Raw genomic sequence first — 56,049 nt, forward strand, 5'->3', positions numbered from 1 at the left:
GCTTTACCGGCTCCGAAGAACCGGCCGCACTCGCTATCAAGCGCCCACACTTATCGGCTGTTAGTTTTTAAAGAGCACATCGCAAGACCATCTAACCTCACCACCGTCTTGCGTCGCTGCATCAGCAGCAGAGAAACGAGATTATGAAGAACGTTTCGGCTCGTGTCAACAAGAATTCGAAACTTTCTTTTCTTGCCGACCGCGCTCAGAGCCTTTCCAACCCACTCCGAACACCCGCCGATATCGCCCACTCCCGCTTCCTTCGCGTTCATCGAAGCGCGAAGGAACGGAATTCTAGTGAGTGGACGCCGGCTTCGCAAGAGGGGCACCGAAAAATATTCGACATCTATAACTGACCGCCGCACCTGATCGCAGAACGTGTTGCAACGCCACACGATAAAAGCATCCTCCGAGCGACTACAATCAAAGGTTCACCGCACCAATTCACTCTAGTATCTATATGCGCTCGCGAATCGCAAAACGTATTCCCCCGGATGCAGACAAGCTCGTCAGCCTCTCCCTCGCGCTCTTCGCGTCCGGCAGCCGTGTCGAGGATCGCTTCTGGGAAGGCCGCCTCGACACGCTTATCGCCAAACTCGTGCGAAACGGCAATCAGACGACGCTCGACGCCGCGCTCGACCATCTCCAGCAAAATCATCCGGACGCCTACGGCGCGCTGGCCGATATGGCCGAGACGCACAGCGAGTCGTTCAGAGTCGACCTCGACGGCGCGCCGCACGAAGCATTGCTCATCGCGGCGCCGGTGCTCGCGTGGACGCGCTATGCGATCCCGTCGGGCGCGCTCAAAGGCGACGCTGTCGATGCGCTGCGCACGCAGATGCAAGCACACGTGCTCGCGGCCGACGCACGCGTGGCCGTCGCGCCATACCTCTACAGCATCGATCAATTGCCGCGGCACCACGTGGATACCTCGCGGCTCGCGCAACAGCTGCTGCAAACCGTGACCACCGGCAACGCCGCGCGGCTGAACCTGTCCGATCTGCCGGAAACCTCGCCGATCCTCGCCGACCCGCGCTTCCTGCTGGCTCTGGTCGTCGTACCCGCCGGCGAGGCGTTCTTTCGCTGGCAGGAGGACGAGAGCGGCAGCCGCGTCGAGCGTGGTCAGTGCCTCGAGCAATGGGCCGCGCAGGGCGGACCGAGCTTCGCCGCGATCCTGCCGGGCTGCGAGTTCGAATGCCTGCTTCCCGATGCCTATTACTCCGCGTGCCGCGACGCCGACGAGCAGGTTCGTCCGCACACCGTGCGCACCGCCGTGCGATATCTGTTCGACACCCTCGGCGCCGCGCCTCAGGAATTGCGCGCGGTCATCGCGGGTTTCGGTGAACGGCGTATCGACGAATATCGCATCGGCTTCACGCGGCGCGGCAGCAACGACGTGATCTACGGCGTCGTGTGGCCGCTCTACGGGCGCGAAAACGGCGAGTTGGGAATGGACGAGGAACCGGTCGATCTCGAGGGCGCCAATGGCCCAGTGGAGGAGATCGTCGAGTTGCTAAAGAAAATAGGCGTCTCGGACGTGCGCCGTCATGCAGGACGCTTCGAACCGGAGTTTTGCGACGACTGCGGCGTGCCACTCTATGCCGATCCACTGGGCGAGATCGTTCACGCTGAAATGCCTGAAGATGCTGAACCGGCGCAGCCACATTTCCATTGACGCTGCCTAATGGCAGTTAAATGACCCAAAAAGAACCCCGCCGCGCGCGGGGTTTTGTGTATTTATGCCTATGCCATTCGGATAGGGGGCCAAATCACTTCAAATTTGTAAATATACCCACTGACGCCGAACTGATTCCGGCGGCAAGCCCCGAAGCCGTCGGGCAACGGGTGTATTGATACGAGGTAAAGCATGATAATCAACATTATTGGTTCCGACGCGGAGCGCCGGGCGGGCCTTAAAACATTGCTGCGCCGTGTTGCGCGCCAGGCGCAATTCACTGAGGCGAAGGACTGGAGACAAGCCCGTTCCGCCTTGAAACGCTCCACCCCCGACATGATCGTGATCGACTGGGCGCCCGAGTTGCGCACCGGCGACCTGGAGATCCTGCTCGACGACGCGCCCGATGTGCCCGCGGCGATCATGGTCGATCGTTGCGGCGCCGCGCTGGTCTATGCGTTGATGAGCGCCGGCGCAATGGGCGTGATCCCGCGCGCTCTCGATCCAATTCTGATACTGCGCGCGCTGGAGATGGTGCTCGTCGGCGGTCACTATATTCCGCCGGACGTCGTCGATCCCGAACTGACGCTCGAACTCACTACCCGCCGCATCCGGGAACACGGCAAGTTGCCGCACAGGATCCGCCATCACCCGACACTGTCGCCGCGGCAGCAGCAGATCATGCGTTGCGTGCACATGGGCAGCACGAACAAGATGATCGCGAAGACGCTCGGCATCAGCGAAGGCACGGTGAAGATCCACCTTGCAAGCATCTTCCAGCAGCTCGGAGCGACCAATCGCGCTGCCGCAGTCGCGATCTACAACGGCGTGCAAACTGCGCATCTCGAGATTCTGCGCAGCGGCGGCCAAAAACCGGTGCGCGTCGTAACCGGTCAGGCGGGCGTCATTCCGCTGCGCCGGCCAAGGACGCGTTATCCGTCGCTTCTCGACAACGATGCGGCCGCGCTCCCGATGGCCGCGGAGCCCGAATCACCGTTCTAGCAACAAACGAGGCAAACGGGTCTGTCCTTTGCGCACACGTTTTACGCGCAACGAGTAATATGCAAGGCATGGGGTTCTTTTACACACCGCTACCGCTTTGGCTAACCGTCGGCAGCTGGATCGTCGCCGTGGGGCTGCTCGCGCTCGCGTTGCTGCAGCGTCCGTTCGCTCGTCTGCAAGACGCGACACTGCAGAACGTGTGGCTCGGTGTCATCGTCGCGATCTCGGTGCTGTGGGCATGCAACGCATGGTTCGATGACGGGCCCGTCATCCATCTGCTGGGCGCGACGCTCATGGTCACGCTGTTCGACTGGCGGCTCGCGCTCATCGGCACTGCGGCGACCACGGGGCTCGCAGCGGTCGTGCTCGATGCCTCATGGCTGTCGGTCGCGACCACCTACCTCCTCTTCGGCGCGTTACCCGTCGCGGTCTCGACGGTGCTACAGCGTCTGAGCAACGCCTGGCTGCCTCGCAATCTTTTCACCTTCATTGCAGGACACGGGTTCATCACGTCGGCCATTGCAGTGGCCGCGGCATGCGGGGCGACCATCGCACTCGAAATGACGCTTGCCAGCGGACCGTTCGTCATTCCGGCGGCGTTCACGCGAGGCTCACTGCTGCTGGGTGCCGGCGAAGCGCTCTTTACGGGCCTGCTCACCATTCTGATCACCGTGTACAAACCCGCGTGGATCACCACGTATGACGTGCGCCGCTATCGTCTCGACCGCGGTCCGCGCGTCTGAGTTTGGCGAAACGAGTCGGTGCATGGCTCGCCGGATCGCCGGTTATCGGATTCCCGGCGATGGGTCCGTGCGCAAAGTACGATAAGATTGAACTCCTTCCCCACACGGCGCATCTTACTTGGCCGTGTCTTCTTAGCGCCAGACTAGATGGAAAGTAACTTCGCACCGCGCCGGCTCCTGCGGCTCGTCGGCCGGTTGGCGGTATGCGCATCGTTGGCATGCGCGGTATCCGCTTTTGCCGATTCGCTCGATGAGCGCAATGAACTGATTCACCACTTCGTCACCGATTTCAACGCCAACCCGCTCGTCGCGGATTGCGCCGCGCACGGCAACTTCATCGCCAGCACGTCTTCGGCTTTCGATCACGTCGAATTCCCGCCTACCTCGTTCGATGCCTCGCACTCTGCAATCGAGCCATGGAACGATTCCTTCGACGAGAGAAAGCAACGCATCAAGGTGGACAACGTCGTGACCGTCGAAGGTCAGGGCATGCCGAAGGACGGCGGCGGCGATCCCACGCCGCTCAAGTTCCGCTGCGGCTATGTCGGCAGCCAGATGCTTGCATTCGGCTGGAACGATCCCGTACCGCCGTTGCGCGCGCGCGCCGAGTCGCACTCCACGAGCGGCACGAAGTCCAAGCACGGCACGAAGAACAAGGCGACAGCGGGCAAGACGAAGAGCACGTCGAAGTCGTCATCGAAATCTTCATCCAAGCCGGCGAAGAAGACGACCAAGAAGCACTAAACACTTCTTCCCTGCAACGAAGACACGATCAAAAAAGGCGTGGCCGCACAAAGCGGCCACGCCTTTTTCATATCAACGGCAAGTCGCCGGCTCTCAGGCGTCGAGCGTCTGCAGGTGCCACAGAATGGCCTGAAGCATCGATGCACCGAGCGCCGCACTGCGCGCGCCGTTCCAGCCGACGCTCTCGTCCGGCAGATTCGCGTTGTCCTTGAACGGCATTTCCAGAGTCAGCGACAGACACTTGTACTCGTTGCCGATGTACTTCGACGCGAGCTTGAGCGCATCCGTCTGATACTTGCTTGACTCGTAGCCGTGCACGTTCTGAAAATCCGGGCTCGCCTGTTTGAAAAAATCGACGAATGCTTTCTGTTCCTTCGCCTGTTGCTCGGTGAAGCCCGGCAGCATCTCCGAGCCCGCGACGAACACATAGGGAATGGCTTCGTCGCCGTGGATATCGAAAAACAGGTCGCAGCCGGTCTCGGCAATCGCCTCGCGCACGGCGAGCACTTCCGGGCTGCGCTCCGCGCTCGGCTCCATCCATTCACGATTCAAGTTCGCACCCGCCGCGTTGGTGCGCAGGTTGCCGAGCACGCTGCCGTCCGGATTCATGTTCGGCACGATATGAAAGATGGCGCGCTCGAACAACGCGCGCGCCACCGGATCGCCCGCCCAGTCGCCGAAGCCCGCGAGACGCTTCACGAGCCCTTCGACGAACCATTCCGCCATCGTCTCGCCCGGATGCTGGCGCGCGATGATCCAGACTTTCTTCTTCGGCTCGGCGTCGCCGAAGTCCGGGATGCCGAGCGAGAGCACCGACATCGGGCGTCCCTGGACCGTGCTGCCGAGTTCGGTCAGCGTCGCGAGCGGCATCTGCTGGACCGCGCCGAGAAACTCCGAGTGGCGCTCCTCGCTGTACGGCTCGAAGTACGCGTAATAGATGCGGTCGAAGTCGGGCGTGTGATCGATCTTCATCACTTTCCCGTCGTATTCGGTCGACACGCGGAACCAGTTCACGCGGTCGTAGCTCGCGACTGCTTCGTAATCGCGCCAGCCTTCGGGGAAGGCGCACTGCGCCGCGTTCTCGAACGTCATCACGAGGCGCTCGCCGCGCGCGCCGGACACGCGGAAATAGAACCACTGCGCGAAGTCCGCGTGCGAGTCGGGACGAATGCGCAGGCGAATGTCAGTGGGATCGTCGGCGTTGATCACTTCGATCGCGCCCGCGTCGAAGTTGCTTGAAATGGAGAGCGTCATCTGCGTTTCCTTGAGTGCTTACCGCGCCGTTTCATTCCGCGACGCGGCGACGAAATACGTATGTCGTATCGTTCGACGCCTTCGCGTCGAACTTGTAGCCTTCGCTGTCGAAGCCCTTGAGCGCTTCCGGCTCGTCGATGCGGTTCTCCACCGCATAACGCGCCATCATGCCGCGCGCGCGCTTCGCATGAAAGCTGATGGTTTTGTAACGCCCGCCTTTCCAGTCCTCGAACACGGGTGAGATGACCGGCGCCGTCAGCAGCTTCGGCTTGACCGACTTGAAATACTCTTCCGACGCGCAGTTCACCAGCACGCGCGCGCCGCGCTGCTTCTTCAATTGTTCGTTGAGCGCCGCCGTGATCCGCTCGCCCCAGAACGCGTAGAGATCCTTGCCGCGCGCATTCGGAAATTTCGTGCCCATTTCGAGCCTGTATGGCTGCAGCAAATCGAGCGGGCGCAACAATCCGTACAGCCCCGACAGCACGCGCACATGGTTCTGCGCGAAATCGAGATCGCCGGCGGACAGCGTCTTCGCGGCGAAACCTTCGTACACGTCACCGTTGAACGCGAGCACGGCCTGCTTGGAATTGTGCGCGTCGAAAGTCGTCGACCAGTCCGCATAACGCTGAAAATTCAGCGCCGCGAGCGGGTCCGAAATGCCCATCAGTCCGCCGATCTGCTGCGGCGAAAGTTCGCGCAGTCCGTCGATCAGTTCAGCGGCGTCATCGACGAATTGCGGCAGCGTGTGCTTCTTGATATGAGCGGGCGTCTCGTAGTCGAGCGATTTGGCAGGCGAGAGAACGATTATCATGGAGGCTCGCCGGCACCCCGCCGGCGATCATAGGCATAAACCCCCGATTGTATCGAATGGACAATTCCGCCGCGCCGCTGCGCGTAGTGCTCGATTCGAATGTGTGGATCGACATCCTCGTATTCGACGACCCCGCCACCCGCCCGATCCACGCGGCGCTCGTCGCCCGCACGCTCGAAGCGCTGATCGACGAGCGGTGTCTCAGGGAACTCACGCGCGTGCTCGACTATCCGCAATTCGTGCGCATGGAGGTCGACAAGGCGGCCGCGCTCGAAAACGTCACGCGTCTGTCGACGTTCGTGGCGGCGACCCTCGACGAAAGCGAGCGTCCGCTGCCCAAATGCAAGGACCGCGACGACCAGAAGTTTCTCGAACTCGCGCACGCCGCGGGCGCCGAATGGCTCGTCTCGAAGGACCGCGCGGTGCTGAAGCTCGCGCGGCGCGTCGCGCGCGATTTCGCGTTTCGCATCGCCGAGCCGAAACCGTTCGTCATCGAATTCGAGGCGCAGGCGGCCATCGGCTGACGGTGTCTTAAAATAGTCGCGAGCCAATTCAACGCCTATTCGACCATGAACGCCACGCACGATTTGCCGCCGACTCCGCCCGAGCTGTCCTTCCCGTCGCGTCTGCCCAATGTAGGCACGACCATCTTCACCGTGATGAGCGCGCTCGCGACGCAAAAAGGCGCGGTGAATCTCGGCCAGGGCTTCCCCGATTTCGATTGCGATGCGCGCATCGTCGATGCGGTGGCCGACGCCATGCGCGACGGCCACAATCAATATCCGCCGATGGCCGGCGTCGCGCCCTTGCGCCAGGCGATCGCGCGCAAGATCGACGCGCTCTACGGCCGCACGTATAACCCCGACACCGAAATCACCGTGACAGCCGGCGCGACGCAGGCGCTGCTCACCGCGATTCTGTGCTGCGTGCATCCGGGCGATGAAGTCATCGTGATCGAGCCGATGTACGACAGCTACGTGCCGTCGATCGAACTCGCGGGCGGCAAGCCGGTGTTCGTGTCGCTCGACGCGCCCGACTACGCCCTGCCCTTCGACAAGATCGCCGCCGCGATCACGCCGAAGACGCGTCTTCTCATGATCAACACGCCGCACAATCCGACCGGCCGCGTGTGGCGCGCGGAAGACATGAAGAAGCTAGAAGCGATCGTACGCGACACCAACGTGCTGATCGTCTCCGACGAAGTCTACGAGCACATGGTCTACGACGGCGCGCCGCACGAGAGCGTGTCGCGTTATCCGGAGCTGGCCAAACGCAGCTTCGTCGTGTCGAGCTTCGGCAAGACATTTCATGTGACGGGCTGGAAAGTCGGCTACGTCGCCGCGCCCGCCGCGTTGATGGCCGAATTCCGCAAGGTGCATCAGTTCAACGTATTCACCGTGAACACGCCGATGCAGATCGGCCTCGCGCGTTATCTCGAAGACCCGAAGCCGTATCTCGAACTGCCCGCCTTCTATCAGAAGAAGCGCGACTTCTTCCGCGAAGGGCTCGCGAAGACGCGCTTCTCGATGCTGCCGTCCGAAGGCACGTATTTCCAGTGCGTCGATTATTCGAAGATCAGCGACATGCCCGAAGCCGAGTTCGCGCAATGGCTCACGAGCGAGATCGGCGTCGCGGCCATTCCGGTGTCGGCGTTCTATCACGAGAGCCATGAATCGGGCGTCGTGCGCTTTTGCTTCGCGAAGAAGGAAGAAACGCTGGCGCTCGCGCTGGAACGTCTCGCGAAGCTTTGAACCTGCGGCGCACGCGCCACAACCAGGAGTCGAACGGAACATGAGTACGCAAGACTTCACGATTCAAACGCTCGGCATCGTCGGCAGCGGCGCGATGGGGCGCGGCATCGCGCAGATCGCGGCGCTCGGCGGGCTGAACGTGCATATCTACGACACGAACCCGAAAGCGCTCGCCGCCGCGCGCGCGTATCTGTCGGACACGCTCGCGAAGCTCACCGCGAAAGGCAAGCTCAGGGAAGCCGATGCGCACGCGGCGCTCGCGCGCATCTGCGATGCGGGCGACACGAGCGAGCTCGCCGGTTGCGACGCCATCGTCGAGGCGATCGTCGAGAATCTCGAACTCAAGCGCGAGCTGTTCCGCGAGCTCGAAGCCGTGGTCGGCGAGCACTGCGTTCTGGCGTCGAACACGTCGTCGCTGTCGATCACCGCGATTGCCGCCGGATGCGCGCGTCCAGCGCGCGTCGCGGGCTTTCACTTCTTCAATCCGGTTCCGTTGATGCGCGTCGTCGAAGTCATCGACGGACTGCGCGGCGATCCGCGCGCGGGCGATGCGCTGATGGACCTCGCGCGCCGCATGGGCCACACGCCCGTGCGCGCGAAGGACATGCCGGGCTTCATCGTCAATCACGCCGGGCGCGGCATGAACACCGAAGGCCTGCGCGTGGCGAGCGAAGGTGTCGCGAGCTTCGCGGACATCGACCGCATCATGCGCGAGCAGGCGGGCTTCCGGCTCGGCCCGTTCGAGCTGCTCGATCTCACCGCGCTCGACGTCTCGCATCCGGTGATGGAGTCGATCTATCATCAGTTCTACGAAGAGCCGCGCTTCAGGCCGTCGCCGATCACGGGCACGCGGCTCGCGGGCGGGCTCATCGGGCGCAAGGCGGGCGAAGGGTTTTATCGTTACGTCGATGGCAAGCAGGACGTCCCGCCCGAGCCCGCCGCGCCGACGAAGCTGCCGGCGCGCGTCTGGATCAGCCGCGCGTCGCACGAAGGCCGCGAGCAGGTGCTGAAACTGATCGCGAAATGCGATTGCTCGGTGCACATCGACGCGGGCCACACGCCCGAGCCGGATTCGCTGATCATCGTGACGCCGCTCGGCTTCGATGCCACCACGGCCGCGGTCAGCGAGCACCTCGATGCGACGCGCGTCGTCGCCGTCGATACGCTCTTCCCGCTCGATACCGTCGCGCGCCGCACAATCATGACGACGCCCGCGACCTCGCCCGCGATGCGCGACGCCGCGCACGCCCTCTTCGCCTTCGACGGCGTGCCCGTCTCCGTGATCCGCGATTCGACCGGCTTCGTCGCTCAGCGCGTCGTCGCGACGATCGTGAACATCGGCTGCGACATCGCGCAGCAAGGCATCGCGACGCCCGAGGACATCGATCTCGCCGTGATGCTCGGCCTCGGCTATCCGCACGGCCCGCTCGCGCTCGGCGACACGCTCGGCGCGACGACCATCCTCACGATTCTCCGCAACATCTATTCCGTGCTCGGCGACCCGCGGTATCGGCCGACACCGTGGCTCACGCGGCGCGCGCAGCTCGGACTTTCGCTTACCCATATCGAGGAGCTCAGATGAGCGCCGAACTACTCACAGACCGTCCCGCGGGCAGCGACACCACGCTCGTGCTCAAGTTGTCCAATCCCGGCGCGCGCAACGCGCTGCATCCGGACATGTACGCCGCCGGCATCGAGGCCCTGAACACGGCGGAGCGCGACAACAGCGTGCGCGCGATCGTGCTGACCGGCGCCGACAATTTCTTTTGCGCCGGCGGCAATCTGAATCGCCTGCTGGAGAACCGCGCGCAGGATCCGTCGGTGCAAGGGGCGAGCATCGATCTGCTGGCCGAATGGATCAGCGCGCTGCGTTCCTCGACGAAACCGGTGATCGCGGCCGTCGAAGGCGCGGCGGCCGGCGCGGGCTTTTCGCTGGCGCTCGCGTGCGATCTGATCGTCGCCGCCGATGACGCCCGGTTCGTCATGTCGTATGCGCGCGTCGGCCTCACGCCGGATGGCGGCGCATCGTGGTTTCTGTCTCGCGCGCTGCCGCGCACGCTCGCGAGCGAAGTGCTGCTCGAAGCGAAGCCGATCGGCGCGGCGCGTCTGCATGAAGTGGGCGTCGTGAACCGGCTGACGAAGAAAGGCATCGCGCTCGATGCGGCCATCGCGTGGGCTGACGATCTCGGCAGCGCATCGCCCAAAGCGATGGCGCGCATCAAGACGCTGATCAACGCCGCCGACGTGCAGCCGCTCGCCGCGCATCTCGACATGGAGCGCGACAGCTTCGTCGATGCGCTGCATCACGGCGACGCGCTCGAAGGCATCACCGCGTTTCTAGAGAAGCGCCAGCCGAACTATCGCTAAGTCATGGCTCACTACGAATTGCCGAAGCGCCGGCGCATCTTTCTGATGCGTCATGGCGACGTCACGTATTTCGACGACAGCGGCCGCGCGATCGATCCCGAAAGCGTGCCGCTCAACGAGCGCGGACGCGAGGAAGCGAGCGCGGCGGGCCGCGAGTTCGCCGCGCAGAACATCCGCTTCGATCGCGTGATCGTGAGCGGATTGCCGCGCACGATCGAAACCGCGCAGCGCGTGCTCGAAGCGACGGGCCAGCGCATCGACATCGAAGTGTGGCCCGAGTGGCAGGAGATTCGCGGCGGCAAGCTCAAGGACCTCACGGTGTCGGATATCGAGCGCGCGTTCCTCTCCGTGTTCGACGGCGTCGTGCCGGAAGAAACGCAATTTCTCGGCGGCGAGACCATCGGCGAATTGCTCGACCGCGCGTTGCCCGCTGTGGCGCGGCTGCGCGAGGATCGCTCGTGGGACACGGTGCTGCTCGTGCTGCACGGCGGCGTCAATCGCGCGCTGCTTTCGCACGCGATCGCGGCGGGCGGGCGCGCGTTCTTCGGGCATCTGTCGCAGGCGACGGGCTGCATCAATGCGCTCGATGTCGGCGAGAAACCGGCCGACTGGGTCGTGCACGCGATCAATCATTCGCCGCCCTCGCCGCTGCATGCCGGCGTGCGCAACACGACGATGGAACTGCTCTACGCGCAATTCGTCCGCTACAAGGCCGGCGACATGAACTGAACGCAGTCCGGAGGAGACGATGCAAGACAACGAGACGCACAAGCAGTCCGATTTCTCCGCGTTCGAAGGAACGCGCCCCGTGCAGGACAAGCAGCGTTTCGATACCGAGGCGCTCATTCCATGGCTCGCGGCGAATGTCGATGGCTTCAGCGGTCCGTTGACCGTCGAGCAATTCGCGGGCGGCCAGTCGAACCCGACGTTCAAGCTCGTCACGCCCGCGCGCAGCTATGTGATGCGCGCGAAGCCCGGACCGGCGGCGAAGCTGTTGCCATCGGCGCATGCGATCGAGCGCGAGTATCGCGTGATGCACGCGCTCGCGTCCACCGATGTTCCCGTCGCGCGCATGCTCGCGCTCTGCGAGGACGAGAGCGTGATCGGCCGCGCGTTCTATGTGATGGAGTTCGTCCAGGGCCGCGTGCTGTGGGACCAGTCGCTGCCCGGCATGACGCCCGCCGAGCGCGCCGCGATCTACGACGAAACGAATCGCGTGATCGCGGCGCTGCATACCGTCGATGTCGACGCCGCCGGCCTGTCGGGCTACGGCAAGCCGGGCAATTACTTCGAGCGGCAGATCGGACGCTGGAGCAAGCAATATGTCGCGTCGGAAACCGGGAAGATCGACGCGATGAATCGCCTGATCGACTGGCTGCCGCAGCACATTCCGCACGCGCAGAACGCGCGCGTGAGCGTCGTGCACGGCGACTTCCGGCTCGACAACCTCATTTTTCATCCGGCCGAGCCGCGCGTGCTCGCCGTGCTCGACTGGGAACTCTCGACGCTCGGCGATCCGCTCGCCGATTTCGCGTATCACTGCATGGCGTGGCATGTCGATCCGTCGCAGTTTCGCGGCATCGCCGGGCTCGACTGGGCCGCGCTCGGCATTCCCGACGAAGCCGCCTATGTGAAGCGCTATTGCGAGCGCACGGGCTTCGCGATCGAAGGCGACTGGAACTTCTATCTCGCCTACAACATGTTTCGCATCGCCGCGATTCTGCAAGGCATCATGAAGCGCGTCGTCGATGGCACCGCTGCAAGCGCGCAAGCCGTCGATGCCGGCAAGCGCGCGCGGCCGATGGCCGAACTCGCGTGGCACTACGCGCAAAAGGTGGAAGCAAAGGCATGAACTTCGACTACACGCCCAAGGTGCAGGCGTTGCGCGAGAAATTGCTCGCTTTCTTCGACGCGCATATCTATCCGAACGAACGCGCCTACGCCGATGAAATCGCGGCGAATCGCGCGGCGGGCAACGCGTGGATTCCGACGCGGCTGATCGAAGGCCTGAAGGAGCGCGCGCGCGCCGAAGGACTGTGGAACCTCTTTCTGCCGGCATCGGCGCGCGGCGCGGGCCTTACGAATCTCGAATACGCGCCGCTGTGCGAAATCATGGGCCGCGTGCCGTGGGCGCCCGAGGTCTTCAACTGCGGCGCGCCCGATACGGGCAACATGGAAACCATCGAGCGCTACGGCACGGAGGCGCACAAGGCTCAATGGCTCGAACCGCTGTTGCGCGGCGAAATCCGTTCGGCGTTTCTGATGACGGAGCCGGAAGTCGCGTCGTCGGATGCGACCAATATCCGATGCAGCATCGCGCGCGACGGCGACCATTACGTGATCGACGGCCACAAATGGTGGTCGTCGGGTGCGGGCGATCCGCGTTGCAAGGTGTATATCGTGATGGGCAAGACCGATCCCGATGCGCCGAAACACGCGCAGCAATCGATGATCCTCGTGCCCGCCGATGCGCGCGGCATCACGATGCATCGGCCATTGAACGTGTTCGGTTACGACGACGCGCCGCACGGCCACATGGACATCACGCTCGATAACGTGCGCGTCCCGGCGGCGAACATTCTGCTGGGCGAAGGACGCGGCTTCGAGATCGCACAGGGCCGCCTCGGGCCGGGGCGCATCCATCATTGCATGCGGCTGATCGGACTCGCGGAACGCGCGCTCGAACTGATGACGAAGCGCTCGCTCGCGCGCGTCGCGTTCGGCAAGCCGATCGCGCAGCATGGCGTGACGCAGGAGCGCATCGCCGAGGCGCGCATCATGATCGAGCAGGCGCGGCTTCTGACGCTCAAGGCCGCCTACATGATGGACACCGTCGGCAACAAAGGCGCGCGCGGCGAGATCGCGATGATCAAGGTCGTCGCTCCGAACGTCGCGTGTCAGGTGATCGACTGGGCGATCCAGGCACACGGCGCGGGCGGCATCTGCGACGACTTTCCGCTTGCGTACGCGTACGCATCGGCGCGCACGCTGCGCCTCGCCGACGGCCCCGACGAAGTGCATCGCAATGCAATCGCGAAGCTGGAGTTCGGGAAATACGCGTCAGGAAGCTGACGCGTCCGGATCGGCTGGATCGCGCAGACCGAAGAGCGCGGCGGAATCGACCGTCAGAACAAGCTCGCCGTTCTGGTTGTGCGCTTCCCAGCGCGTCTGCACGATGCCGCGATCCGGCTTGCTCTTCGACACGCGCTTGTCGAGCACGCGCACGGTGAGCCGCACCGTATCGCCGACGCGCACCGGCTTGATCCAGCGGATGTTGTCGAGACCGGGCGAGCCCATCGAGGTCGAATCGCCCACCATGTCGCGCACGAGAATGCCCATCATCGCGGAGCACGTGTTCCAGCCGCTCGCGACGAGTCCGCCGAAATGCGACGCCTCGCCCGCCGCTCCCGACAAATGAAACGGCTGCGGATCGTAGCGTTCGGCGAATCCGACGATCTCCTCTCTCGTGAACGTGTGCGCGCTCAGTTGAACGGCGCTGCCGGGTTCGAAGTCTTCGTAAGCGTAGGTCATGCGGGATTCCCTTCCGTTTCGGTGGATGTGGGCGATGAAGCGAAGCGCACGCGATGATGCGCCGCAAGCAGCCTGTGCCGGCTCGCGTGGTCATCGCGGTTCAGACGTTGGTGATGGAGGACGTTGTCGGGCAGTTCGCGCGCAAGACTGACGTCGGCGCGAAAGGCGTCGTCCGAAGGGGAATAGTTGAGGTTCATGTGCGGTGTCTCCTTCGTGGCCCCATCCGGAGCCAGAAAAGACGCCGCGCGCGAACGTTACTGCAGCGGCTCTTTCAATGCGTCCGGAACAGGCAACGGCATCACGTCGATCCCTTCTTCGAGCAAGGCGTGCGTCTCTTCGGGCGTCGTCACGCCGCGAATGTTGCGCGCCGGCGCCTCGTTGTAGTGAATGCGCCGCGCCTCCTCGGCAAACCGGTCGCCCACGTTTTCGGTCTTCTCGATCAGCTCGCGCATGAATTGCAGCGCGCGCGCCTGTAGTGCGGCGCCTTCGGGCACGGCTTGCGTCTGCGAAACCTGCGGCGTCGCTTCACCTCGCGCCGACGAAAGATTCAGGCGCGGCGCGGACGGCATACGGCTCACATCGGTCGTCGAGCACACGGGACATGCAACCAGTTTGCGCGACAATTGCGACTCGAACTCATCGGTCGAGGCGAACCAGCCTTCGAACCGGTGTTCGTGCGAGCACTTTAAATCGAGGACCTTCATGCTGATGGGGCTTCGTTGAAGTTTATCTCAAAATCGCGTTTTTTGAACGGTCGTTCGTTAAATCGGAAGAACGCAGACAACCGTCAAACCGCGAAACATTCATTCTAGCCGCTCGGCCCACGCATCGCTTTAGCCGACGCAAAAACGACAAAAGCGGCAACGAGGCCGCTTTTGCGCACATCCGTCTGACGAACGCTCAATCCTTGATCGTCTCGCCCAGCGTCCACTCGCCCGAGCGGACCTTCTCCAGCCAGAACACGCCGATGATCGTTTTCACATCGCTGATGCTACCGTCCTTCACCCATGCCATCAGTTGCGCTTCGTCGGCGATGAAGGTTTCGAGGAATTCGCCTTCGTCGAGCTTTGCATCGCCCGCTTTCAGGCCACGCGCCAGATAAATGTCGATGAACTCCGTCGAATACGAAATTACCGGATGGATGCGCGTGAGGAACGTCCATTCCCGCGCGGTGTAGCCGGTCTCTTCCTGCAGTTCACGCTTCGCGCAGGTCAGTTCGTCCTCGTTCGGATCGAGCTTGCCCGCCGGAAATTCGAGCAGCACGCGGCCCACCGGATAACGGAACTGGCGTTCGAGCAGCACGCGGCCGTCGTCGAAGACCGGCAGGATCATCACCGCGCCGGGATGCTCGACGAACTCGCGCGTCGCATGCTTGCCGTCCGGCAGCTCGACGGTGTCGCGTTTCAGCGTGAGGAATTTGCCCTCGTGCAGCGTGACGCTCTCGACCTGCTTTTCGATGAGACCGTCGTCGTTGCCGGGAATCGAGGAATGATCTGCCATGTTGGGCCCTGTGCTTTCGAAGCAAACAAGCCGCTAACGGCGCGAAGCCGTCAGCGGCGTTTGACGAGATATTGATACGTGAAGCCGGGAAAGGCGAACACGACGAAGAGACTGAAGGTGATGGCGTAGAACTGCCATCCCTGATCGAACCGGTTGCCGGCGCGCGCTTCGAGCATGAAGCCGAGCGCACCGACCACGAAGTAAAGAACGATCAGCTCGCCGATGCGAATCCACGCGCTCTTCTTCGCCGCCCTGCGTCCCGTCGACGCCGGAAGCGGCAACGGGACGATGGCGAAGAGGCGCTGATTCAGGAACGGCACGTTGGCGAGCACGAGCGCCAACAGCACGATGAACCAGCCTGCCGCCGACATTACAGCGGCAGCGTATGCGAGATCGCCGTGAGGCACGCGCTCATCAATGGGCCCGGCACCAGACCGAGCACGAGCACGGCCAGGCCGTTGAACGCGAGCAGCGAGCGGTTCAGGCCGCCGGCGACGATCGGCGATGCATCCTGCGGTGCATCGAAGTACATCAGCTTGACGACGCGCAGGTAGTAGAACGCGCCCACGAGCGAAGTCATCACGGCGAGGACGGCGAGCCACGTGAGACCGGCGTTCATCGTCGCTTCGAGCACGGCGAGCTTCGCGTAGAAGCCGACCGTCGGCGGGATGCCGGCGAGCGAGAACATCATGATCATCATGACGAACGCGAACACCGGGCTGCGCTGATTCAGGCCCTTGAAGTCTTCGAGCGTTTCGGCCTCGAAGTCGCGGCGCGCGAGCAGCATGACCACGCCGAAGGTGCCGAGCGTCGTGACGAGATAGATGATGCTGTAGAACATCGCCGAGCTGTATGCGCCCGCCGCGCCCGTCAGCTTGCCGTCGACCACACCGGCGAGCAGGCCCAGCAGCACGAAGCCCATGTTGGAGATGGCCGAGTAAGCCAGCATCCGCTTGATATTCTTCTGCACGATACCCGTGATATTGCCGACGATCAGCGAGAGCGCCGCGAGAATCACGAGCATCTCCTGCCAGTCGACCGCGAGCGGCAGCAGACCCATCACCAGGAAGCGCAGGCCCCACGCGAAGGCCGCGACCTTCGGGCCGCCGCCGGTGAGCAGCGTCATTGCCGTCGGCGCGCCCTGATAGACGTCAGGCACCCACATGTGGAACGGCACCGCGCCCATCTTGAACGCCACGCCCGCGACGATGAAGATCACGCCGAACAGCAGCACGGCGTCGTTGATGCGGCCCGAAGCGACGGCCTTCAGCACTTCGTTCAGTTCGAGCGAACCGGTCGCGCCGTAGATCATCGAGATGCCGTACAACAGGAAGCCGGATGCGAGCGCGCCGAGCACGTAGTACTTCATCGCCGATTCGTTCGCCTGCGGCGCGTCCTTGCGCAGCGCGATGACCGCGTACAGCGACAGCGACATCAGTTCGAGGCCGAGATACAGCGTGAGGAAGTTGTTGCCCGAAATCATCACGCACTGGCCGAGCAGCGAGAACATGCCGAGCAGGAAGAAGTCGCCGCGGAACAGGTCGCGGTCTTCCAGATACTTCTTCGAATAGACGATCGACACGGCGTAGCCGAGACACACCACCGCTTTCATCGCGCTCGCGAACGGATCGACGATGTACATGCGCGTGAAGAAGTAAGCCGGCGTCGGATTGAGCGCGGTCATTGCGAACCACACGCCGCAAACGAGCGTCGACACGAGCGCGATCAGATACGTCGTGTGACGGCTCTTCGTGCCGAACATGGTGTCATTCAACCAGGCGACGACGACCGCTGCCATCAGGATCGCGTCGGGCCACAACATACTCATAGGAGCGTTTTGCATGATCTTTTAGTTCCTCCGCACGACGTTACTGAGCCAGCGGCAGCTTGGACTGCGCGACGTGGGAGAGCAGGTTTGCCACGGATTCGTGCATCACGTCGGTAAAGGGCTTCGGATGCAGGCCCATGTACAGCGTGAACAGCGCCAGGATCGCGAGCATCAGGAATTCGCGTCCGTTGATGTCCTTAAGCTTCGCGACGTGATCGTTCGCGACCGCGCCGAAGTACACGCGCTTGTACATCCACAGCGTGTAGGCCGCGCCGAGGATCAGCGTGAAGGTTGCAAGGAACGCGATCCAGAAGTTGTACTTCACCGCAGCCAGAATCACCATGAATTCGCCGACGAAACCCGAGGTTCCCGGCAAGCCGCAGTTGGCCATCGCGAAGAGCATCACGAATGCCGCGAACTTCGGCATCGTGTTCACGACGCCGCCGTAATCCGCGATCTGGCGCGAATGCACGCGGTCGTACAGCACGCCGATCGAGAGGAACATCGCGCCCGACACGAAGCCGTGCGAGATCATCTGGATGATCGCGCCTTCGACCGCGAGCTGGCTCGACGCACCGAACATGAAGAAGCCGAGCGTGACGAAGCCCATGTGCGCGATCGACGAATACGCGACGAGCTTCTTCATGTCGGACTGGACCATCGCCACGAGACCGATGTAGATCACCGCGATCAGCGACAGCGTGATGACCACCGGCGCGAGGAAATGGCTCGCGTCCGGCGCGATCGGCAGCGAGAAGCGCAGAAAACCGTACGCGCCGAGCTTCAGCATGATCGCGGCCAGCACGACCGAGCCGCCCGTCGGCGCTTCCACGTGCGCGTCCGGCAGCCACGTGTGGACCGGCCACATCGGCACCTTCACCGCGAACGCCAGGAAGAACGCGATGAAGAGCAGCACCTGCGGCGTCATGTCGAGCTTCGCGGCCTGCCACGTAGCGAGGTCGAACGTATGCGTCTGCGTGTACAGATACAGGAGCGCGACCAGCATCAGCAGCGAGCCGGCCAACGTGTAGAGGAAGAACTTGAATGCCGCATACACGCGATTCGGGCCGCCCCACACGCCGATGATGATGTACATCGGAATGAGCGTGGCTTCGAAGAACACGTAGAACAGCAGGCCGTCCGCCGTCGAGAACACGCCGATCATGATGCCCGAGAGGATCAGGAACGCGGCCATGTACTGCGACACGCGCTCGGTGATCACTTCCCAGCCGGCGATCACGACGATCACCGTGATGAGTGCGGTCAGCACGACGAACCACATCGAGATGCCATCGACGCCGAGGTGATACGTGATGTTGAAGCGCTCGATCCAGTTCGACTGCTCGACGAATTGCAGCGCGGCCGTCGACGTATCGAAGCCGGTGATGAGCGGAATCGTGACGATCAGCCCGAGCACCGAGCCGATCAGCGCGACCCAGCGCGCGGGCGCCGGGTTGCGGTCATTACCAACTGCGAGTACCAGCATGCCGAAGATGATCGGCAACCAGATCGCGACACTGAGAATCGGAAAAGAATGCATAGGATCCCTCGCCTTATTTGCCGCCGAGCGTCACAAACAGGGTCAGGAGCCCCAGCATGCCGATAATCATGGCGAACGCGTAGTGGTAGATGTAGCCGGATTGAAGGAAGCGGATCACACCGGCGAACCAGCCCATGAACCGCGCACTGCCGTTGACGATGCCGTCGATGACGACCACATCGCCCTCTTTCCACAGGCCCCGGCCGATGGCGACCGCGCCCTTCGCGAATACGACCTCGTTGATCTTGTCGCAGTAGTACTTGTTGTCGAGCAGGACGTAGATCGGACGGAAGGTCTTCGCGACGACCGCGGGCAGATCCGGGCGCTTCATGTAGAAGAACCACGCGACGATCACGCCGAGCGCCGCGAGCCATACCGGACCCGGCGTGACGATGCCGTGCAGCGCCATCGCGGCCCAGCCGTGGAACTCTTCGGCCATTTCCTTCAGGCCTTCGTGGCTCTCGGCGATGTAGATCACCTTGTCGAACACGACGCCGTGCGAGAAGAAGTTGCCGTAGATCATCGGGCCGATCATGATCGCGCCGATGATGATCGACGGAATCGCGAGCAGCACGAGCGGCAGCGTCACCACCCACGGTGTCTCATGCGGCACGTGAGCGTGGCCGTGGCCGTGATCGTCGTGACCGTGGCCGTCGTCATGACCATGACCGTGGCCGTGCGCTTCGGCCTGGCCCATCGGCGAGTCGGGATGCTTCGGACCGCGGAAGCGCTCTTCGCCGTGGAAGACCATGAAGTACATACGGAACGAGTACAGCGACGTGACGAACACGCTCGCGACCACCGCGAAATACGCGAAGCCCGAGCCCGCCAGATGCGAGTACTTCACGGCTTCGATGATCGAATCCTTCGAGTAGAAGCCCGAGAAGAACGGCGTGCCGATCAGCGCCAGCGAACCGATCAGCGACGTGATCCACGTGATCGGCATGTACTTGCGCAGGCCGCCCATGTTGCGCATGTCCTGGTCGTGGTGCATGCCGATGATGACCGAGCCCGCGCCGAGGAACAGCAGCGCCTTGAAGAACGCGTGCGTGCCGAGGTGGAACACGGCGACCGGATAGGCCGAGACGCCGAGCGCGACCGTCATGTAACCGAGCTGCGAGAGCGTGGAGTAAGCGACCACGCGCTTGATGTCGTTCTGCACGACGCCGAGGAAGCCCATGAACAAGGCCGTGATCGCGCCGATGACCGTGACGAACGACAGCGCCGCATCCGAATGCTCGAAGAGCGGCGACATGCGCGTCACCATGAAGATGCCGGCCGTCACCATGGTCGCCGCGTGAATCAGCGCGGAGATCGGCGTCGGGCCTTCCATCGAGTCCGGCAGCCACACGTGCAGCGGGAACTGCGCCGACTTGCCCATCGCGCCGATGAAGAGGCAAACGCACGCGACCGTCAGCAGGCCCCATTGCGTGCCCGGAAACGTCATCGTCGCGAGCTTGTCGCTTTGCGCGAACACGTCGCCGTAGTTGAGCGAGCCCGCGAACGCGAGCAACAGGCCGATGCCCAGCAGGAAGCCGAAGTCACCCACGCGGTTCACGATGAACGCCTTCATGTTGGCGTAGATCGCGCTCTCACGCGTGAAGTAGAAGCCGATCAGCAGGTACGACACGAGACCCACCGCTTCCCAGCCGAAGAACAGCTGCAGGAAGTTGTTGCTCATGACGAGCATCAGCATCGAGAACGTGAAGAGCGAGATGTACGAGAAGAAACGCTCGTAGCCGACTTCTTCGTCCGCCATGTAGCCGATCGTGTAGATGTGCACCATCAGCGAGACGAAGGTCACGATGACCATCATCATCGCGGTCAGCGAGTCGACCAGGAAGCCGACTTCCATCTTCAGCGTGCCGACGCTCATCCATTCGTAGATGGTCGCGTTGAAGCTCGCGCCGTGCATCACGTCGTTGAAGACGATCGCCGAAAGAATGAACGAGATGAAGACGCCGAGGATCGTGACGCGATGCGCGCCCTTGCGCCCTACCCATTTCGCGAACAGCCCCGCGATCAGACAGCCGGCGAGCGGTGCCAGCGGAACCGCGAGCAGGAGGTTTTCATTGAGTGTCGTGGACATAACAAGCCTGGCCTGAAATTAACCTTTGAGCTGATCGAGGTCCTCGACATTGATCGTGTCGAGGCTACGGAACAGGGTCACGAGAATCGCGAGACCGATCGCAGCTTCAGCGGCGGCGACGGTCAGCACGAAGAACACGAAAATCTGGCCATGCACATCGCCCAGATAGTGTGAGAACGCGACGAAATTGGTGTTCACCGCGAGCAGCATCAATTCGATGGCCATCAGGATGATGATGACGTTGCGGCGGTTCAGGAAGATGCCGACGATGCTGATCGCAAACAGGATCGCACCGAGCACGAGGTAATGGGCAAGACTCAACATTTCTATTTATCTCCTTCCGCTCAGCCCTTGTTGTCGACCGTGCCCGCGCCGATGTTGCCGGTCACCGCGGGTTCCGTCGAAGCGTCGGGCGCTTCTTTCTCGGCCTGCATCTTCACGATGCGCACGCGATCCGCGGCACGCACCTTGACCTGCTGGCTGACGGTTTGCGTCTTCTTGTCCTTCTTGTCGCGGATCGTGAGCGAGATCGCCGCGATGATCGCGACCAGCAGCACGAGGCCGGCGATTTCGAACGCGAAGATGTAGTCCGTGTAGATGACCTTGCCGATCAGCTGCGTGTTCGGCATCAGCGCCGCGCCGGTCACCGCCGTCGACGTCTCGGGCGTGACCGTGCCGCCGTAGCCGTGCCACAGGATCAGCGCCGTCTCGATCACGATGATCGCGCCGACGATGCTCGCGAGCGGCACGAAGCGCTTGAAATCCTTGCGCAGGACATCGATGTTGATGTCGAGCATCATGACCACGAACAGGAACAGCACCATCACGGCGCCGACATACACGAGAACCAGCAGGATCGCGAGGAATTCGGCTTGCAGCAGCATCCAGATCGCGGCCGCGTTGAAGAACGAGAGCACGAGGAAGAGCGCGGACGACACCGGGTTGCGCGAAGTGATCACCTTCAGCGCGGAAACGACCAGCAGCAGCGCGAAGATATAGAACAGTACGGTTGTGAATTCCATGATTACCGGTTCATCGTTAGGCCATCATCAGGCATGGTGTGTCGGCGCTTTCGGACAGGAGCCGCCCTCGGCGCGCGCCGCAGAGTGCCAAACAGCAACTACAAAATCGCTTCAGCCGATGCCGGAACGCGTGGCGCCGGCATCGAACGCCTATCAACGATAAGGCGCGTCTGCCGCCTTCGATGCGGCAATTTCCGTCTCGTAGCGATCGCCCACCGCGAGCAGCATGTCCTTCGTGAAATACAGGTCGCCGCGCTTTTCGCCGTGATACTCGAGGATGTGCGTTTCGACGATCGAATCGACCGGGCAGCTCTCTTCGCAGAAACCGCAGAAGATGCACTTGGTCAGGTCGATGTCGTAGCGCGTCGTGCGACGGGTGTTGTCCGCGCGCGTTTCCGATTCGATCGTGATCGCCATCGCCGGGCACACCGCTTCGCACAGCTTGCAGGCGATGCAGCGCTCTTCGCCGTTTTCATAACGGCGCAGCGCGTGCAGGCCGCGAAAACGCGGCGAGATCGGGGTCTTTTCTTCCGGGAACTGCACCGTGATCTTGCGCTGGAACGTGTAACGTCCGGTCAGCGCGAGACCCTTCAGCAGTTCGGTGAGGAAGAAGGTTTTGAAGAAGTTCTGAATAGCGTTCATGATGGTTTCGTCGCTTTCGTCGCGTTACTTCCAGATGTTGAGCGGCGACATGATCCAGAAACCGACCACGACCACCCAGATCACCGACACCGGCAGGAACACCTTCCAGCCCAGACGCATAATCTGGTCGTAGCGGTAACGCGGGAAAGTCGCGCGCGCCCAGATGAACACCGACAGCAGCAGGAAAATCTTGAAGGCGAACCAGAATACGCCCGGAATGAACGACAGGAAGCCGAACGGTGCGTCCCAGCCGCCGAGGAACAGCGTCGTCGCGATCGCGGAGATCACGATCATGTTGATGTACTCGGCCAGGAAGAACAGCGCGAACGCCATGCCGGAGTAATCGATCATGTGACCCGCGACGATTTCCGATTCGCCTTCCACCACGTCGAACGGGTGACGGTTCGTTTCAGCAATGCCCGAAATGAAGTACACGACGAACATCGGCAGGAGCGGCAGCCAGTTCCACGACAGGAAGTTGACGCCCCAGCCGGCGAACATGCCGCGCTGCTGCGAGTGCACGATGTCGGACATGTTCAGCGTGCCCGCGACCATCAGCACGACGACGAGCGCGAAGCCCATCGAGATTTCGTAGGACACCATCTGCGCCGCCGCGCGCATCGCGCCGAGGAACGCGTACTTCGAGTTCGACGCCCAGCCCGCGAGAATCACGCCGTACACGCCGATCGACGAAATCGCCATTACGTACAGCAGACCCGCGTTGACGTCGCCGAGCACGGCCTGCGCCTGGAACGGGATCACCGCCCACACCGCGAATGCGGGCACCACGGTCATGATCGGCGCGATCACGTAGATCCACTTGCTCGCCTGCGTCGGCTGAATGACTTCCTTCAGCAGCAGCTTCAGCACGTCCGCGATCGGCTGCAGCAAACCAGCCGGACCGACGCGGTTCGGGCCGAGACGCACGTGCATCCAGCCGATGAGCTTGCGTTCCCACAGAATCAGGTACGCCACGCACAGCAGGATGACCACCGAAACCACCAGGATGCGGACCACCGCCCACACCGTCGGCCATGCGACGCCGAGAAGCTGCGTGCCGCCTGCGTTGATCGTATCGAACAAGCCCATTTTTACGCCTTCTCCACTACCAGTTCACCGAACAGGCCGCCGAGCGCGGCGCCAGCCGTCGTGCCCGCCGACACGCGGACCACCGATTCCGCGAGATTCGCGTCGCGGACCGCGGGTAACGTCACCGACAGATTGCCTTGGCGGATACGCACTGCCTCGCCGTCCTTCAGGCCGAGCTTGTCGAAGAGCGCGGTCGGGAGGCCCGCCACGTTCGCATCGCGTGCGGCTGCCGTCAGATGCAGCGACGGCGCGCGGCGCACGAGCGCATCGGCGTGATAGATCGGCACATCGGCGAGACGCTGCAGGCCGCTGCCGTTCACCGCAACCTTCGATGCGGCGCGCACGGCCGTCACCGTCGTCTTGTTCGACAGACGCGCCGTGAGGTCGCCCGTACCGAGCGCCGCGACGCGCACTTCTTCAGCCGTGTCGAACTCGAAGCCCGGCAGACCCAGGATCGTGCCCAGCACGCGCAGCACCTTCCAGCCCGGACGCGTGTCGCCCAGCGCGCGCACGACGCCGTTGAACGACTGTGCCGTGCCTTCCGCGTTGACGAACGTGCCCGACGTTTCCGTGAACGGCGCGACGGGCAGCAGCACGTCCGCGTAGTCCATGCCGTGCTTGAACGGCGACATCACGACGACCATTTCCGCGGCCTTCAGCGCGGCGATGGCTTGCGCCGGATTGGCCGTGTCGTATTCCGGTTCGGCGTTCAGCAGCACGTAACCCTTGCGCGGCTGCTCGAACACTTCGCGTGCGTTGAGACCGCCCTCGCCCGGCAAGGCATCGACGAGATGCGCGCCGACCGAGTTCGCGCCTTCCGTGAGGAAGCCGAGCGTCGCGCCGGTATTGTCGGCGATCCACTGGGCCGCCGCCTGAATCTGTGCAAAGTCCGGATGCTGAACCGCGATGTTGCCGAGCAGCACGACGCGCTCTTCGCCCGCCGACAGCGATGCCGCGACGTCCTTCGCAGCCGCCGACACTTCGCGGCCCGCGAACGCGTCCGGCAGCGCGACGCCGCGCGCTTCCGACACCGCAGCAGCGATGGCGGCCAGTTGATCCAGCCACGCCGACGGCGCCGCGACCAGGCGATGCGCGGTCGGGATCAGCGAGTCGTCGTTGCTCGCGTTGAGGAATGTGATCTTCGCGCCGTTCTTCGCGGCCTGCCGCAGACGCGCGGCGAACAGCGGATGATCGCGGCGCAGGAACGAGCCGATGACGAACGCGGTGTCGATGGTCGACAGATCCGCGATCTTCGTGCCGAGCCACGGCGCACCGATGCCGGCCGGCGCCGAGAAATCGTTCTGACGCAGACGGAAATCGACGTTCGGCGTACCGACGCCTTCGGCCAATGCCTTGAGCAGATGCAGTTCTTCGACCGTGCTGTGCGGCGTGGCCAGTGCGGCGATGGCGTTCGCGCCATGATCCGCCTTGATGCCCTTCAGCCCCTTCGCGACGTACTCGAGCGCGGTCTGCCAGTCAGTTTCGATCCAGTTGCCGCCCTGCTTCAGCATCGGCGTGGTGAGACGCTCGTCGCCGTTCAGGCCTTCGTACGAGAAACGGTCCTTGTCCGAGATCCAGCATTCGTTGATGGCTTCGTTCTCCATCGGCAGAACGCGCATCACGCGGTTGTTCTTTACCTGCACCACGAGGTTCGCGCCGACGGAATCGTGCGGGCTCACCGACTTGCGGCGCGACAGTTCCCACGTCCGCGCGCTGTAGCGGAACGGCTTGCTCGTGAGCGCGCCGACCGGGCACAGATCGATCATGTTGCCCGACAGTTCCGAATTTACCGTCTTGCCGACGAACGACGTGATTTCCGAATGCTCGCCGCGGCCCAGCATGCCGAGCTCCATCACGCCGGCGACTTCCTGGCCGAAGCGCACGCAACGCGTGCAGTGGATGCAGCGCGACATCTCTTCCATCGAGATGAGCGGGCCGACGTTCTTGTGGAACACCACGCGCTTTTCTTCGCTGTAGCGCGATTGCGACTTGCCGTAACCGACGGCCAGATCCTGCAACTGGCACTCGCCGCCCTGATCGCAGATCGGGCAATCGAGCGGATGGTTGATCAGCAGGAATTCCATCACCGACTGCTGCGCCTTCACGGCCTTGTCGGACGTCGTGCGCACGACCATGCCGTTCGATACGGGCGTGGCGCAGGCCGGCACGGCCTTCGGCATCTTCTCGACTTCGACGAGACACATCCGGCAGTTCGCCGCGATCGACAGCTTCTTGTGATAGCAGAAGTGAGGAATGTACGTGTCGACCTTATGCGCAGCCTGGATCACCATGCTGCCTTCAGGCACCTCGACCGTCTTGCCGTCAATTTCTAGTTCAACCATGATGGATAGATATCCTCAACCCTTGTCTCTCGACCCTTCTCAACCCTTGCCGCGCATCTGACTGCGCGCCCTGATTACGCGGTAAGCGCTTCGGACGCCGCGTGATGCTCGTGCCCGCCGACGAGACAGTGTTTGTGCTCGACGTGATATTCGAATTCGTCCCAGAAGTGCTTGAGCATGCCGCGCACGGGCATCGCCGCTGCATCGCCGAGCGCGCAGATCGTGCGGCCCATGATGTTTTCCGCGACCGAATTCAGCAGATCCAGATCTTCCTTGCGGCCGAGACCATGCTCGATGCGATGCACCACGCGATACAGCCAGCCCGTACCTTCGCGGCACGGCGTGCACTGGCCGCACGACTCTTCATAGTAGAAGTACGACAGGCGCAACAGCGAGCGCACCATGCAGCGCGTTTCGTTCATAACGATGACCGCGCCCGAGCCCAACATGGAGCCGGCCTTCGCGATCGAATCGTAGTCCATGTCGGTTGCGAGCATCATGTCGCCCGGCACGACCGGCGCGGACGAGCCGCCCGGAATCACGGCCTTGATCGACTTGCCGCGCACGCCGCCCGCCAGCTCCATCAGCGTCGAGAACGGCGTGCCGAGCGGAACTTCGTAGTTGCCCGGACGATTGACGTCGCCCGACACGGAGAAGATCTTCGTGCCGCCGTTGTTCGGCTTGCCGAGCTCGAGATAATTCTGCGGGCCGATTTCCAGCAGGAACGGAACCGCCGCGAACGTCTCGGTGTTGTTGATGGTGGTTGGCTTGCCATACACGCCGAAGCTCGCCGGGAACGGCGGCTTGAAGCGCGGCTGGCCCTTCTTGCCTTCCAGCGATTCGAGCAGCGCGGTTTCTTCACCGCAGATATACGCGCCGTAACCGTGGTGCGCATACAGTTGGAATGAGAAGCCCGAGCCCAGAATGTTCGCACCGAGATAACCGGCCTGGCGCGCTTCTTCCAGCGCCGCCTCGAACACGCGATAGACCTCGAAAATCTCGCCGTGAATGTAGTTGTAGCCGACGGTGATGCCCATCGCGTACGCGCCGATGGCCATGCCTTCGATCAGCGAATGCGGATTCCAGCGCAGGATGTCGCGATCCTTGAACGTGCCCGGCTCGCCTTCGTCCGAGTTGCAGACGAGATACTTCTGTCCCGGAAACTGACGCGGCATGAAGCTCCACTTCAGGCCGGTCGGGAAGCCCGCACCGCCGCGGCCGCGCAGACCCGACGCCTTGACGTCGGCGATCACCTGCTCGGGCGGACTCTTTTCTTCGAGAATGCGGCGCAGCTGCTTGTAGCCGCCGCGCGCGACGTAATCTTCGAGATGCCAGTTCTCGCCGTTAAGGCCAGCGAGGATCAGCGGCTTGATGTGACGATCGTGAAGTGACGTCATTTCGAAAGTTCCTCGATCAACTGGTCGATCTTCTCGCGGCTCATGAAGCTGCACATGCGATGGTTGTTCACGAGCATCACGGGTGCGTCGCCACAGGCGCCGAAGCACTCGCCTTCCTTCAGCGTGAACTTGCCGTCCGCGGTGGTCTCGCCGAAATCGATTCCAAGCTTTTGCTTGAGATATTCGGCGGCGCTGTCCGAACCGCCGTCCGGACCGAGCTGGCAAGGCAGATTCGTGCAGAGCGTGATCTTGTGCTGACCGACCGGCTTCAGCTCGTACATCGTGTAGAACGTGGCGACTTCCTGCACCGCGACGGGCGGCATGCTCAGGTAATCGGCCACGAACTGCATGATTTCGGGCGAGAGCCAACCATGCTCTTCCTGAGCGACAGCGAGCGCCGCCATCACCGCCGATTGCTTTTGCTCGGCGGGATACTTCGCGACCGCGCGATCGATTTCTTTCAGGCCTTCAGCTGAGATCATTTTCAGACACGACTCTTTCAATTCCTACCGAACGAAAACCTGCCGCGCCCTTCGTATTGCGGCAGACCTGGCGTTCCTGCGGGTTCCGGTTATTGCCTTCGCATTCTCTTGCGCGGCGGCTCGACGAGCGCACCGCGCAGGCGGCGATGAATCAGCGATCGATCTCGCCGAACACGATGTCTTGCGTACCGATGATCGTCACAGCGTCGGCGATCATGTGGCCTCGCGCCATTTCGTCGAGCGATGCGAGATGCGCATAGCCCGGCGCGCGAATCTTCAGGCGATACGGCTTGTTCGCGCCATCCGAGATCAGGTAGATGCCGAACTCGCCCTTCGGGTGCTCGACAGCCGCGTACGTCTCGCCTTCCGGCACGTGGAAGCCTTCGGTGAAGAGCTTGAAGTGGTGAATCAGCTCTTCCATGTTGCTCTTCATGCCGACGCGCGACGGCGGTGCAACCTTGTGATTATCGACCATCACAGGGCCAGGATTCTTGCGCAGCCACGCAATGCACTGTTGGGCGATGCGCGTCGACTGACGCATTTCTTCCACGCGCACCAGATAGCGGTCGTAGCAGTCGCCGTTCACGCCAACGGGGATGTCGAAGTCGAGCTGATCGTACACTTCGTACGGCTGCTTCTTGCGCAGATCCCACTCGATGCCCGAACCACGCAGCATCGCGCCGCTCAAGCCCATTTGCAGCGCGCGCTCCGGGCTCACCACACCGATGCCCACGAGACGCTGCTTCCAGATGCGATTGTCGGTGAGCAGCGTTTCGTACTCGTCGACACAGCTCGGGAAGCGCTTGAAGAAGTCCTCGATGAAGTCGAGCAACGAGCCCTGGCGTTTCTCGTTCATTCTGTCGAGCGCCTTCGCGTTGCGGATCTTCGATGCCTTGTATTGCGGCATCGCGTCCGGCAGATCGCGATAGACACCGCCCGGACGATAGTAAGCCGCGTGCATGCGCGCGCCCGACACCGCCTCGTAGACGTCCATCAGATCTTCGCGCTCGCGGAACGCGTAGAGGAACACCGCCATCGCGCCGACGTCGAGCGCGTGCGAGCCGATCCACATCAGGTGGTTCAGCACGCGCGTGATCTCGTCGAACAGCACGCGGATGTACTTCGCGCGCACCGGCACGTCGATGCCGAGCAGCTTCTCGATCGCCATCACATAGCCGTGCTCGTTGACCATCATCGACACGTAGTCGAGACGGTCCATGTACGGCACGGACTGCAGGAAAGTCTTGGTTTCGGCCAGCTTCTCGGTCGCGCGATGCAGCAGACCGATGTGCGGGTCGGCGCGCTGAATCACTTCGCCATCGAGTTCCAGCACCAGGCGCAGCACGCCGTGTGCTGCCGGGTGTTGCGGGCCAAAGTTCAGCGTGTAGTTCTTGATCTCTGCCATGGCGTTCTCTTAATGTTTCAGACCGCCATAGCGATCTTCGCGAATCACGCGCGGCGTGATTTCACGCGGTTCGATCGTCACCGGCTGATAGACCACGCGCTTCTCTTCCGGGTCGTAACGCATTTCGACGTAGCCGGAGATCGGGAAGTCCTTGCGGAACGGATGGCCGATGAAACCGTAGTCCGTGAGAATGCGGCGCAAGTCCGGATGGCCTTCGAACACGATGCCGTAGAGGTCGAACGCTTCACGCTCGTACCAGTTCGCCGACGACCAGATGTCGACCACCGAAGGCACGATGGGCACTTCGTCGTCCGGAGCGAATACGCGCACGCGCACGCGCCAGTTGTTCGTGATCGAGAGAAGATGGCTGACGGCCGCGAAACGCGGACCGTCGTAGGCGCCGTCGCCGTAGGTCGAGTAATCGACGCCGGAGAGGTCCATGAGCTGCTCGAAGCGCAGCGACGGGTCATCGCGCAGCTGCTTGCAGACGTCCAGATAGTTGGCCGCCTTGACGACGACCGTCACCTGACCCAGCGACTCGGTAATGCTCTGGAGACGGCCGCCAAAGGCCGTCTCGAGGTTCGCTTTGAGGGTCTCGAGTTTGCTTGCCATAGTTTGGGGAGAATCAGGCCCTTACTGACGGGCGATGGTGTTGGTGCGGCGAATCTTCGCCTGCAGCTGGATCACGCCGTAGACCAGCGCTTCGGCGGTCGGAGGACACCCGGGAACGTACACGTCGACCGGCACGATCCGGTCGCAGCCGCGCACGACGGAATACGAATAGTGATAGTAGCCGCCGCCGTTTGCGCACGAACCCATGGAGATGACCCAGCGCGGCTCGGCCATCTGGTCGTACACCTTACGAAGTGCAGGCGCCATCTTGTTGCACAGCGTGCCCGCGACGATCATGACATCAGACTGACGCGGACTCGGGCGAAACACGACGCCGAAACGGTCCAGGTCGTAACGGGCGGCGCCCGCGTGCATCATCTCGACCGCGCAACATGCGAGACCGAACGTCATCGGCCACAGGGAGCCGGTGCGCGTCCAGTTGATGAGCTTGTCAGCCGTGGTGGTGACAAAGCCTTCCTTCAAGACCCCTTCGATACTCATTTGTTTTCCACTCCAGATGAGCAGCCAGCCAAAGCCGCCCATGAATCCGGTGATCTAACTGTCATTCCCAGTCGAGTCCGCCTTTTCTCCAGATGTAGGCGAAACCGAGCAAAAATTCGAGCAGAAAAATCATCATCGCGATGAAACCAGGCCAGCCGATATCGCGCAGGGAAACACCCCACGGAAACAGGAACGCCGTCTCAAGGTCGAAAATGATGAAAAGAATCGCGACGAGATAGTAACGCACATCGAACTTCATACGCGCGTCTTCGAAGGCTTCGAAGCCGCACTCGTACGGCGCGTTCTTCTCGGTGTCGGGCTTGTTGGGACCGAGGATCTTGCCAATACTGACCAACGCTATACCCAAACCAAGGCCCACTACGAGGAACAAGAAGACGGGGTAATAGGGTGCGAGGTTCAAGGCTATCCTCAGATCGGTAGATATGGTCTGTTACTGGTTGGGGCCTTCAGCCGGGACGGACCACCCGGCGGGAGATATCACTTGGGACCGCTCACGATATCAGCACACTGTGACAAGCGCTTTGTAGGTGCCGATACTGCCGCGAAAATGTAAGCGTACTCCAGAAGTGACAATGCCAGCCGAAGCGATGCAAGCGGCTGGCATTGGATAACTTTGGTGCCGACGGCGAGACTCGAACTCGCACAGCTTTCGCCACTACCCCCTCAAGATAGCGTGTCTACCAATTTCACCACGTCGGCACTGTACTGCAATCCGGGAAAACTACTTCTTAATTGCCGCGAATCGCTTCAAGACTTGAATTATAACTGGGCCCTACGAATTGTTCAACGCACAAAATGCAAATTTCGCGAAAAATCTGTTCTGTCGTTATTTGGGCACGTCATTGCCTGGCGCGGACGATGCGACCGGCGCCGAAGCACCCGATGCAGCCACAGCCGGCGCCGATGCGGGCACGGAAGCCGCGCTGCCCAGCACGCCGGCGGACGTCTGCGGCTTGTAGCTGCCGAGATAGGTCAGCGTCAGCGTCGTGACGAAGAAGACCGCGGCGAGAATCGCCGTGGTACGCGACAGGAAGTTGGCCGACCCCGTCGCACCGAACAGACTGCCCGATGCGCCGCTGCCGAAAGCCGCACCCATGTCCGCGCCCTTGCCGTGCTGAAGCAGCACGAGACCGATGACGCCCAACGCCGACAACAACTGGACGACGATAATCAATGTCTTCAAATACAGCATTTCAACTCACCCGATTCCTGATGTTTCCGTGACACGTTCGTGTCGCACTATGCTCTTTCGCCTGCCCTGCCCGCTTGCCGCCCGACGCTCAATGCGCCACGGTTTGCGCCGCCCGGCAGATCGCCAGAAAATCCTTCGACTTCAGCGACGCGCCACCGATCAGCCCGCCGTCGATGTCCTTTTGCCCGAACAGCTCTTCCGCGTTTTCCGGCTTCACGCTGCCGCCGTACAGGAGCGGCACGCTTCCAACCGCGGCGCCCTTTTCCAGCAGCTTGTGACGCAGGAACGCATGAACGTCCTGTGCCTGCAACGGCCGTGCGGTTTTGCCCGTGCCGATCGCCCAGACCGGTTCGTACGCGACGACGATGCCCGCCGCCTGCTCTTCCGTCAGCGCCAGCAAGACGGCTTCGAGCTGCGTGCCGATGATCTTCTCGGTCGTGCCCGCTTCGCGCTCTTCGAGCGACTCGCCGACGCAGACGATCGGCGTAAGCCCCGCTTCGATCGCGCGCTGCGCCTTCGACGCGACGAGCTCCGGACTTTCGCGATGATACGCGCGTCGCTCCGAATGCCCGACGATTGCGTACGTGACACCGAAGTCCGCCGCCATCTCTGCCGCCACTTCACCGGTAAATGCACCACCCGAATGCGCCGACACGTCCTGAATGCCCCATCGCACGACCGAGCCGCTCAGGAGCGCCTGCGATTGCGCGAGATAAGGACACGGCACGCACACGCCGACGCTCACGCCCTTCTGCAAAGCCGATGCGCCAGCGGCAACTTCGGTCAGCAAGGTCGCATTGTCTCCGATGCGGCCGTGCATCTTCCAGTTGCCCACCACCAGTTTCGCTCGTTCTCTGGACATATGTCTCGTCAGTCGGCGGCGGCTTGCAAGAGCCGCCCTGTTATAAAAATGAACCGCTACGAACCGCAAACTGCTTGCAAAACAGGCGATTTTACTGTGTTACGACGAAACCGGTCAAACCATCAAAAGCGCGTCGCGAAATGAAACGCCGCGACGCGCGCAAAATCAGGCGTCGTCGCGCCAATCGAGCACGATCTTGCCGACGTGCGTGCTGCTTTCCATCAGCGCGTGCGCGGCGGAGGCATCGTGCGCCGGGAAAACCTGGTGGATCACCGGCTTGATGCGCCCCGCCTCGATTTCCGGCCAGACGCGCTCCTTCAGCTTCGCCGCGAGCTTCGCCTTGAATGCGACCGGACGCGGACGCAGCGTCGAGCCCGTGATGACGAGACGCCGGCGCAGCACGTCGTTCAGATTGATCTCCGCTTTCGCGCCGCCGAGCAGCGCGATCACGCAGATGCGCCCGCCATCGGCCAGCGCCTTGAGTTCGCGCGGGAGATAATCGCCCGCGACCATGTCGAGAATGACGTCGACGCCGCGGTCGTTGGTCAGCGACTTCACCACTTCGACGAAATCTTCCGTCTTGTAGTTGATCGCCCGCTCAGCGCCGAGCGCTTCGCACGCGCGGCCTTTCTCATCGGTTCCGGCCGTGGCGAACACGCGAAAACCGAGCGCCTTCGCAATCTGAATCGCCGTCACGCCGATACCGCTCGATCCGCCCTGCACGAGCAGCGTCTCTTCCTCGCCGTTCTCGCCCGCGCCCAGATGCGCGCGCTCGAACACGTTGCTCCACACGGTGAAGAACGTCTCCGGCAAGGAGGCCGCCTCGACGTCCGACAAACCCTTCGGCACCGGCAGACATTGCTCGAGCGGCGCGACCGCGTATTCGGCGTATCCGCCGCCGGCGAGCAGCGCGCACACGCGATCGCCTTTTTTCAGACCGAACGGGTTGTGCTTCGGATCGAAATCGCCGTCGACGATTTCCCCGGCAACCTCCAGCCCCGGCAGATCCGACGCGCCCGGCGGCGGCGCATACGCGCCCTTGCGCTGGAACACGTCCGGCCGGTTGACGCCGGAAGCGGCCACCTTGATCAACACTTCGCACTTGCCCGGCGTGGGCGTCGGACGCTCGCCCAGCTTGAGGACTTCGGGTGCGCCAAACTCAGTGATTTCGATGGCCTTCATAGCCTCTCCCTGTGCCGATCAGAGTTAGTGTGCATCCGAACCGGATGGCACTGCGCGCGCGTTGAAGCAATCCGCGCTCCACACTGCCATCGAGTCCGATGACGCGTCGGACAATGCATAGCGTCCCAAGCGTCATACATGAAAACGGCCGGCTCGCAAAAGCGGCCGGCCGTCTACACATTACCGCATTACTGCTGCGGGTGCGTGGGTTCCGCCTGTTGCGCGCCTTCGTTCAGAAGCGCCTTCGCCGACAGACGCACACGACCCTTTTCGTCCGTCTGGATGACCTTGACCTTCACGATCTGGCCTTCCTTCAGATAGTCGTTGATGTCCTTCACGCGCTCGTTGACGATCTCCGAGATGTGCAGCAGACCGTCCTTGCCCGGCAGGATGTTCACGATCGCGCCGAAGTCGAGCAGCTTGAGCACCGGGCCTTCGTAGACCTGGCCGACTTCCACTTCCGCCGTGATGTTCTCGATGCGCTTCTTCGCGTCGGCCATGCCTTCCGCGCTCGTGCTCGCGATCGTCACGACGCCGTCGTCCGAAATGTCGATGGTCGTGCCCGTCTCTTCCGTCAGCGCGCGGATCACCGAACCGCCCTTGCCGATCACGTCGCGGATCTTCTCCGGATTGATCTTGATGGTGATCATGCGCGGCGCGTAGTCCGACAGTTCCGTGTTCGTGTGCGGAACGGCAGCGGTCATCTTGCCGAGGATATGCATGCGGCCTTCCTTCGCCTGCGCGAGCGCGACCTGCATGATTTCCTTCGTGATGCCCTGGATCTTGATGTCCATCTGCAGCGCCGTGACGCCTTGCGACGTGCCGGCCACCTTGAAGTCCATGTCGCCGAGGTGATCTTCGTCGCCGAGGATGTCGGTCAGAACCGCGAACTTGTTGCCTTCGAGGATCAGGCCCATCGCGATGCCCGCGACGTGCGCCTTCATCGGCACGCCGGCGTCCATCAGCGCGAGGCAGCCGCCGCACACCGATGCCATCGACGACGAACCGTTCGATTCCGTGATTTCCGACACGACGCGGATCGAGTAGCCGAATTCGTCGGCGCTCGGCAGGCACGCGACCAGCGCACGCTTGGCGAGACGGCCGTGGCCGATCTCGCGGCGCTTCGGCGAACCGACGCGGCCGGTTTCGCCCGTCGCGAACGGCGGCATGTTGTAGTGGAGCATGAAGCGTTCGCGGTATTCGCCTTCGAGCGCGTCGATGCTTTGCTCATCGCCCTTCGTGCCGAGCGTCGCGACGACCATCGCCTGCGTCTCGCCGCGCGTGAACAGCGCCGAGCCGTGCGTACGCGGCAACACGCCCGTGCGGATTTCGATCGGACGAACCGTGCGCGTGTCACGGCCGTCGATACGCGGCTCGCCGTTCAGGATCTGCGTACGGACGATCTTCGCTTCGATGTCGAACAGGACGTTGCCGACCGTCGCCTTGTCGGCGGCTGCCGTGCCGCTCGCGGCGGCTTCTTCTTCCAGCTTCGCCGAGGTCGCTGCGTACACTTCCTTCAGCTTGGCCGAACGCGCCTGCTTGTTGCGCAGCTGATAGGCGGCATCCAGTTCCGGCTTGGCGATCTCCGTGACGCGCGCGATCAGCGCTTCATTCTTCGGCGCCGGCTGCCAGTCCCACTCGGGCTTGCCGCCTTCGCGGACGAGCTCATGGATCGCGTCGATGGCGATTTGCATCTGCTCGTGGCCGAACACGACCGCGCCGAGCATCACCTCTTCGGAAAGCTGCTGCGCTTCCGATTCCACCATCAGCACCGCGCGCTCCGTGCCCGCGACGACGAGATCGAGCGCCGATTCCTTCATCTGCGGACGCGTCGGGTTCAGCACGTACTCGTTGTTGATGTAGGCGACGCGCGCAGCACCGACCGGGCCGTTGAACGGCAGCCCCGACACGGCGAGCGCGGCGGATGCGCCGATCAGCGCGGGAATGTCGGCAGGAACGTCCGGGTTCAGCGACAGGACGTGGATCACGACCTGGACTTCGTTGTAGAAGCCTTCCGGGAATAGCGGGCGCAGCGGGCGATCGATCAGGCGCGAAGTCAGCGTTTCACCTTCCGACGGACGGCCTTCGCGACGGAAGAAGCCGCCCGGAATCTTGCCGGCGGCGTAGGTCTTTTCGAGGTAGTCGACGGTCAGCGGGAAGAAATCCTGGCCCGGCTTGGCGGTCTTCGCGCCGACGACGGTCGCGAGCACGACGGTATCTTCGATATCGACGACTACGGCGCCGCTTGCCTGGCGAGCGATTTCACCCGTTTCGAGGCGGACGTTGTGCTGTCCCCACTTAAATTCTTTGACGATCTTATTGAACATTTCGACTCCTTCTACGTTTGCGCCGCGCCGGTCGACTGGCGCGTGCGGGAAGGTCCGGAGCCACGCTTGAGAGGTGTGTTATGCCATTCCAGCGCGATGCGTCTCATTGACGTCGTCGCGCTGGAATGACACAAAGCTCCGCTGCGAGGCTGGACCGAGTGTCGGACCGGACGATTTCATCCGGGATAAAGCCAATGAACTGCTGAAACTTCTGACCCGTTGCAACTACGGGGTGCCGATTGCCGAAAACGCGATCGGGCACCACTTCACGAGCGAAACGTACAAAAACAAAGTGCCTGTATCAGCGGACTGACACAGGCACTTCGTTAGAACGTTGGCCGCAAAGCCACGCTTGGCGCCAATTACTTGCGCAGACCCAGCTTTTCGATCAGCGAGCGATAACGGTCTGCGTCCTTGCCCTTCAGGTAGTCGAGCAGCTTACGACGACGGCTCACCATGCGCAGCAGACCGCGGCGGCTGTGGTGATCCTTCGAGTGCGACTTGAAGTGGACGGTCAGTTCGTTGATGCGGCTCGTCAGCAGTGCGACTTGCACTTCAGGAGAACCGGTGTCGTTTGCGCCGCGTGCGTATTCAGCGACGATGTCGGACTTCTTGATTTCTGCTACGGACATTTGCTTTTCCTTTGAAACAAACAGGCGGTCACGGAAGAAAGGCCGTGCCGTGGATTTACAAAAAATGAATCGTCTCCGGCAATGCGCCAAAAACGAAGCGCAGAGTATAGCACAGCGCGATGTCTCGCTGAAGGACTTCTAGCGCGCCGGGCGCGGCATCCGGCATGTCGTGGGCTGCGCGGTCTTGTCGGCCGGGACGCTCAGAAGCGTGCGGAAACCGTAACCCGAGCCTTCGTTGTCGAACGCGACGCCCTTCGTTCCCGCCTTGTCCATTTCCATTACATACAGGGGCTGGATCACCTGATGATCGTCGGCGCGCATGGTCATCGGGTGAAATCCTTCGCCGTCGTAGCTCATGCCTTCCAGCGCGCGCGCCACCGCGAGCGGGTCTGCGCTCTTCGCACGCGTCATCGCGGCGGCGAGCATGTCGACCATCAGCGGCATGCGCGCCACCAGATAATCGTCGGCGGCAGACGGATAACGCGTCCGGAATGCGCGATAGTACGCATCCGATGCCGCGCCGCCCGCGTTCGGATGCCAGTCCGCCACGGCGATCACGCGCTTCACGCCGGCATCGCCGAGCGCGGCGGGCGCGCCCAGGCTGTTGCCGTAGAAGGTGTAGAACTTCGTGTCGAGCCCTTGCTCGCGCGCCGCCTTCACGAGCAGCGTCAGATCGTTGCCCCAGTTGCCGGTGATCACGGCATCGGCGCCGCTCGCACGGATTTTCGCGATGTAAGGCGCGAAATCCTTCACGCGGCCGATCGGATGAAACTCGTCGCCCGCGATCGCGATATCCGGCCGACGCTCCTTCAGCGCGCGCTGCGCCTCGCGGCTCACGTCGTGACCGAAGCTGTAATCCTGATTGAGCAGATAGACCTTCTTCACCGCGCGATCGTCGTTCAGCGCGTCGGCGAGCGCGTCCATGCGCATGCCGGCGTGCGCATCGAAACGGAAATGCCAGAAGCTGCACGCGTCGTTGGTGAGCGCGGGATCGTCGGCGGAATAGTTCAGGAACAGCACGCGGCGATCCGGCTCGCGCGCGTTTTGCTTGTCGATCGCGGCGACGAGCGCCGCCGCCACCGCCGAACTGTTGCCCTGCATGACGAAGCCGATCTTCTCGTCGATGGCCGCGCGCAACTGCACGAGACTCGCCTCGCTGCTGCCCTTGCCGTCGAGCACGACGAGTTGCAGCGGATGCGCGCCGTCGGCGAGCTTCACGCCGCCCCGTGCATTCACCCGATCGATGCCGAAGCGCACATTGCGCTCGACCATCGCGCCCGCGTTCGCGAACGGCCCGGACATGCCCTCGATCAGCGCCAGCCTGATGGGCGGCAGGTCCGCCGCATGCGCTGACAGGGACAATGCGAGACACGCCGATGCCGCGATGCGCAGCCATCGCGAAACGCCCGCGCCGATTCCGTTCTTCATGGTTTGCCGCCGATCCGCCGAAAGCGCGGATCATAGGCCGCGCCGGGCGCGCCGCGCAAGTCCGCATTGCCGACACATCGGCCCGAATGCGGCCATGTAGCGGAGAATGTTTTGGCGCGCGCGCGTGTCAAAATCACGGGAAACATCGATAACGAATGCTGCTCGCCGACGCGAGGAGCCAGCACGTGGAGGCTTCAATGCTGCACAAACTCAACCGCATGCGCGTATCGCTCGCATGCGCGGGCGTGGCGCTCCTTCTGTCCGCCTGCGCGCAGCCGTGGCAGAACTATCAGGCTGGCGCGGATGTCTCGACGATCACCGCCCGCCTCGGCCCGCCGCGCGAAGTCTACGATCTGCCCGACGGCGGCAAGCGTCTGATGTGGCCAACGCAACCGCTCGGCGAATTCACCACCGCCGCCGATATCGACGCGTCCGGAAAAATCGTGAACGTGCGGCAGGTGCTCGAAGAAAACGAGTTCTACAAGGCGCAGATCGGCACCTGGACGAAGAAGGACGTGCTCGTGAACTTTGGGCGGCCGGTGGAGACGTCGTACTTTCCGCTGATGAAGCGCGAAGTCTGGACCTATCGCTACATGGAAGCGAACGTCTGGTACATGATGTACAACTTTTACTTCGACGATCAGGGCATCCTGCGCATGACGCAGAAAACGCCCGATCCGCTGCACGATCCGGACAGGCGCAATCTGTTCTGATCGCATCGACGCCATAGAAAAAGCCCTCGCGAAGAGGGCTTTTTTGCGTCTCGAACGACTGGATCAAAGCTGCGGATTGAGCTTCTCGACCTTCGAATGCAGCTTGTTCAACGCGGCGATGTACGCCTTCGCCGAAGCCGCGACGATGTCCGGGTCCGTGCCCACGCCGTTCACGATGCGCCCGCTCTTCGACAGGCGCACGGTGACTTCGCCCTGCGCCTGCGTGCCCGTGGTGATTGCGTTGACCGAATACAGCACGAGTTCCGCGCCGCTCTCGACCTTCGATTCGATCGCGTGCAAAGTCGCATCGACCGGACCGTTGCCGCCCGCTTCGCCGGTGACTTCGGTGCCTTCGACCGCGAACACGACCTTCGCTTGCGGCTGCTCGCCGGTTTCCGAATGCTGTTTCATCGACACGAAGCGGAAGTGTTCCTTCGCCTGCGCTTCCGCGGATTCCTCGGAGACGATCTGCATGATGTCTTCGTCGAAGATTTCGGCCTTGCGGTCGGCGAGATCCTTGAAGCGCGCGAACGCGGCGTTCACGTCGGCTTCGGATTCGAGCGTCACGCCCAGTTCTTCGAGGCGCTGCTTGAACGCGTTACGGCCGGACAATTTGCCGAGCACGATCTTGTTCGCGCTCCAACCCACGTCTTCGGCGCGCATGATTTCGTAGGTGTCGCGCGCCTTCAGCACGCCGTCCTGATGGATGCCCGATGCGTGCGCGAACGCATTCGCGCCGACGACCGCCTTGTTCGGCTGCACGACGAAGCCGGTGATCTGCGAGACGAGCTTCGACGTCGGAACGATCTGCGTCGTGTCGATGCCGAGATCGAGGCCGAAGTAATCCTTGCGCGTCTTCACCGACATCACGATCTCTTCGAGCGACGTATTGCCCGCGCGCTCGCCGAGACCGTTGATCGTGCATTCGACCTGACGCGCGCCGCCGATCTGCACGCCCGCGAGCGAATTCGCGACCGCCATGCCGAGGTCGTCGTGGCAGTGCACCGACCAGATCGCCTTGTCGGAATTGGGCACGCGCTCACGCAGCGTCTTGACGAGGTTGCCGTAGAGTTCCGGCACGCCGTAGCCGACCGTATCCGCGATATTGATGGTGCGCGCGCCTTCGTCGATCACGGCCTCGATGACGCGGCAGAGATAGTCGATATCCGAGCGGCTGCCGTCTTCCGGCGAAAATTCGACGTCATCCGTGAATTTGCGGGCGAAGCGCACGGCAAGACGCGCCTGGTCATAGACCTGCTCCGGCGTCATGCGCAGCTTCTTTTCCATGTGCAGCGCCGACGTCGCAATGAACGTGTGGATGCGGAACTGCCCGGCGGGCTTCAGTGCATCGGCGGCGCGCTGGATGTCCTTGTCGTTCGCGCGGGCGAGCGAGCAGACCGTGCTGTCCTTCACGAGCGACGCAATGGTGTGGATCGCGTCGAAATCGCCGTTCGAACTGGCCGCGAAGCCTGCTTCGATCACGTCGACCTTCATGCGCTCCAGCTGTTTCGCGATGCGGATCTTCTCTTCCTTCGTCATCGACGCGCCGGGGGACTGCTCGCCATCGCGCAAGGTCGTGTCGAAAATGATCAACTTGTCTGCTGCCATGTTGCGCTCCTGTGGGGAGATTTATCGATTGTTGGAGATATCGAGATGAAACTCAAAAGGGAATTCGGGTGTTCGCGCCACCGCTGGCGTCGAAAACCTGAATGGACGAGCAGACGGGAGGCGAGACGAATTAGCGCGGTAGGCGCGCTAGCAGCGATAGTGCGCGTAGCGACGCACCAGCCGGGAACAGCGAGAAGGGGAACGAGAAAAAGTTCATTCAAAAACTATAACGGCTTTTAGGGGCGCGTGCAATGAGGCTTTCCGATTGCACCGATTGATATCGCCCGCGAACGCTGCCGGAAAACAAAAAAGCCTGCGTCCCGAAAGGAGGCAGGCTTTTTTCGATGCCGGCAGACGATCAACGATCAGTAACCGCCGATCGACGCGCTCACGCGCTGGCGCAATTCCGAGCCGTCGCCGACTTGCGCGTTCTCGATACGGCGCGCGCCCTGGAAGCGCTTTTCCCAGTAGCCATCTTCCATGTCGTCGACGCGGATCGTGCTGCCGGTGGACGGCGAATGCACAAACTTGTTGTCGCCGATATAGATGCCGACGTGCGAGAACGAGCGGCGCATCGTGTTGAAGAACACGAGATCACCCGGCTTGAGATCGGAAACGGTCACCTTCTCGCCGACGCGGCTCATTTCCTCGGCGCGGCGCGGCAAGGTCATGCCGAGCGTGTCCTGGAAAACGTAGCGCACGAAGCCGCTGCAATCGAGACCGGAATCCGGCGTGTTGCCGCCCCAGCGATAACGCACGCCGATCATGTTGAGCGCGCCGACGACGACGTCGCCCGCTTTGCTCGCCACGCCCGACAGAAACGACTTCGCGCCACCCGGAGTGCTGGCGGCGTCTGCGTTTGCGGCATCGCTGGATTTGCTGGAGGAGAAAATGCCGTTGTTGGCATTTTGGCTGCTACTGTTGACTTCGTCGGCGAACGCGCCGGAAGTTGTTGTCATCAGAAGGCCGATTAACATGCTGGCGGCGGCACGCGCGCATGTCTGAGTCAACGTTAGTGGCTGCATCGGTCGGTAGGTTTTACAATTAAAGGCTGCTAAATCAGGGAGATACGTGAAAGTTTGGAAGGATACTAGCCACAAAGTATTTAACTGTCAAAAGAAATAGAAAAATACAATTGCGACGGGCACCCAATTGGTGAAAAAGAAAGATTTTTAGGAATCCAGGGCTGCTCGCAAAAGCTTTCTTGTGTATTCGTCAGAGGGGTTCGCAAAAATCTTCTCCACCTCGCCCGTCTCGACGACAAAACCATTCCGCATGACCGCGACGCGATGCGCCATCGCGCCGATCACCTGGAGGTCGTGGCTAATAAAAACGTAACCGAGATTGTGCTTCTTCTGAATATCGGCCAGAAGTGCAAGTACTTGAGTTTGAATGGAAACATCGAGTGCGCTGGTCGGTTCGTCGAGGATCAGGATGCTCGGTTCGAGCACCAGCGCGCGGGCAATCGCAATGCGCTGCCGCTGCCCGCCGGAAAATTCGTGCGGATAGCGATCGAGCGCCGCGCGGTCCATGCCGACTTCCCGCAGCACCGCGATGACTTTCGCGCGCCGCGCGGCTGCATCGAGTTGCGGCCGATGCAGCGCCAGCCCCTCCCCGACGATGCGCTCCACCGTCTGCCGCGGCGATAGCGAACTGAACGGGTCTTGAAATACGACTTGCAGATTCGAGCGCAGCACGGTTTTTTCGCGTCCGCGAAAATCGCCAATGGCGCGCCCCTGGAATTGCACCGTGCCGGCCGAGACGCGCTGCAGGCCGAGCAGCGCCATCGCGAGCGTGGATTTGCCCGAGCCGGATTCACCGACGATGCCGAGCGTCTCGCCCTGCCGCACCGTCAGCGTGACGTCGTCGACGGCCTTGAAGCGGCCGCGCCGGAACCAGCCCGCGAAACCGGGCAGGCGCGTCGGGTAATCGACGCACACGTCCTTCGCGCCCAGCAGCACCGGCGCGATGGGCAGCACCGGCAGCACGTTGCGCTTCGGCTTGCTTTCCATCAACCGCTTGGTGTACGGATGCTGCGGCGACGTGAAAATCTCTTCCACCGTGCCGCTTTCGACGAGCACGCCCTTTTCCATCACCGCGACGCGTTCGGCAAAGCGCCGCACGAGATTCAGGTCGTGCGTGATGAGCAGCACGGCCATGCCGCGCTTTTCAGCCTCGTCGCGTTGAAGCTCCAGCAGCAATTCGACGATCTGCGCGCGGATCGTCACGTCGAGCGCGGTGGTCGGCTCGTCGGCGAGCAGGAGGCGCGGCCGGCACGCGAGCGCCATCGCGATCATTACGCGCTGACGCTGCCCGCCCGACAACTGATGCGGATAGCTGTCGACCCGCCGCTCCGGCTCGGTGATGCCGGTACGCGCCAGCAGTGCGATTGCGCGCTTCCTCGCCTCGCGCGGACTCGCGCCGTCGTGCAGTTGAATCGTCTCGCCGATCTGATCGCCGACCGTGTAGAGCGGATTGAGCGCGGTCATCGGCTCCTGGAAGATCATCGCGATGTCGGAGCCGCGCAGGCCGCGCATCGCGTGCTCGCTCTTCGACAGCAATTCCTCGCCGCCGAAGCGGATCGATCCGCTCACGTCGGCATCGCGCACGAGGCGCAGCACCGACAGCGCCGTGACGCTCTTGCCCGAGCCCGACTCGCCGACGAGCGCCACGCGTTCGCCCGCGCGGATGTCGAGATTGGCGCCATCGACAGCGAGCGTGTCGCCGAAGCGCACGCGCAGGTCCCGAATCGAAAGCAAAGGCTCGCTCACTGGCCGCCTCCGGCTTTCACCGCGTCGGAGATGCGCGTGTCGAGCGCGTTGCGCAATGCATCGCCCATGAAGGTCAGCAAAAGGAGCGTCGCGACGAGCACGCCGAACGTCGACAGCGAAATCCACCACGCATCGAGATTGGCCTTGCCTTGCGCGAGCAACTCGCCGAGCGAAGGGGTCGGCGACGGAACGCCGAGCCCGAGAAAATCGAGGCTCGTCAGCGCGAGAATCGCGCCGCTCATGCGAAACGGCAGGAACGTGATGACCGGCGTCAGACTATTGGGCAGCACGTGCCGCCAGATGATCTGCCAGTTCGACAAACCCATCGCGCGGGCGGCGCGCACGTAATCCTGCGTGCGATTGCGCAGAAACTCCGCGCGCACGTAATCCGACAGACCGATCCATCCGAACAGCGACAACAGGATGATCAGCAGAATCAGACTCGGCTCGAATATCGACGCGAAGATGATCAGCAGATACAGCTCCGGCAACGCGCTCCATATCTCGATCAGCCGTTGCCCGGTGATGTCGATCCTGCCGCCGAAATAGCCCTGCACCGCGCCGGCGAGCACGCCGAGCACCGTGCCGATCGCCGTCAGCACGAGCGCGAACAGCACCGAGACGCGAAAGCCGTAGACGAGCCGCGCGAACACGTCGCGGCCGCGATCGTCGGTGCCGAGCCAGTTCTCGCGCGAAGGCGGCGCCGGATTCGAGCCTTTCGAAAAATAGTTGAGCGTGTCGTAGTAGTAGTGATTCGGCGGATAGATCGCGAAGTTGCCGGGCGCGCTGAAGCGGTCGCGCACGAAGGGATCGAGATAATCGGCGGGCGTCGGGAAGTCGCCGCCGAAAGTCGTCTCGGCGTAAGTCTTCACGAGCGGAAAGTACAGGTGACCCTGATAACGCACGACGAGCGGCTTGTCGTTCGACCACAGCGGCCCCGCGAGGCTGATCACGAATGCCGCGATGAACACGATGAGGCTCCAGTACCCGAGCCGGTTGCGCTTGAAGCGCAGCCACACGCGCCGCCCGGGCGAGAGCGATGCTTCGCCTCGCAGCGGCCGCGCGTCGCCGGCGTCGCGTCGTGACGATTCCGATGAAGCGGCTCGATTCAAATCAGCGCTCCAGTTGTTCGAATTGAATGCGTGGATCGACCCAGACGTAACAGAGGTCCGAGATGAGCTTCGTCGCGAGGCCGATCAGCGTGAAAAGATAAAGCGTGCCGAGCACGACGGGATAATCGCGCCGCACGACGGATTCGTACGAGAGCAAGCCGAGGCCGTCGAGCGAAAAGAGCGTTTCGATCAGCAGGCTGCCCGTGAAGAACGCGCCGATGAACGCCGCCGGAAAGCCGACGATCAGCGGCAAAAGCGCGTTGCGGAACACGTGCTTCCACAGCACGCGCCGCTCGCTCAGGCCTTTGGCGCGCGCGGTGAGCACGTATTGCTTGCGGATTTCGTCGAGAAACGCGTTCTTCGTCAGCATCGTGATGACGGCGAAGCTGCCCACCACCGACGCCACCACGGGCAACGTGATGTGCCACAGATAATCGAGGATCTTGCCGCCGAGCGAGAGCGCCGCCCAGTTGTCCGAGGTGAGATTGCGCAGCGGGAATAGTTGCAGGAACGTGCCGCCGCCGAAGAGCACGAGCAGCAGCACGCCGAGCACGAAGCCCGGAATCGCGAAGCCGACGAGCACGATGAGACTCGTCGCGACATCGAACTTCGAGCCGTTCTTGACGGCTTTGGCGATGCCGAGCGGCACCGATATCAGATACGTGATGAAGAAGGTCCACAAGCCGATGCTGATCGACACCGGCAGCTTCGACACGATCAGCGACCACACGCTCTGATGCCTGAAGTAGCTCTCGCCGAGATCGAAGCGCGCGAACTTGCCGAGCATCAGGACGTAGCGTTGCAGCGGCGGCTTGTCGAAGCCGTAGAGCTTCTTGAGCTGCTCGACCTGCTGTGCATCGACACCCGTATGCGTGCGCAGGCCGAACCCGCCGCCGCCTTCCGACTGGCCGCGCCGCAGGTCATGCACGGCCTGCTCGACCGGGCCGCCCGGCACGAACTGGATCACGACGAAAGTGAGCGTCAGCACGCCGATGAGCGTCGGGATCATCAAGAGAATGCGTTTAAGGATGTAGCTCCACATGGCGCGCCCTCGTTACTTCGCCGCGTGCGCGGCGGGCCTGGATTGGGCCCACCACGTCGATATGACCCACTCTTCCGCGCCGTAGTACAGCGGCAAGGTCGACGGATAGGCGAGCGTATTGCGATACGCCACGCGATGCGTCGCCGAGTACCAGTGCGGCACCACATAGTAGCCGTTCATCAGCACGCGATCGAGCGCGTGCGTTGCATCGACGAGCTGCTCGCGCGTCTGCGCGGAAATGACCTTCTGCAGGATCGAATCGACGGCGGGCGACTTCACGCCCGCGAGATTGTCCGAGCCCTGCTCGTCCGCCGACTTGCTGCCGAAGCGCGAAACCTGTTCCGTGCCGGGCACCTGCACGTCGGGCATGCGCACGCTCGTCATGTCGAAGTCGAAGGCATCGAGACGTTTCTGGATCAGCGCGTAATCGACGGTGCGAAAGTTCATCGTGATGCCGAGCTTCTGCAGATTGCGCCCGAACGCCGCCGCGACCGGTTCCATCGACGCGCCGCCGCCGGTGTCGTCGAGAATCTCGAAGACGAACGGCTCGCCCTTCGCGTTGCGCAACGCGCCGTCGCGATACGTCCAGCCCGCCTGCGCGAGCAATTCACGCGCCTTGATGAGATTGGCGCGCAGCGAGCCGGGCGGATCGGTGTCGGGCTGGCGCGGCATCTCGCCGAACACGGATGGATCGAGCTGATCCTTCAGCGGGTTCAATATCGCCAGTTCGCCTTCGTTCGGCGTGCCTTTCGCTTGCAGGTCCGTGTTGACGAAGAAACTGTCGATGCGCCTGTACTGATTGAAGAACAGTTGCCGGTTGAGCCACTCGAAATCGAGCGCGAGATCGAGCGCCTGACGCACGCGCACGTCCTTGAAGAGCGGCTTGCGCGTGTTCATGAAGAAGCCTTGCATGCCGGTGCCGTTGTGCTGCGGGAATTCGCGCTTGATGAGCTCGCCGCTGTCGAAACGCTTGCCGATATCGCGCCGCACCCAGCTTCGCGCGACATACTCGACGAGCACGTCGTACTCGCCCGCCTTGAACGCTTCGAGCCGCGCGGTGGGATCGCCGTAGAGCTTGTAGTCGATATGCGCGAAATTGAACATGCCAATGCGCACCGGCAGCGCCGCGCCCCAATATTCCGGATTACGCTTGTACGAGATCGTGCGCCCGTTGTCGTACCGGTCGATGAGATACGGCCCGCTGCCGATGGGCTTCTGAAACGCGAGCTGATCGAACGGAACGCGCGTGCCGTCCGGCTTCATTCCCCATTTGCGCGAGAACACCGGAATGCCGCCCGCGAGCAGCGGCATTTCGCGCGTCGCGGTCTTGAACTCGAAGCGGATCGTGAGCGGATCGACGATCACCGCGCGCGCGATCTGCCCGAAATAAACCGCGAACTGCGGCGCGGCGAGCCGACTCTTGAGCGTCTCGAAGGAGAACTTCACGTCCTCGGCGGTGACCGGATCGCCGTTGGAAAAGCGTGCTTTCGGATTGATGTGGAACGTCGTCGACATGCCGTCGGGCGCGACCGCGATATCGTCGGCGAGCAGGCCGTAAGCCGTCGATACTTCGTCGGAGCTGCCCGTGGTCAGGCTCTCGAACATCAGCGAAAGACCGGGCGCCGGGTTGCCGCGCAGCGTGAACGGATTGAACTTGTCGAAGCTCGTCAGCCGGTTCGGGTTCGCGAGCACGAGTGTGCCGTCGCGCGGCGCGTCGGGATTCACATAGCCGAAGTGCTTGAAACCGGCCGGATATTTCGGCTCGCCGTATTGGGCGATGGCGTGCACCGCGTGCGCCGGGCTCGCGAACCAAATGGCCGATCCGCAAAGCGCAAGTGCGATGAACATGCGCGAGGCGCTGGATGAGCGGATCGTCGTGCGAGTCGTCATGGGCCTCTTGGCGCGATATGAACGGGTGGCGCGGTTGCGTGGCTCTGGCGAAAGCCCGCTGCGAACGCCGCGGGAATCCTCGGCGAGGCATTGCGATGTGAGAGAATTCTACCCAAAATCACGCACCGTTCGGCTCGCGACCTCAGGGTCTGCCATCAGGCCGATCGCGCAACGCACGACCCCGCGCGGCAACGGATCAACCGGCGCACGCCGCGACACTGACATCAAAGAAGGAGCATTCATGGGCTTTCTCGCTGGAAAACGAATTCTGCTGACGGGCCTGCTGTCGAACCGCTCGATCGCTTACGGCATCGCCGAGGCCTGCAAGCGCGAGGGCGCGGAACTGGCGTTCACGTATGTCGGCGAGCGTTTCAAGGAGCGCATCACCGAGTTCGCGACCGAGTTCGGCAGCGACATGGTCTATCCGTGCGACGTCGCCGACGACGCGCAAATCGAAGGGCTCTTCGCGTCGCTGAAAGAACGCTGGGATTCGCTCGACGGCCTCGTGCATTCCATCGGCTTCGCGCCGCGCGAGGCAATCGCCGGCGACTTCCTCGACGGCATGACGCGCGAGAACTTCCGCGTCGCGCACGACATCTCCGCGTACAGCTTCCCCGCGCTCGCCAAGGCCGCGCTGCCGTTGCTGAAAGACGGCTCGTCGCTGCTCACGCTATCGTATCTCGGCGCCGAGCGCGCGCTGCCGAACTACAACACGATGGGCCTCGCGAAGGCATCGCTCGAAGCGAGCGTGCGTTACATGGCGGCGTCGCCGTCGCTCGGCGGCAAGGGCGTGCGCGTGAACGCCATTTCCGCCGGCCCGATCAAGACGCTGGCCGCGAGCGGCATCAAGGGTTTCGGGAAGATTTTGAACTTCGTCGAAGAGAACGCGCCGCTCAAGCGCAACGTGACGATCGAGCAAGTGGGCAATGTCGCGGCGTTCCTGCTGTCGGACCTGGCGGGCGGCGTGAGCGCGGAAGTCATGCATGTCGATGCAGGATTTCACGCGGTCGTCGGCGGAATGGGCAGCGAAGCGGAATAAGCGCGCACTCCCCGCTTCAAACGAAAGCGCCGCTCACGTGATGTGAGCGGCGCTTTTTCTTTGCTGCGCGGGTCTCCGGCCGGTTTGTCAACGGTGCCCGTGCGGACCGCCGTGGCCGTTGCCATGTCCGTGGCCGTGCCCGGGCGGCGGGCCGTGCGGACGCGGCGGAGGCGGCGGCCGATGACCATGTCCGTAATGACGATAGTAGTCGTTGCGGCTCCAGTAACGGCCCCCGTCCCAGTATCGATTGCCGTGCCAGCCGATGACGACCGGCGGCGCATACATCGGCGCCGGCTGATACACGACGGGCGGCGGCGGCGGCGCGTACACCGGCGTCGGCGCGACATAGACCGGCGCCGGAATGCCGATATTCACGCCCACGTGCACGTCCGCCGCGCGCGCGATGTTCGTCGCACCGAGTGCGGCAATCGCCAGCACGCCCGCCCCGATTCGTCCCGAGAAATTTCTTTTCATATGCAACCGGACCTCGCTTTTCTTCTGGTTCGCTTGCGACGAAATATAACGGAAACCTTTCGGCGCAATATTTCAGTTCTGTAAGTTCTTGCCTACCGGCGCGATACGTCAGGAGAAACCTTACCTTTTGTTACATTGCATCGATCGGAATGTCGCGGCGTTTCATCGACCGTGGCAAATCCGCGTCACATCGGAAAAGAAAAAGCCACCCGCTCGCGAGTGGCTTTCAGGCAATGCGGGCGAATCGATCGATCAATGCCAGCCGTTGTGGCGACCGTGGTCGTGGTCGTGATCGTCGTGGTGATCGTAGCCGTGACCATGACCGTAGTGGCGATAGTAATCATCGCGATCCCAGTAGCGGCGGCCATCCCAGTAACGATCGCCGTGCCAGCCGATCACGACGACCGGCTGCGCGTACACCGGCGGCGGAGGCGGCGCGTACACGACGGGCGGCGGAGGCGGCGCATAGACCGGCGCGGGCGCGACGTACACAGGCGCGGGCACCCCGATGTTCACGCCCACGGACACGCCCGCACTGGCCGCGCCGGACAACATCAGACCGCCGATCATCACGGCGCCAGCCAGCACGGAAGCCTTCGATACCTTGTTCATGTGAAGCCCCACCTCGATGGGTTGTTTGTTGTGTTGACGGGACTATATCGGACCGCCGCAACGTCGAGTGTTCGACTTCGTAACCTGCTATTACCGTCGAAAATCCTTACGAAAAGTAATCTCGTGCGCATGAAATAAAACGGCCTTCGCATCACGAAGGCCGTCGTCTGCGAGAACTGCCGCGCCGTCAGTTCGGCAGTTCCTGCCCCTTCGTTTCCGGCGCGAGCGGAATCACCGCGAGACCGATAAGAAACGCGATCGACGTGATCGCGATCGGCACGCCGAGCGTCTTCATGTTGAGCACCATCGCGCCGATGCCGAAGTTCACGATCGCGCCGAAAAAGCGCCCCACCGACGTGCAGAACGCAAAGGCCGTGGCCCGCACGCGGGTTTCGAACTGCTCGGGCAGCCACAGCGAAAAGAGCGCGAAGTTGCCGCCGAAAAAGCCCAGCACGACGAGCAGCGCGATGAACGGCACGAGCCCGTTCGGCAGATAGAACGCCCAGCCGAACGCGAGCGCGATCGACGCCGCCATGCCGACGAAATACACCGCGAGCGTCTTTCTGCGGCCGATCTTCTCGGCCATCGGCGGCAGCGCGAGACAGCCGACGATCGTGCCGATGGACAGCAGGCCCGTCGCGATCGACGCCATGCGCGCCGCGTCGTGCTTGTCCATGCCCGCCTTCGTCGCGAGCTGCACGACCGCCGACGGCTCATATACCGCGCCCGCCCACAGCCCGATGATCGCCACCGTCAGCAGCACGGCCGCGACGATCGTCCGCTTGCGATATTGCGCATTGAAGATCGCCTTGAGCGAACTCTCATGCTTGACGTGCGGATGAACGGATTCGGCGCGCTCCCACTTGTCGGTTTCCTTCACGCGCAGAAGCACCACGATCGACACGACGACCGGAAACAGGCCGACGAGGAACATCGCGCGCCAGCCGAATGCCGCGCCGATCGTGTAGTTCAACGCAGCCGCAAGGAAGAAGCCCGCGTAATAGCCGGTCTGCAAATACCCCGCGCCCATCTTGCGACGATCCTCCGGCCACGCCTCCGCGACATACGTTCCCGCGAGCGCCCATTCCCCGCCGATCCCCACGCCCGCGCAGAAGCGGTAGAAGCCGAGCTCCCACACGTTGTGCGCGGTCGCCGCGAGGCCCGTGAAGATCGCGAACGTGAAGATGGTCGCGGCGAGCACCTTCGTGCGTCCGAAGCGGTCGGCGAGCGGTCCCCAGATGAACGACAAACCCCATCCCACGAGAAAGAGCGCGAACAGAATCGAGCCGGCCAGCCCGATATTCGCGGGCGTCGCCTCGTAGCCCGAACGCGGCAGCAGTTCGGTGAGCGCCGGCGCGAGCACGAGCGCGTAGATGAACGAGTCCATTCCGTCGAGCGTCCAGCCGGCCCACGCGCCCCAGAAGCCCGTAATCTGCGACCGGTTGAGCGGCGTCTTCGTGGCGCGCGTGGCGCTTATCTGTCGATCCAGCGTTGTCGGCATGGCCATGTCTCTCCAAGAACAAATTAACGACGCGTCAGTAAGGAGTGTTTGTTTTGGCGTCTAGGGAAAGCACCGGGGAACCCGTGTGCGTTTTTATATATAATATTTGAACATCGACACACCACAAGTCCGCACTTTCACCTAGCCATGCCGACAGATCTCTCCGCCGGATCGCATCCGGCCTCATTTCGCGACGCGCAGTTCGAACCGCGCCAGAGCACGTCGCGCTTCATCGCGGATGCGTTGCGCGCCGCGATCGTCGAGGGTTCGCTGTTGCCGGGCGAGCCGCTGCGCCAGGACGCGATCGCGCGGCAGTTCTCGGTCAGCGCCATTCCGGTGCGCGAAGCGTTCCGCCAGCTCGAAAGCGAAGGCTGGGTGACGATCGAGCCGAATCGCGGCGCGGCGGTCAGCCTGCAATCCGCCGACGAGGCCCGCGAGATCTACGAGATCCGCGCGTCGCTGGAAAGTCTCGCGATCGGCATTGCGATCGCGCATCACACGCCCGACACGCTCGCCGATGCGAAACGCCTGCTCGAAGCCGCCGAGAACGAGCCCGATCCCGCGCTCTACGTCGTGCGCAACGAGCAGTTCCATATGGCGCTCTACGCGCCCGCGGACCGCCCTCGCCTGATGGAGCTGATCGGCCAGATGCATCGGCGCGGCGAGCGTTATCTGCGGCTGAAACTCGGGCTGCCGATCCACAAGGATTCGTCCGATGCCGAGCATCGCGCAATCTTCGATGCGCTCGCCGCGCGCGATATCGAGCAGGCGCAGACGCTCGTCGCGCGCCATCTGCTCTCCACGGGCGAACTGATCTACCGCTTTCTCGCCGATGCGCAAGCGCTCGCCCAGTCGAGCCATGTCAAGAAGAAGCGCCGCGCATCTCCCCGAAAGACTTCCGCCAAGGCCGACCAATGAACGACGTCATCGCTGAAACCCGCAACTGGAACACGCGCGCGCAGGAAAAGGCGCGGCGTCTGAAGCTGATCGAGCCGTGGCTGAACGGCGCGGTGCTCGATTCGGCGCGCATCGTCGATGCGTTGAGCGCGCTCATCGTCACGGGCGATCGCGTCGCGCTCGAAGGCAACAATCAGAAGCAGGCCGACTTTCTCTCACGCGCGTTCGCGAAGCTCGATCCGGATCGCGTGCACGATATCCATCTGCTCATCTCGAGCATCAGCCGTCCCGAGCATCTCGCGCTTTTCGAGCAAGGCATCGCGCATAAGGTGGATTTCGCGTTCGCGGGGCCGCAGAGTCTGCGCGTCGCGCAACTGCTCGAAGACGGCATGCTGGAGATCGGCGCGATTTATACGTACATCGAACTCTATGCGCGCATGTTCATCGATCTCACGCCGCAGGTCGCGCTCGTGTGCGCGGTGCAGGCCGATCGCCACGGCAATCTGTACACCGGCGCGAACACCGAAGACACGCCGACGATCGTCGAAGCCACCGCGTTCCGGCACGGCATCGTGGTCGCGCAGGTGAACGAAATCGTCGATGAACTGCCGCGCGTCGATATCCCCGGCTCGTGGGTCGATGTCGTCGTCGAGGCGGATCGGCCGTTCGCGGTCGAGCCGCTCTTCACGCGCGATCCGCGACACATCGGCGAATTGCAGATTCTCATGGCGATGATGACGATCCGCGGCATCTACGAGCGCTATGGCGTGACGACGCTCAATCACGGCATCGGCTTCGATACCGCCGCGATCGAACTGCTGCTGCCCACTTACGGCGAAAAGCTTGGACTGAAAGGCAAGATCTGCACGAACTGGGCGCTCAATCCGCATCCGACGCTCATTCCCGCGATCGAATCCGGCTGGGTCGATAGCGTGCATTGCTTCGGCAGCGAAGTCGGCATGGAGGATTACATCGCTGCGCGCTCCGACGTGTTTTTCACCGGCCGCGACGGCAGCCTGCGCTCGAATCGCGTGTTCTGCCAGCTCGCGGGGCAATACGGCGTCGATCTGTTCATCGGATCGACCTTGCAGATGGACGCCGACGCGAATTCGTCGACGGTCACGCTCGGGCGGCTCGCGGGCTTCGGCGGCGCGCCGAACATGGGACACGATCCGCGCGGCCGCCGGCATTCGAGCGAGGCGTGGCTCAAACTCCTGAAGGACGACGGCCCGAACCCGAAGATCGCGCGCGGTCACAAACTCGTCGTGCAGACCGCCGAGACGTACAAGAAAGGCGGCGAGCCGACCATCGTCGATGCGCTCGATGCGATCGCCGTCGGCGAGAAAAGCGGCATGCCGATCGCGCCCGTCATGATCTACGGCGACGACGTCACGCATGTCGTGACGGAAGAAGGCATCGCGTATCTGCATGCGGCCGAAGGCGTCGATGAACGCCGCGCCGCGCTCGCGGCCGTCGCGGGCGTCACGCCGATCGGCATGCGCGCCGATCCCGCAAAAACCGCCGAGTTGAGACAGCGCGGCATCGTCGCGTATCCGGAAGATCTGGGCGTGCGGCGCGGCGAAGCGAAGCGTTCGCTGCTCGCGGCGCGCAGCATCGACGATCTCGTCGCGTGGTCGGGCGGACTGTATGCGCCGCCCGCGCGCTTCAGAAGCTGGTAAGCGCGATGAAGCTCGCCCTTCGCGAAGTTTCATACGCGCTCGCGCCGTCGTTCATCGCGCAATGCGCCGTCGATGCGCTCATCGCCGAAGCGCGCCTCACGCCGAAGCCCGCGCTCGTCGATGAACGCGGCAGCGGCGCGCATCGCGATCTCGATCTGGACACGATGTTGCGTTCCGCTGATGCCCTGCACCCGACGTTTCTCGCGATCGCGCGCGCGGCGTGCGACGTGCGGCCGTCGCAGGCTTTGCGCGAGCAACTCGCGCGCATCGGCCGCGAAGGCGAAGCCGCGATGATGCGCGCGACGAACGGCAGCAATGCGCATCGCGGCGCGATCTGGATCGTCGGCTTGCTGTGCGCGGGCGCGGCGATGCATGCGCCCGGCGACAGCGATGCGATCTGCGCATCGGCGGCGATGATCGCGCGTTTCGACGATCGTTATGCACCGATATCGGCGACGACGAGCCACGGCGCGCGCGTAAGCGAACGCTATCGCGTGGCAGGCGCACGCGGCGAAGCGCACGACGGCTTTCCGCATGCATCGCGCATCGGCCTGCCCGCGCTTGATGCCGCGCGCGCACGCGGTCTCGGCGAAACCGACGCGCGTCTCGATGCGCTGATCGCGATCATCGCGTCGCTCGACGATACGTGTCTCCTGCATCGCGGCGGATGGCGCGCGCTGCAAGCGGCTCAAGACGGCGCGAAGCGCGTGATCGACCGCGGCGGCGCGGGCACGCACGAAGGACGCGCGGCGCTCGCGCTGCTCGATGCCGAATTGCTGGCGTTGAACGCATCGCCCGGCGGCGCCGCCGATCTGCTCGCCGCCACACTCTTTCTCGACAGTCTCAGGCGCCTCGCCTGACGTGCAAAACGAAGCGCATCGAAGAGGAACGAACGATGGAAAACATGCGATACGAGTACCCCGCCACGCGGCCCGTCACGCGCCGCGCACACGTGGGCGTGGTCGGCTCGGGCGATCTGGAAGTGCTGCTCTCGCCGTCGCCAGGCGCGAACGCGGAAGTGGTGATCCGCACGAGCGTCGATGGTTACGGTCACGTGTGGAAAAGTGTGCTCGACCGCTTCTTCCAGCGCTACGACGGCGCGGCGAAGATCGAGCTGAACGATTTCGGCGCGACGCCCGGCGTCGTGATGCTGCGCCTGTCCGAAGCCGTCGAGGCGAGCGAAGGAGACACGCCATGAACGCGCACGACACGTTTCTCGCGCGGCACAGCTTCATCGAACTGACGGCGCGCGAACGCGCGCAGGCGCTGCTCGACACAGGCACGTTCCGCGAACTGCTCGGTCCGTTCGATCGCATCGAATCGCCGTGGCTCGCGATGCAGAACATCGTCTGCCAGGCGGACGACGGCGCGGTGATCGCGCGCGGCATGCTCGGCGGCGAGCCGGCGGTGATCGCCGCGATCGAGCCGGCGTTTCAGGGCGGCAGCATCGGCGAAGTGTCGGGCGCGAAGATCGCGGCCGCACTCGAAATGGCCTTGAGCGAATTCGAAGCCGGACGCGCGATCCGTCCCGTCGTGCTGTTTGAAACCGGCGGCGTGCGGCTGCAGGAAGCGAATCTCGGGCTCGCGGTCATCGCGGAGATTCAGGCGGCGATCGTCGCGTTGCGGCGGCATGTGCCGGTGGTCGGCGTGATCGGCGGAATGGTCGGCTGCTTCGGCGGCATGTCGCTCGCGGCGGCGCTGTGCACCGAACTCGTGATGACACGTCAGGCGCGTCTCGGCATGAACGGCCCGGAAGTGATCGAGCAGGAAGCGGGCGTCGAAGAACTCGATTCGGGCGATCGCCGCCTCATCTGGTCGATGATCGGCGGCGAGCAACGTGTCGCGGCCGGTCTCGCGGACACGCTCGTCGAAGACGATACCGATCAGGTGCGCGACGCCGTGCTCGCCGCCTTCGGTCGCGGCGTGCCGAAGCAGCATCGCACCGAGAACGTGGATGGCTTCATCGCGCGGCTCGCGGAAGTGAATCCCGATGCCATCGATCCCGATACCTTGCGCAAACTGTGGGGCGCATCATGACCGACACCCTTTCCCGCGGCGCGCTGTGGCTCGACGCGCTGACTTCGACCGCCGCGCCGACGCAACGCGGCCCGATCCGCGCGCGCGAAGGCGATCTTAACGGTGAACGCGCGAGCTTCTTCACCGTCGTGCCCGATCCGCAGAACCGCTTTCCCCGCGCGACCGATAACGTCGTCGGGCTCGAACAAGGCTGGCTGCTCGCGCGCGCCGTGCGCGAAACGATCGACGCCGATCGCGATGCCGATGTGAAGCGCCCCATCGTCGCCGTCGTCGATGTGAAAAGCCAGGCGTATGGACGTCGCGAGGAGCTGCTCGGCGTTCATCTCGCCTGCGCCGCCGCCGTCGATGCCTACGCGAGCGCGCGGCTCGCGGGTCATCCGGTGATCGCGTTGATCGTCGGCCCGGCGATGTCGGGCGCGTATCTCGCGCACGGTTATCAGGCGAACCGCATCGTCGCGCTCGACGCGCCCGGCACGGCCGTTCACGCGATGGGCAAGGAAGCCGCCGCGCGCGTCACGCGGCGCAGCGTCGAAAGCCTCGATGCGCTCGGCGACGCCGTCCTGCCGATGTCCTACAAGATGAGCGCGTATGCGAAGCTCGGGCTGCTGCACGAGCTGATCGAAGGCATCGACGCCGATTCGCCCGCTTCCGCCGACATCGCACGCGTGAAGGCATCGCTCGCGGCGGCGGTGGAGGATGCGCG

The 56,049-nt window shown here is 63.0% G+C and carries 54 protein-coding genes, 1 tRNA gene and 1 pseudogene (1 of these 56 only partly in view); 19 read left to right on the forward strand and 37 right to left on the reverse strand.

Annotation, left to right across the window (positions count from 1 at the left end; all coding sequences use genetic code 11):
- Window positions 1-460: 460 nt before the first annotated feature.
- The 4 genes from AWB76_RS21235 to AWB76_RS21250 all read left to right on the forward strand — a co-directional run bounded on the left by AWB76_RS21235 (window position 461) and on the right by AWB76_RS21250 (window position 4,164).
- Window positions 461-1,675, forward strand: coding sequence for a DUF2863 family protein (locus AWB76_RS21235; protein ID WP_061162119.1), 1,215 nt, complete (start codon window positions 461-463; stop codon window positions 1,673-1,675).
- Between the two features lie 192 nt (window positions 1,676-1,867).
- Window positions 1,868-2,677: a LuxR family transcriptional regulator gene (locus AWB76_RS21240; protein ID WP_061162120.1), complete on the forward strand. Its 810-nt coding sequence runs from the start codon at window positions 1,868-1,870 to the stop codon at window positions 2,675-2,677.
- Between the two features lie 68 nt (window positions 2,678-2,745).
- On the forward strand, window positions 2,746-3,420 hold the full coding sequence (locus AWB76_RS21245) for an energy-coupling factor ABC transporter permease (RefSeq protein WP_061162274.1): 675 nt from the start codon (window positions 2,746-2,748) through the stop codon (window positions 3,418-3,420).
- Between the two features lie 147 nt (window positions 3,421-3,567).
- Window positions 3,568-4,164, forward strand: coding sequence for a BspC domain-containing protein (locus tag AWB76_RS21250; protein WP_061162121.1), 597 nt, complete (start codon window positions 3,568-3,570; stop codon window positions 4,162-4,164).
- Between the two features lie 93 nt (window positions 4,165-4,257).
- On the opposite strand, the gene AWB76_RS21255 is transcribed toward AWB76_RS21250, so the two are convergent.
- Both AWB76_RS21255 and yaaA read right to left on the reverse strand, forming a co-directional pair.
- Window positions 4,258-5,418, reverse strand: coding sequence for a M14 family metallopeptidase (locus AWB76_RS21255; RefSeq protein WP_061162122.1), 1,161 nt, complete (start codon window positions 5,416-5,418; stop codon window positions 4,258-4,260).
- Between the two features lie 31 nt (window positions 5,419-5,449).
- Window positions 5,450-6,229, reverse strand: coding sequence for a peroxide stress protein YaaA (yaaA, locus tag AWB76_RS21260; RefSeq protein WP_061162123.1), 780 nt, complete (start codon window positions 6,227-6,229; stop codon window positions 5,450-5,452).
- A 56-nt stretch (window positions 6,230-6,285) separates the two neighbouring features.
- On the opposite strand from yaaA, the gene AWB76_RS21265 reads away from it, so the two are divergent.
- The 7 genes from AWB76_RS21265 to AWB76_RS21295 are packed head-to-tail and all read left to right on the forward strand — an operon-like array spanning window position 6,286 to window position 13,419.
- Window positions 6,286-6,753, forward strand: coding sequence for a putative toxin-antitoxin system toxin component, PIN family (locus AWB76_RS21265; RefSeq protein WP_061162124.1), 468 nt, complete (start codon window positions 6,286-6,288; stop codon window positions 6,751-6,753).
- Between the two features lie 45 nt (window positions 6,754-6,798).
- Window positions 6,799-7,980 (forward strand): pyridoxal phosphate-dependent aminotransferase, encoded by a 1,182-nt coding sequence (locus AWB76_RS21270; RefSeq protein WP_061162125.1) that lies wholly within the window; start codon window positions 6,799-6,801, stop codon window positions 7,978-7,980.
- 40 nt (window positions 7,981-8,020) lie between these two features.
- Window positions 8,021-9,562: a 3-hydroxyacyl-CoA dehydrogenase gene (locus tag AWB76_RS21275; protein ID WP_061162126.1), complete on the forward strand. Its 1,542-nt coding sequence runs from the start codon at window positions 8,021-8,023 to the stop codon at window positions 9,560-9,562.
- Window positions 9,559-10,347, forward strand: a complete 789-nt coding sequence (locus AWB76_RS21280; RefSeq protein WP_061162127.1) for an oxepin-CoA hydrolase, alternative type — start codon at window positions 9,559-9,561, stop codon at window positions 10,345-10,347. Before AWB76_RS21275 ends, AWB76_RS21280 begins: the two co-directional genes overlap by 4 nt.
- Window positions 10,348-10,350: 3 nt before the next feature.
- A complete protein-coding gene (locus AWB76_RS21285) occupies window positions 10,351-11,076 on the forward strand; it encodes a histidine phosphatase family protein (RefSeq protein ID WP_061162128.1) in 726 nt (241 codons plus the stop codon).
- A gap of 19 nt (window positions 11,077-11,095) precedes the next feature.
- A complete protein-coding gene (locus tag AWB76_RS21290; RefSeq protein WP_061162129.1) occupies window positions 11,096-12,199 on the forward strand; it encodes a phosphotransferase in 1,104 nt (367 codons plus the stop codon).
- Window positions 12,196-13,419 carry an acyl-CoA dehydrogenase family protein gene (locus tag AWB76_RS21295; RefSeq protein ID WP_061162130.1) on the forward strand — a complete coding sequence of 408 codons (1,224 nt, stop codon included), beginning with the start codon at window positions 12,196-12,198 and terminating at the stop codon, window positions 13,417-13,419. The genes AWB76_RS21290 and AWB76_RS21295 overlap by 4 nt, the downstream gene beginning before the upstream one ends.
- Here AWB76_RS21295 and AWB76_RS21300 read toward each other — a convergent pair.
- The 26 genes and pseudogenes from AWB76_RS21300 to AWB76_RS21425 form a co-directional block, all read right to left on the reverse strand.
- Entirely contained in the window at window positions 13,408-13,878 is a 471-nt protein-coding gene (locus tag AWB76_RS21300; RefSeq protein WP_061162131.1) for a MaoC family dehydratase, read from the reverse strand. The genes AWB76_RS21295 and AWB76_RS21300 overlap by 12 nt on opposite strands.
- A 65-nt stretch (window positions 13,879-13,943) precedes the next feature.
- A pseudogene (locus AWB76_RS21305) lies at window positions 13,944-14,075 on the reverse strand (pimeloyl-CoA dehydrogenase large subunit); the annotation flags it as partial.
- 57 nt (window positions 14,076-14,132) lie between these two features.
- Complete coding sequence (locus tag AWB76_RS21310) at window positions 14,133-14,582, reverse strand: DUF1178 family protein (protein WP_061162133.1); 450 nt, start codon at window positions 14,580-14,582, stop codon at window positions 14,133-14,135.
- A gap of 196 nt (window positions 14,583-14,778) precedes the next feature.
- Entirely contained in the window at window positions 14,779-15,378 is a 600-nt protein-coding gene (locus AWB76_RS21315; protein WP_061162134.1) for an NUDIX domain-containing protein, read from the reverse strand.
- Between the two features lie 50 nt (window positions 15,379-15,428).
- Window positions 15,429-15,749: a DUF2818 family protein gene (locus AWB76_RS21320; protein WP_061162135.1), complete on the reverse strand. Its 321-nt coding sequence runs from the start codon at window positions 15,747-15,749 to the stop codon at window positions 15,429-15,431.
- Window positions 15,749-17,221: an NADH-quinone oxidoreductase subunit NuoN gene (gene nuoN / locus AWB76_RS21325; protein ID WP_061162136.1), complete on the reverse strand. Its 1,473-nt coding sequence runs from the start codon at window positions 17,219-17,221 to the stop codon at window positions 15,749-15,751. The genes AWB76_RS21320 and nuoN overlap by 1 nt, the downstream gene beginning before the upstream one ends.
- A gap of 25 nt (window positions 17,222-17,246) precedes the next feature.
- The gene (locus AWB76_RS21330; RefSeq protein WP_061162137.1) at window positions 17,247-18,746 is read right to left on the reverse strand and encodes an NADH-quinone oxidoreductase subunit M; all 1,500 of its coding nucleotides are present in this window, start codon (window positions 18,744-18,746) and stop codon (window positions 17,247-17,249) included.
- Between the two features lie 13 nt (window positions 18,747-18,759).
- Window positions 18,760-20,835 (reverse strand): NADH-quinone oxidoreductase subunit L, encoded by a 2,076-nt coding sequence (gene nuoL / locus AWB76_RS21335; protein ID WP_061162138.1) that lies wholly within the window; start codon window positions 20,833-20,835, stop codon window positions 18,760-18,762.
- Window positions 20,836-20,853: 18 nt separating this feature from the next.
- Window positions 20,854-21,159 (reverse strand): NADH-quinone oxidoreductase subunit NuoK, encoded by a 306-nt coding sequence (gene nuoK, locus AWB76_RS21340; protein ID WP_007588140.1) that lies wholly within the window; start codon window positions 21,157-21,159, stop codon window positions 20,854-20,856.
- A 20-nt stretch (window positions 21,160-21,179) separates the two neighbouring features.
- Window positions 21,180-21,857 (reverse strand): NADH-quinone oxidoreductase subunit J, encoded by a 678-nt coding sequence (locus AWB76_RS21345; protein WP_061162139.1) that lies wholly within the window; start codon window positions 21,855-21,857, stop codon window positions 21,180-21,182.
- A 153-nt stretch (window positions 21,858-22,010) separates the two neighbouring features.
- A complete protein-coding gene (gene nuoI / locus AWB76_RS21350) occupies window positions 22,011-22,499 on the reverse strand; it encodes an NADH-quinone oxidoreductase subunit NuoI (protein ID WP_008341734.1) in 489 nt (162 codons plus the stop codon).
- 24 nt (window positions 22,500-22,523) lie between these two features.
- Window positions 22,524-23,588 (reverse strand): NADH-quinone oxidoreductase subunit NuoH, encoded by a 1,065-nt coding sequence (nuoH, locus tag AWB76_RS21355; RefSeq protein ID WP_061162140.1) that lies wholly within the window; start codon window positions 23,586-23,588, stop codon window positions 22,524-22,526.
- A gap of 2 nt (window positions 23,589-23,590) precedes the next feature.
- Window positions 23,591-25,930: an NADH-quinone oxidoreductase subunit NuoG gene (gene nuoG / locus AWB76_RS21360; RefSeq protein WP_061162141.1), complete on the reverse strand. Its 2,340-nt coding sequence runs from the start codon at window positions 25,928-25,930 to the stop codon at window positions 23,591-23,593.
- A 74-nt stretch (window positions 25,931-26,004) separates the two neighbouring features.
- On the reverse strand, window positions 26,005-27,327 hold the full coding sequence (nuoF, locus tag AWB76_RS21365) for an NADH-quinone oxidoreductase subunit NuoF (protein WP_061162142.1): 1,323 nt from the start codon (window positions 27,325-27,327) through the stop codon (window positions 26,005-26,007).
- Window positions 27,324-27,809, reverse strand: coding sequence for an NADH-quinone oxidoreductase subunit NuoE (gene nuoE / locus AWB76_RS21370; protein WP_061162143.1), 486 nt, complete (start codon window positions 27,807-27,809; stop codon window positions 27,324-27,326). The genes nuoF and nuoE overlap by 4 nt, the downstream gene beginning before the upstream one ends.
- A 151-nt stretch (window positions 27,810-27,960) precedes the next feature.
- On the reverse strand, window positions 27,961-29,214 hold the full coding sequence (locus AWB76_RS21375; protein WP_061162144.1) for an NADH-quinone oxidoreductase subunit D: 1,254 nt from the start codon (window positions 29,212-29,214) through the stop codon (window positions 27,961-27,963).
- 9 nt (window positions 29,215-29,223) lie between these two features.
- Window positions 29,224-29,826, reverse strand: coding sequence for an NADH-quinone oxidoreductase subunit C (locus AWB76_RS21380; protein WP_061162145.1), 603 nt, complete (start codon window positions 29,824-29,826; stop codon window positions 29,224-29,226).
- A gap of 21 nt (window positions 29,827-29,847) precedes the next feature.
- Complete coding sequence (locus AWB76_RS21385; protein ID WP_006052903.1) at window positions 29,848-30,327, reverse strand: NuoB/complex I 20 kDa subunit family protein; 480 nt, start codon at window positions 30,325-30,327, stop codon at window positions 29,848-29,850.
- A gap of 61 nt (window positions 30,328-30,388) precedes the next feature.
- Complete coding sequence (locus AWB76_RS21390; protein WP_041730499.1) at window positions 30,389-30,748, reverse strand: NADH-quinone oxidoreductase subunit A; 360 nt, start codon at window positions 30,746-30,748, stop codon at window positions 30,389-30,391.
- A gap of 214 nt (window positions 30,749-30,962) precedes the next feature.
- A tRNA-Leu gene (locus tag AWB76_RS21395) sits at window positions 30,963-31,047 on the reverse strand.
- Between the two features lie 127 nt (window positions 31,048-31,174).
- Window positions 31,175-31,540 carry a preprotein translocase subunit SecG gene (secG, locus tag AWB76_RS21400; protein WP_061162146.1) on the reverse strand — a complete coding sequence of 122 codons (366 nt, stop codon included), beginning with the start codon at window positions 31,538-31,540 and terminating at the stop codon, window positions 31,175-31,177.
- Window positions 31,541-31,628: 88 nt separating this feature from the next.
- Window positions 31,629-32,402 (reverse strand): triose-phosphate isomerase, encoded by a 774-nt coding sequence (gene tpiA / locus AWB76_RS21405; protein WP_061162147.1) that lies wholly within the window; start codon window positions 32,400-32,402, stop codon window positions 31,629-31,631.
- Window positions 32,403-32,567: 165 nt separating this feature from the next.
- Entirely contained in the window at window positions 32,568-33,584 is a 1,017-nt protein-coding gene (locus AWB76_RS21410; RefSeq protein WP_061162148.1) for an NAD(P)H-quinone oxidoreductase, read from the reverse strand.
- A 188-nt stretch (window positions 33,585-33,772) separates the two neighbouring features.
- Window positions 33,773-35,911: a polyribonucleotide nucleotidyltransferase gene (pnp, locus tag AWB76_RS21415; RefSeq protein WP_061162149.1), complete on the reverse strand. Its 2,139-nt coding sequence runs from the start codon at window positions 35,909-35,911 to the stop codon at window positions 33,773-33,775.
- Window positions 35,912-36,273: 362 nt separating this feature from the next.
- Window positions 36,274-36,543, reverse strand: coding sequence for a 30S ribosomal protein S15 (gene rpsO, locus AWB76_RS21420; protein WP_008341789.1), 270 nt, complete (start codon window positions 36,541-36,543; stop codon window positions 36,274-36,276).
- A gap of 138 nt (window positions 36,544-36,681) precedes the next feature.
- Window positions 36,682-37,971, reverse strand: a complete 1,290-nt coding sequence (locus AWB76_RS21425; RefSeq protein WP_061162150.1) for a branched-chain amino acid ABC transporter substrate-binding protein — start codon at window positions 37,969-37,971, stop codon at window positions 36,682-36,684.
- A 197-nt stretch (window positions 37,972-38,168) separates the two neighbouring features.
- Here AWB76_RS21425 and AWB76_RS21430 point away from each other — a divergent pair, with 197 nt between their 5' ends.
- Window positions 38,169-38,684 carry a hypothetical protein gene (locus AWB76_RS21430; RefSeq protein WP_061162275.1) on the forward strand — a complete coding sequence of 172 codons (516 nt, stop codon included), beginning with the start codon at window positions 38,169-38,171 and terminating at the stop codon, window positions 38,682-38,684.
- A gap of 63 nt (window positions 38,685-38,747) precedes the next feature.
- On the opposite strand, the gene AWB76_RS21435 is transcribed toward AWB76_RS21430, so the two are convergent.
- The 6 genes from AWB76_RS21435 to AWB76_RS21460 all read right to left on the reverse strand — a co-directional run bounded on the left by AWB76_RS21435 (window position 38,748) and on the right by AWB76_RS21460 (window position 47,065).
- Window positions 38,748-40,292: a 2-isopropylmalate synthase gene (locus AWB76_RS21435; protein ID WP_061162151.1), complete on the reverse strand. Its 1,545-nt coding sequence runs from the start codon at window positions 40,290-40,292 to the stop codon at window positions 38,748-38,750.
- A gap of 365 nt (window positions 40,293-40,657) precedes the next feature.
- The gene (locus AWB76_RS21440; protein WP_061162152.1) at window positions 40,658-41,317 is read right to left on the reverse strand and encodes a C40 family peptidase; all 660 of its coding nucleotides are present in this window, start codon (window positions 41,315-41,317) and stop codon (window positions 40,658-40,660) included.
- A 147-nt stretch (window positions 41,318-41,464) separates the two neighbouring features.
- On the reverse strand, window positions 41,465-43,063 hold the full coding sequence (locus AWB76_RS21445; RefSeq protein WP_061162153.1) for an ABC transporter ATP-binding protein: 1,599 nt from the start codon (window positions 43,061-43,063) through the stop codon (window positions 41,465-41,467).
- On the reverse strand, window positions 43,060-44,175 hold the full coding sequence (locus AWB76_RS21450; protein WP_061162154.1) for an ABC transporter permease: 1,116 nt from the start codon (window positions 44,173-44,175) through the stop codon (window positions 43,060-43,062). The genes AWB76_RS21445 and AWB76_RS21450 overlap by 4 nt, the downstream gene beginning before the upstream one ends.
- 1 nt (window position 44,176) lies before the next feature.
- Window positions 44,177-45,217, reverse strand: coding sequence for a microcin C ABC transporter permease YejB (locus AWB76_RS21455; RefSeq protein ID WP_061162155.1), 1,041 nt, complete (start codon window positions 45,215-45,217; stop codon window positions 44,177-44,179).
- 12 nt (window positions 45,218-45,229) lie between these two features.
- On the reverse strand, window positions 45,230-47,065 hold the full coding sequence (locus AWB76_RS21460) for an extracellular solute-binding protein (RefSeq protein ID WP_061162276.1): 1,836 nt from the start codon (window positions 47,063-47,065) through the stop codon (window positions 45,230-45,232).
- A 283-nt stretch (window positions 47,066-47,348) separates the two neighbouring features.
- Between AWB76_RS21460 and fabI the strand changes: the two genes are divergently transcribed.
- A complete protein-coding gene (gene fabI / locus AWB76_RS21465; protein ID WP_061162156.1) occupies window positions 47,349-48,146 on the forward strand; it encodes an enoyl-ACP reductase FabI in 798 nt (265 codons plus the stop codon).
- Window positions 48,147-48,233: 87 nt separating this feature from the next.
- Here the strand turns inward: fabI and AWB76_RS21470 are convergent, their stop codons facing one another.
- From AWB76_RS21470 to AWB76_RS21480, 3 genes are all read right to left on the reverse strand, one after another.
- Entirely contained in the window at window positions 48,234-48,620 is a 387-nt protein-coding gene (locus AWB76_RS21470; RefSeq protein ID WP_061162277.1) for a hypothetical protein, read from the reverse strand.
- Between the two features lie 252 nt (window positions 48,621-48,872).
- Window positions 48,873-49,232 (reverse strand): hypothetical protein, encoded by a 360-nt coding sequence (locus AWB76_RS21475; RefSeq protein ID WP_061162157.1) that lies wholly within the window; start codon window positions 49,230-49,232, stop codon window positions 48,873-48,875.
- A gap of 187 nt (window positions 49,233-49,419) precedes the next feature.
- Entirely contained in the window at window positions 49,420-50,733 is a 1,314-nt protein-coding gene (locus AWB76_RS21480) for an MFS transporter (protein ID WP_061162278.1), read from the reverse strand.
- Between the two features lie 147 nt (window positions 50,734-50,880).
- Here AWB76_RS21480 and AWB76_RS21485 point away from each other — a divergent pair, with 147 nt between their 5' ends.
- The 6 genes in view from AWB76_RS21485 to mdcE are tightly spaced (at most 35 nt apart) and all read left to right on the forward strand, a layout consistent with a single transcriptional unit that may run on beyond the window.
- A complete protein-coding gene (locus AWB76_RS21485) occupies window positions 50,881-51,651 on the forward strand; it encodes a GntR family transcriptional regulator (RefSeq protein WP_061162158.1) in 771 nt (256 codons plus the stop codon).
- Entirely contained in the window at window positions 51,648-53,309 is a 1,662-nt protein-coding gene (gene mdcA, locus AWB76_RS21490; protein ID WP_061162159.1) for a malonate decarboxylase subunit alpha, read from the forward strand. The genes AWB76_RS21485 and mdcA overlap by 4 nt, the downstream gene beginning before the upstream one ends.
- 5 nt (window positions 53,310-53,314) lie before the next feature.
- On the forward strand, window positions 53,315-54,169 hold the full coding sequence (locus AWB76_RS21495) for a triphosphoribosyl-dephospho-CoA synthase (RefSeq protein WP_061162160.1): 855 nt from the start codon (window positions 53,315-53,317) through the stop codon (window positions 54,167-54,169).
- A gap of 35 nt (window positions 54,170-54,204) precedes the next feature.
- Window positions 54,205-54,507 (forward strand): malonate decarboxylase subunit delta, encoded by a 303-nt coding sequence (locus AWB76_RS21500; protein ID WP_061162161.1) that lies wholly within the window; start codon window positions 54,205-54,207, stop codon window positions 54,505-54,507.
- Window positions 54,504-55,346 carry a biotin-independent malonate decarboxylase subunit beta gene (locus AWB76_RS21505; protein ID WP_061162162.1) on the forward strand — a complete coding sequence of 281 codons (843 nt, stop codon included), beginning with the start codon at window positions 54,504-54,506 and terminating at the stop codon, window positions 55,344-55,346. Before AWB76_RS21500 ends, AWB76_RS21505 begins: the two co-directional genes overlap by 4 nt.
- Window positions 55,343-56,049: the 5' portion of a biotin-independent malonate decarboxylase subunit gamma gene (gene mdcE, locus AWB76_RS21510; protein WP_061162163.1), read on the forward strand. 109 nt of this gene lie beyond the right edge of the window; 707 of the gene's 816 nt are visible here — the first part of the coding sequence; it begins with the start codon at window positions 55,343-55,345; its stop codon lies beyond the right edge, outside the window. The genes AWB76_RS21505 and mdcE overlap by 4 nt, the downstream gene beginning before the upstream one ends.

Source organism: Caballeronia temeraria (assembly GCF_001544795.2).
Taxonomy (GTDB): domain Bacteria; phylum Pseudomonadota; class Gammaproteobacteria; order Burkholderiales; family Burkholderiaceae; genus Caballeronia; species Caballeronia temeraria.

What these genes read in the sequence shown, in the direction of transcription:
- AWB76_RS21235 (WP_061162119.1), top strand. Translation starts at nt 461, where the DNA reads ATGCGCTCGCGAATCGCAAAACGTATTCCCCCGGATGCAGACAAGCTC.
- AWB76_RS21240 (WP_061162120.1), top strand. Translation starts at nt 1,868, where the DNA reads ATGATAATCAACATTATTGGTTCCGACGCGGAGCGCCGGGCGGGCCTT.
- AWB76_RS21245 (WP_061162274.1), top strand. Translation starts at nt 2,746, where the DNA reads ATGGGGTTCTTTTACACACCGCTACCGCTTTGGCTAACCGTCGGCAGC.
- AWB76_RS21250 (WP_061162121.1), top strand. Translation starts at nt 3,568, where the DNA reads ATGGAAAGTAACTTCGCACCGCGCCGGCTCCTGCGGCTCGTCGGCCGG.
- AWB76_RS21255 (WP_061162122.1), bottom strand. Translation starts at nt 5,418, where the DNA reads ATGACGCTCTCCATTTCAAGCAACTTCGACGCGGGCGCGATCGAAGTG.
- yaaA (WP_061162123.1), bottom strand. Translation starts at nt 6,229, where the DNA reads ATGATAATCGTTCTCTCGCCTGCCAAATCGCTCGACTACGAGACGCCC.
- AWB76_RS21265 (WP_061162124.1), top strand. Translation starts at nt 6,286, where the DNA reads ATGGACAATTCCGCCGCGCCGCTGCGCGTAGTGCTCGATTCGAATGTG.
- AWB76_RS21270 (WP_061162125.1), top strand. Translation starts at nt 6,799, where the DNA reads ATGAACGCCACGCACGATTTGCCGCCGACTCCGCCCGAGCTGTCCTTC.
- AWB76_RS21275 (WP_061162126.1), top strand. Translation starts at nt 8,021, where the DNA reads ATGAGTACGCAAGACTTCACGATTCAAACGCTCGGCATCGTCGGCAGC.
- AWB76_RS21280 (WP_061162127.1), top strand. Translation starts at nt 9,559, where the DNA reads ATGAGCGCCGAACTACTCACAGACCGTCCCGCGGGCAGCGACACCACG.
- AWB76_RS21285 (WP_061162128.1), top strand. Translation starts at nt 10,351, where the DNA reads ATGGCTCACTACGAATTGCCGAAGCGCCGGCGCATCTTTCTGATGCGT.
- AWB76_RS21290 (WP_061162129.1), top strand. Translation starts at nt 11,096, where the DNA reads ATGCAAGACAACGAGACGCACAAGCAGTCCGATTTCTCCGCGTTCGAA.
- AWB76_RS21295 (WP_061162130.1), top strand. Translation starts at nt 12,196, where the DNA reads ATGAACTTCGACTACACGCCCAAGGTGCAGGCGTTGCGCGAGAAATTG.
- AWB76_RS21300 (WP_061162131.1), bottom strand. Translation starts at nt 13,878, where the DNA reads ATGACCTACGCTTACGAAGACTTCGAACCCGGCAGCGCCGTTCAACTG.
- AWB76_RS21310 (WP_061162133.1), bottom strand. Translation starts at nt 14,582, where the DNA reads ATGAAGGTCCTCGATTTAAAGTGCTCGCACGAACACCGGTTCGAAGGC.
- AWB76_RS21315 (WP_061162134.1), bottom strand. Translation starts at nt 15,378, where the DNA reads ATGGCAGATCATTCCTCGATTCCCGGCAACGACGACGGTCTCATCGAA.
- AWB76_RS21320 (WP_061162135.1), bottom strand. Translation starts at nt 15,749, where the DNA reads ATGTCGGCGGCAGGCTGGTTCATCGTGCTGTTGGCGCTCGTGCTCGCC.
- nuoN (WP_061162136.1), bottom strand. Translation starts at nt 17,221, where the DNA reads ATGCAAAACGCTCCTATGAGTATGTTGTGGCCCGACGCGATCCTGATG.
- AWB76_RS21330 (WP_061162137.1), bottom strand. Translation starts at nt 18,746, where the DNA reads ATGCATTCTTTTCCGATTCTCAGTGTCGCGATCTGGTTGCCGATCATC.
- nuoL (WP_061162138.1), bottom strand. Translation starts at nt 20,835, where the DNA reads ATGTCCACGACACTCAATGAAAACCTCCTGCTCGCGGTTCCGCTGGCA.
- nuoK (WP_007588140.1), bottom strand. Translation starts at nt 21,159, where the DNA reads ATGTTGAGTCTTGCCCATTACCTCGTGCTCGGTGCGATCCTGTTTGCG.
- AWB76_RS21345 (WP_061162139.1), bottom strand. Translation starts at nt 21,857, where the DNA reads ATGGAATTCACAACCGTACTGTTCTATATCTTCGCGCTGCTGCTGGTC.
- nuoI (WP_008341734.1), bottom strand. Translation starts at nt 22,499, where the DNA reads ATGAACGCTATTCAGAACTTCTTCAAAACCTTCTTCCTCACCGAACTG.
- nuoH (WP_061162140.1), bottom strand. Translation starts at nt 23,588, where the DNA reads ATGGGCTTGTTCGATACGATCAACGCAGGCGGCACGCAGCTTCTCGGC.
- nuoG (WP_061162141.1), bottom strand. Translation starts at nt 25,930, where the DNA reads ATGGTTGAACTAGAAATTGACGGCAAGACGGTCGAGGTGCCTGAAGGC.
- nuoF (WP_061162142.1), bottom strand. Translation starts at nt 27,327, where the DNA reads ATGACGTCACTTCACGATCGTCACATCAAGCCGCTGATCCTCGCTGGC.
- nuoE (WP_061162143.1), bottom strand. Translation starts at nt 27,809, where the DNA reads ATGATCTCAGCTGAAGGCCTGAAAGAAATCGATCGCGCGGTCGCGAAG.
- AWB76_RS21375 (WP_061162144.1), bottom strand. Translation starts at nt 29,214, where the DNA reads ATGGCAGAGATCAAGAACTACACGCTGAACTTTGGCCCGCAACACCCG.
- AWB76_RS21380 (WP_061162145.1), bottom strand. Translation starts at nt 29,826, where the DNA reads ATGGCAAGCAAACTCGAGACCCTCAAAGCGAACCTCGAGACGGCCTTT.
- AWB76_RS21385 (WP_006052903.1), bottom strand. Translation starts at nt 30,327, where the DNA reads ATGAGTATCGAAGGGGTCTTGAAGGAAGGCTTTGTCACCACCACGGCT.
- secG (WP_061162146.1), bottom strand. Translation starts at nt 31,540, where the DNA reads ATGCTGTATTTGAAGACATTGATTATCGTCGTCCAGTTGTTGTCGGCG.
- tpiA (WP_061162147.1), bottom strand. Translation starts at nt 32,402, where the DNA reads ATGTCCAGAGAACGAGCGAAACTGGTGGTGGGCAACTGGAAGATGCAC.
- AWB76_RS21410 (WP_061162148.1), bottom strand. Translation starts at nt 33,584, where the DNA reads ATGAAGGCCATCGAAATCACTGAGTTTGGCGCACCCGAAGTCCTCAAG.
- pnp (WP_061162149.1), bottom strand. Translation starts at nt 35,911, where the DNA reads ATGTTCAATAAGATCGTCAAAGAATTTAAGTGGGGACAGCACAACGTC.
- rpsO (WP_008341789.1), bottom strand. Translation starts at nt 36,543, where the DNA reads ATGTCCGTAGCAGAAATCAAGAAGTCCGACATCGTCGCTGAATACGCA.
- AWB76_RS21425 (WP_061162150.1), bottom strand. Translation starts at nt 37,971, where the DNA reads ATGAAGAACGGAATCGGCGCGGGCGTTTCGCGATGGCTGCGCATCGCG.
- AWB76_RS21430 (WP_061162275.1), top strand. Translation starts at nt 38,169, where the DNA reads ATGCTGCACAAACTCAACCGCATGCGCGTATCGCTCGCATGCGCGGGC.
- AWB76_RS21435 (WP_061162151.1), bottom strand. Translation starts at nt 40,292, where the DNA reads ATGGCAGCAGACAAGTTGATCATTTTCGACACGACCTTGCGCGATGGC.
- AWB76_RS21440 (WP_061162152.1), bottom strand. Translation starts at nt 41,317, where the DNA reads ATGCAGCCACTAACGTTGACTCAGACATGCGCGCGTGCCGCCGCCAGC.
- AWB76_RS21455 (WP_061162155.1), bottom strand. Translation starts at nt 45,217, where the DNA reads ATGTGGAGCTACATCCTTAAACGCATTCTCTTGATGATCCCGACGCTC.
- AWB76_RS21460 (WP_061162276.1), bottom strand. Translation starts at nt 47,065, where the DNA reads ATGTTCATCGCACTTGCGCTTTGCGGATCGGCCATTTGGTTCGCGAGC.
- fabI (WP_061162156.1), top strand. Translation starts at nt 47,349, where the DNA reads ATGGGCTTTCTCGCTGGAAAACGAATTCTGCTGACGGGCCTGCTGTCG.
- AWB76_RS21470 (WP_061162277.1), bottom strand. Translation starts at nt 48,620, where the DNA reads ATGAAAAGAAATTTCTCGGGACGAATCGGGGCGGGCGTGCTGGCGATT.
- AWB76_RS21475 (WP_061162157.1), bottom strand. Translation starts at nt 49,232, where the DNA reads ATGAACAAGGTATCGAAGGCTTCCGTGCTGGCTGGCGCCGTGATGATC.
- AWB76_RS21480 (WP_061162278.1), bottom strand. Translation starts at nt 50,733, where the DNA reads ATGCCGACAACGCTGGATCGACAGATAAGCGCCACGCGCGCCACGAAG.
- AWB76_RS21485 (WP_061162158.1), top strand. Translation starts at nt 50,881, where the DNA reads ATGCCGACAGATCTCTCCGCCGGATCGCATCCGGCCTCATTTCGCGAC.
- mdcA (WP_061162159.1), top strand. Translation starts at nt 51,648, where the DNA reads ATGAACGACGTCATCGCTGAAACCCGCAACTGGAACACGCGCGCGCAG.
- AWB76_RS21495 (WP_061162160.1), top strand. Translation starts at nt 53,315, where the DNA reads ATGAAGCTCGCCCTTCGCGAAGTTTCATACGCGCTCGCGCCGTCGTTC.
- AWB76_RS21500 (WP_061162161.1), top strand. Translation starts at nt 54,205, where the DNA reads ATGGAAAACATGCGATACGAGTACCCCGCCACGCGGCCCGTCACGCGC.
- AWB76_RS21505 (WP_061162162.1), top strand. Translation starts at nt 54,504, where the DNA reads ATGAACGCGCACGACACGTTTCTCGCGCGGCACAGCTTCATCGAACTG.